We start from the raw sequence: 57,671 nt of genomic DNA, 5'->3' as shown, positions 1-57,671 counted from the left end.
CCTTTGATCAGAATGAAAGTCGATACTACCCCATCAATATCATAATCGCCTATAATACGGATGCGTTTTTTTTTCTTTATTTTATTCTGCAGGATCTGCACTGCCTTATCCACATCTTTCATCAAATGCGGAGAAGCCAATTCTTCCACCGTTCCATAAAGATATCTACGAATTTCATCCCTATCCTGTACATCCCGATTTCGGATCAGTCTGGCGATCACCGGATCAATTCCGAACTCTTTTCCAATTGTCGCAAAATCCGCCCGTTTTGCAGCAACAACCCATCGTTCCATGTTGTTTCCTCCTTGATGCTTTGCCGCTTTCTTTCTTCAAAGCAACACAATAACCGTATTGTAACTCATACTCCTGCATAGCTGCAAGTTTTTTATGCCACACAAAAAAACGTTCCGCCAGGAAATTTTCTTTCCTGGTACGGAACGTTTCTGTTATTCAGCAGTTTTATTCAGATTTCTCCTCATCATTCTGCTGCTTTGCTGCCTCCTGCGCTGCAAGACGCTCGGCAACTCTTTTACGGTTTTTCTTCTTCGGCTGCTGCTGAACTGTCTGCTGTCCGGATGGCTGTTTTACCTTTTTCTCGGATTTCTCGGCAGAAGTCTTAGTTGAAGCTGCTGCAGCTGCCGGTGCGGCAACACGATTTTTTCTGAATGTTTTCATAGTGTACCACAGAGCACCTGTGATGCATACAGAGGAATATGCTCCGCCGATGATACCTACCATCAACGGTGCTGCAAACTCTTTAATTGAAGAAACACCCATTACATAAAGAATTGCAACCATTACAAACGTTGTCAGGGATGTGTAAATGCTTCGTGTCAAAGTCTCTGTAACACTTGTATTTACGATCTCTTTCAGTTTCTCATCCTCAACTTTCTTTCTGCCTCTCATATTCTCACGGATACGGTCGAAGATGACAATGGTAGCATTGATGGAATAACCTACGATTGTCAGCATACACGCAATAAATGTATTTCCTACAGATGTTCTGGAAATAACATAAAACGCAAGTACGACCAGAACATCATGAAGAAGTGCAAGTACTGCACTGCTTGCAAAGCGGATATCCTTGAAGCGGAACCAGATGTAAAGAAGCATGAAGATCGCAGCTACGATAACCGCTACGATAGCGTCTCTTCTCATCTCATTGCTGACAGTAGCGGAAATATTCTCCGATGTGATCAGACTTGTATCTACATCAAAATTTTCCTCCAATGCCTTATTCAGTGCTTCACGTTCCTTAAGATCCAGAGAACGTGTTTTGATCACAACCTGATTGGTTCCCTGCACCTTGGTCGGCTGTACATTCTTATCACCTGTCACTGCCTCAACAACCGGTGTTACCTCGGAATCGATTTCCTTGATATCCATCTCTTTATTGAAGGTTACATTGGTAGAAGTACCACCAGAAAACTCCAGACTGTAATTCATTGCTTTGTCCCCGATCACATTACTGTGGACCAGCATTCCTACAGGCCCGCAAAGGATCAGGATAATTGAAACAACAAAGAAGATTTTTCTCTTTCCAATGAAATCCACAACCTTACGTTCCTTGGCAATACCATAGAATTTCGGGTCACGAACGCCAATTGCATATACCGCATTAATAACAAGCCTGGATATGACCAGTGCTGTAAACATGGAGATCACGATACCCATTGCCAGTGTGTAGGCAAATCCCTTAACAGAACCGGAGCCCAGCCACATCAGCACACAAGCCGCAATCAGTGTTGTGATGTTTCCATCAAAAATAGCGGAAAACGCTTTGCTGAATCCACTTTTGATTGCTGCATGGACAGAAAGACCTGCCGCAATCTCCTCACGGATTCTGGCGTAAATGATAACATTGGCATCCACTGCCATACCAATGCCCAGGATGATACCTGCAATACCCGGAAGCGTAAGGGTGATATCAAAGGCATTCAGTGTGATCAGCATTAAGGTTGTATAAAGAACCAGTGCAATAGATGCAACCAGACCTGGAATACGGTATGCGATGATCATGATCAGCATAACGATCACAAGACCGATAGCTCCGGCTTTTACACTTGTTGCAATGGCTTCTTCACCAAGCTGTGCAGCAACTACGCTGGAACGAAGTTCGGTAAGCTCAAGACTTAAAGAACCGATTCTTATGTAAGAAGCAAGATTCTGTGCCTCTTCTGTACTTGCCATTCCGGTGATCTGCGCTTTTCCACCGGAAATCTCCTCATTTACATTCGGAGCGCTTAAAACCTGATCGTCATATACGATTGCAATCTGCTTTCCAACATTTGCCTTGGTAGCTTCCGCAAATTTGGTTTTTCCATTCTTTGTAAGAGTCAGGCTGACTGCATATTTCTGGGAGCTTGTGGATGAATCCTGATAAGCACCTCCCTCAGCGTCTGCAACGTCTGTACCTTCCAGTACAACAGATCCGGCTTTCTGGATATCCTCAATACTTCTTGCAAGAACATATCCACTCTCACTGTTTCCTGTTGTAAAATTCTTGTTTCCGTCTGCATCTGTCTGATCGATAAAATACAGAGAACCTGGCTTTCCAAGTTCTTCCAGGATCGCATTTGCATCTGATACTCCTGGAATCTCAATAGTGATACGGTTGGAACCTTCCTGATATGCCTGTGCCTCAGTACTGTACTGAGAAACACGCTGCTGCATCTTGTAAACAGTATCGGACATATCTTCCTTGCTCGGATTGCTGTCCTTAGCCTGGTATGTGATGCTGACACCGCCGGCAAGATCAAGTCCGGTATTGATGTTCTTAGCCGAACCTGTTCCTGTAGGACCAATGCCTACCGCAGCCACATAGCAGAAGAATACTGTGACAATTGCTGTCAGAAGCAGCACTGCAATTCCTCTACTTTTCTTCATTTTCTTTTTCCTCTCTTATTCCGCCAAAGCGGCTTTTATCATGATAGCGCACTCCACACGCTTCCTCTGGAGTTCGCATCCGATCTTATAATTCCCCCGGATATCTCCGCCGAAGTGGTAACCATTTGCCGCACAGCCGCCGCTGCAGTAGAATCTGGCAAAACAGTCTTTACAGTCCGGTTTCGTATAGACGTTACATCTTCCAAAGTCTTTTACGATTTCAGGCTTTGTGATTCCCTCGTCTACATTACCCATAAGGTACTGTTCCTCACCAACAAACTGGTGGCATGGATAAAAATCTCCCCACGGAGTAACAGCCAGGTACTCGGTTCCTGAGCCGCATCCGGAAAGTCGTTTATATACACACGGACCACCGGTAAGGTCTATCATAAAGTGGAAGAAGTTGAATCCTTTTCCTTCTTTTTCTCTTCTGATCATTTCTTTTGCAAGAATGTCATACTGTTCCAGAATCTGTGGGATGTCCTCCTCACGGATCGCATACTCTTCTGTATCTGCTGCCACAACCGGCTCAACAGAAATCTGTTTGAAGCCAAGGTCAGCCAGATGCAGAACATCCTGAGAAAAATCAAGATTATGATGAGTAAAGGTTCCTCTTACATAATACTTGTCCTGATTTCTGGATTCCGCAAATTTCTCAAATTTCGGCATGATCAGATCATAGCTTCCTGCACCCTTACGGAACGGGCGCATGTAATCATGGACTTCTTTTCTGCCGTCCACGCTTAAGACTACATTTCCCATCTCCTTATTGCAGAATTCCATCACCTCATCATTTAAAAGAACGCCGTTGGTTGTCAGTGTGAAGCGGAATTTTTTGTTATGAAGTTTCTCCTGTTCTCTTCCGTATTTCACAAGATCCTTTACGACCTGCCAGTTCATAAGAGGCTCGCCGCCAAAGAAATCCACTTCCAGATTCTTTCTGGAGCCGGAATTAGCGATCAGGAAATCCAAAGCCTTTTTTCCTACTTCAAAGGACATCAGTGCACGTCTTCCGTGATACTCTCCTTCTTCTGCAAAACAGTATCTGCATGCCAGATTACAGTCATGAGCAATATGAAGACAAAGAGCCTTTACAACAGTCTGGCGGTTTTTGGTAAATTCATCAATAATATTCTCATAAATATCTTTTGTAAAAAGCATTCCCTGTTCCTGAAGCTTCTTACATTCAGTTACAGATGTTTCCACATCCTCTTTCTTAAAACGGTCGCCAAGCTTCTCAGCTATGGCATCCGCTTCCATGCCTTCTTCAAGATATGGCAGTACCTCATAGGTTATTTCATCTACAAGGTGGATACAGCCACTGTTGATATCCAGCACAATATTATATCCATTACTTTGATAACGGTGAATCAGACTCATCTTCCCGCAATCCTTTCTAAAATTCTTTTATAACCCGACAAAACGCGCCCTCCGGCGCGTTTTGCTGGATACCTGTTACTTCAGATAAAACAAGTGAAGCAGCGGATCTCCCGCTGCTTTCCACTCATTCAACGGCTGCTTCTTATTTATGCTCGCAGCTCTGGTTTCCTACTGTACAGGAAGTCTTGCAAGCAGACTGACAGGATGTCTGACATTCGCCACATCCACCCTTCTTAACCGTGTTCTGAAGGTTCTTTGTATTTAATGTCTTGATATGTTCCATGATATATCCTCCTTTATGTATTCTATTCTTCGCCTAGTATAGCATAAAATCATCGATTTTCAAAGCATTTTTTTGTAAGCTTTTACGACAGCATCCCACCAATGGCTCCGCCACCAAGACACATAAAAAAAGTAGTCAACGCATGGGCAAAGGTCATATCCCATTTCCCCTGTGCCAGAAAAGATACCAGAAGCAGCAGAACATAATAAGAAAGCCCGGTAACGATCCCCCAAATATATCGGTCTTTCCGTATGATCTTTCCCGCCATAAAACCTCCGGCCAGGCAGGATACCACATAAATAATAATGATCCCTACCGCCGCCGTCCCTCCTCCAAATTCAAACTGAAAGAGCAAAAATGCCAGTATCAGAAGAAAAAGTCCTGTCACTCCATAGGCCAGCAGCAATGATCGTAATATTGCTTTTCCCTTCATAAAAAAGCCCTCCCACAGTCATTATATGGGAGAGCTTTTTCTCTTATTCTTATTCATTACTTCTTTCTTTTCTTAAAAAACACAGCTACACCGGCTACAACTGCCGCTGCCACAAACAAGATCACAAACGGAAGAATCTGGGTGTTATCTCCAGTATTTACCTGTTTCTTGGATGTTGTTGCAGAAGACTGTTCTTCAGCCTCATTCCCCGCCGTATCACTGTTCTGAGAAGAAGGCTGTTCCTGATCCGGGCTATCTGAAGTCAGATTCTGAGATGTCTCCGCCGCATTGGTGTCTGTACTGTCTGTTTCTGCAGGATCTGCAGTACCTGAAGATGAAGCATCCGAAGACGAAGCATCTGCTGCAGGTGTAATCGTTGCACCGGTATTGCTTTCAGCATCTGGCCCTACCAGAGATTTACTTCCGGCAATGCCAAATGGGCTGAATGAATGTGTACTGAAAGTCATTGTGTCACCATCCACGCTTGGAATGATGGTCTCCATTGCGCCATTATCAAGAAGGTGCTCAATAGAATATGTATAGCCGGCCTTTACAGGTACAGTCACACTGATATACTCTCCATCCGGAATTTTATACTCTGTATTATTCTGTGTATCCCAGAGTTCAAACTCATAGGATTTAAAGATCGTTGCATCTTCTTCATTGGTAAACTGATAATCCTCACCACCGGAAACACGAAACTGTACATACCACGGAAGATCGATTCCTGATACCGTGATTCCATCACAGGTATGATTTTGAGACGCAATTTCCTCTTTTTCTTTTTCTGTCAGATCGGTAGCTGCATTCTGAGGGCGTTTATCCTCTGTATCATCTTTCCTGTCAAAAATATTATTCTTGTTTTCTTCAGCATCAGGAGTCTCCGTGATTTCCGGGATCGCGGTGATTTCAGCATCGTTATTTTTTTCATGATTCTCATCGTCTCTGCTCTCAGATGCTGCATCAGGATCCATATCATCTTCTGCCGCCGGAGTTATCGTTACAGCAGGAGTTTCCGCAGCTTCTGCTTCTTCCCCATCCTGAGTTTTATTATCCTCAGATGGTGCAGCTGTTACCTCCGGAGCTTCCGTTATCTCCGGATCCCTTTTTTCCTCTCCACTGGCATCTGCTGTATCTGAAGAATCTGAAGAAGACTGCTCCGTTTTTCCTGTTGTCTCCGAATCTTCTTTATTCTCATTCTCCTGAACACTGTCAGTCTGCAGACCTTCGTTCTTCCCTTCATTCTCTGCAGTGCTGTCCTCTGTTTCTTTTACGGAAGTATCTGCATCACTCTCATTGACGTCAGTTCCATTTTCCTCTTTATCATCGGTTTCGTAGGATTCTCCTGAATCAGAAGAATCGGAGCTTTCCTCACTTCCGGAATTTTCCTCTGTACTGTCAAGGCTGCTGACCACAACTGTCACGGAACCTGTAAGTGTTCCTGAATTACTGTCCCACCCTGGAAGACCTGAAAGGTCAGCCCCTGCAGCAGGTTTGAATACTACCCCACAGGATTGTACACGTTTGTCCGGAACATAAGAACTATCTGCCCAGGAAAGAGTTCCATACGCATTAGATGGAAGCGCAATGTTAGCAAGAGCTGTAGGGCTGTCAATAGTTATATTATCCGGGATCACAGCACCGGATTCTATACCTGAAGAGTTCTCCGCATATGCCGGAAAGGTCTGTCCTCCGATCAGTGTCATGGATAATGCCGCTGCTGCCAGTATTGAAAAGCTTCTGCTAAATGTATTCTTTGTGTTCTTTTTCATAATAATCTGCACCTCTATATTCAAAATCTAAGATTCATATTTGCCTTTTGTCAAAAAATTCAGTTATATAAAATATCGAACGCATGTAACATGCGCTCGAACCAATATTTCTCCAAAAATTAATATCTTGTTAATCTTTCGTAACAGATATTTCGTTTTTTCGTCAAATGCATTATAACACAATTCTTTTTTTTACGACACCCCTAAATTAATTTTTTTTGAGCATCAATGAAAATTGTTTAATTATTTTAGTTATTTCCCCCATTACTTCATCAATTCCATCATTTGTCATAATCCACGTATTTTTATCTATAGAATCCACACAACATGAACTCACAAAGAATTCCGTATCCGGATAAAGCAACTTGTAATACATCAATGCACGCCTTGCATGACAGGTTTTACAGCAGAGAATCGCCTTTTTGATATCCAGGTATTCTCTGTCTGTTACCTGTCGGGAATAAATTGCATTCTCATAAGTATAGGTTGCCTGATCTTCTTTCAGGATTGCTTCCTCTGGTACACCATTCTGCATCAGGACATCTTTCAAAAAATCCCATTCCGTTTTGTATGTCCCACAATAACATTCTTTCTTGTCAAGAACTCCTGTAAATCTCCCTGCTGTGATACTGTATCTTCCACTGGGCAGGATCTTTGGTGCAAACCCATTCCTGTAAAGCTCCGCTGCTTTTTCCGCCATTTGAGGATATCCGTTTCCTGGAATAAAGATCACATCCGCTTTTTCCGGCTTATCTTCTATAAACATGAAATCTTCTATCTGTTTCAGAAACTCTTCGTACATTATTTTCTATGTCCTTTCTTTACCATCTGCAGCTAAATCCCGGATCAAAAGATATTTATCTGACAGATATCCCTTATCCAGCTTTCTGTATTGCCTAATCATATCACTCTTTCGTGGCAGATGCACTAACAGATCATCTGTTTTCTATTTTGTAACGATCACTGTGCTATATCCTCTGTCCCTCAGCCTTTGTTCCATATTGACCGCATTTCCAAGCTGCATATATGCTCCTACCTGAACTTTGTAAAGATCATTCTCTCTCAGGATAAACGCCGGAAATCCCTGATCTGTCAGCTGATACAACATCCGGTCTGCGTTTTCCCGGTTTCGAAATGCTCCTGTCTGTACTCGATAATATAATGGTTCTTCCACAGTTTCCTCATTCAATGTTCCCAGAATGGCATCTGCGATGCTTCTGGCAATCTCTTCGAATTTTTTTTCAAAAAGCTGATTATCCTTTTCCGAGTTTATAAATCCGGTCTCGATCAAAAGTGCCGGCATTTTTGTGCGCCGGAGCACTACCAGCCCGGGACGTTCTTTCACGCCCAGTTCCCGAAACCCCAGTTCCCCCAATGCTCCCAGGATATTCTGTGCCATCTGATATTTAATGCCTTTCTTATCATAGACTAATACTTCAACTCCATTGTATTGTTCGGGCCCGGAACTACTGTTGCGATGAAAAGAAATAAAAAAATCTGCTCCGGCTTCATTTGCGGCTTTCGCTTTTTCAAAAGGAGTCTGATAAATATCGGTAGTCCTGGTATAAACCACATCCACGCCGTTCTCTTCCAGGATCTTTCCTACCGCAAGGGTCAGTTTCAGATTGTCATCCTTTTCCTTACGTTCTTTATAAACAGCACCTGGATCTTCTCCGCCGTGTCCGGCATCCAGAACGATTTTATATGCCATGTTCATTCTCCTCGAAAACTACATTCACAATATGATATGACCTTGTGTTTTTCTCTGTGCCTGCATTTCATTTCATGCTTTATTTTGTTTTTCCGGATCTGTTTATTCAACATATTTTCGCGTTAATTCTTCTTGACTTTTAAGCGTTAAAGTGTTATATTAACACAATCAGAGTTGCATTTTTAAATAATCCAAAAAATGCAGCAATATCGCGAGGAGGAAAACAATATGAAAAAGCGTATTTTAACAGCTGTACTCGCAGCAGCTCTTGTAACAGGGACCTGTGCTGCAACAGTAAGCGCCAAAGAAGAAAAGACTTACACAATAGGTATCTGCCAGCTGGTCCAGCATGATGCACTGGATGCCGCAACCAAGGGCTTTGAGGATGCGATCACTGAGAAAATGGGGGATTCCGTAAAATTCGACGAGCAGAATGCACAGGGTGATTCTAATACCTGTTCTACCATTATCAACGGCTTTGTTTCAGAGGGGGCAGACCTGATCCTTGCAAACGCAACCGCATCTCTTCAGGCTGCAGCTGCCGGAACTTCCGATATCCCGATCCTCGGAACAGCCGTTACCGAGTACGGTGTCGCTCTTGGGATCGATGACTTTGACGGAACAGTAGGCGGGAACATTTCCGGTACTTCTGATCTTGCTCCTCTTGATGAGCAGGCCGATATGCTCCATGAGCTTTTCCCGGATGCAAAAAATGTCGGACTTCTCTACTGCTCAGCAGAGCCGAACTCCCAATATCAGGTAGATACTGTAAAAGATGCTCTTGAGAAGCTTGGTTATACCTGTGAATATTATGCATTCTCTGATTCCAACGATCTTTCATCCGTTGTTACCACAGCTGCCAATGACAGCGATGTGATCTATGCACCTACAGATAATACTGTAGCATCCAATACTGAGATCATCAACAACATCTGTCTCCCGGCAAAGGTTCCGGTAATCGCTGGTGAAGAAGGTATCTGCAAGGCATGCGGTGTTGCAACACTTTCCATCAGCTACTATGATCTTGGATACAAAACCGGCGAAATGGCAGTCAGCATCCTTCAGGATGGTAAAGATATCTCCAAAATGCCGATTGAATATGCACCAAAATTCACAAAAGAATACAACAAAGACATCTGTGACGAGCTTGGTATTAAAATTCCGGATGGATATGAAGCAATCGAAACAGAAGAAACAGCTGAATAATCGGTAAAAAACCTATTATACACTGATACAGCGAGAAGGGAGTTACCCTTCTCGCTGTTCGTGCATAAAAAAGAGGAGGATAATTTAACATGCAGATTATGAGTTTAATGACCGCACTTCCGGGAGCTGCCGCACAGGGGCTTATCTGGGGAATCATGGCGATCGGTGTGTACATTACATTCCGCATTCTTGATATTGCGGATCTTACCGTTGACGGAACTTTATGTACAGGCGGCGCTGTTTGTATCATGATGATGCTCAGCGGACACAATGTATGGGTGTCCATGCTGGCTGCAACAGGAGCAGGACTTCTGGCAGGTCTTGCCACCGGTATTTTTCATACCTTTATGGGCATCCCGGCTATCCTTGCCGGAATCCTGACACAACTTTCCCTTTACTCTGTTAACCTGAAAATCATGGGAAAAGCAAACCAGGCGATCAATGTTGATAAATTTAATCTTCTGGTATCCCTTCGACGTGTCAAGGGTGTTGTTCTGACACAGAATACGCTTTTTATCGTAGCAATTATGATCGTTATTCTGATTGCAGTCCTTTACTGGTTCTTCGGAACTGAACTCGGATGTTCCCTGCGTGCGACCGGATGTAATCCAAGTATGTCGCGTGCACAGGGTATCAACACAGATCGTAATAAGGTTCTGGGACTGATGCTTTCCAACGGACTTGTTGCTCTTTCCGGTGCTCTTCTCACACAGTATCAGGGATTTGCAGATATCAACATGGGACGTGGTTCCATCGTTATAGGTCTTGCTGCAGTAATTATCGGCGAAGCGATCTTCAGCCGTATTTTCCGCAACTTTGCACTGAAGCTGTTAAGCGTTGTATTTGGTTCTATTCTTTATTACCTGGTACTTCAGATTGTTATCTGGATGGGAATTGATACAGACCTTCTTAAAATGCTTTCCGCACTCGTCGTTGCATTGTTCCTTGCTTTCCCATACTGGAAGGGCAAATACTTTACAAAAGCCAAACAGGGAGGTAAATGATCATGCTGAAACTGATCGATATACATAAAACATTTAATCCGGGCACCATCAATGAAAAGGTTGCTTTAAACGGCGTGGATCTTCATCTGAACGAAGGTGATTTTGTTACAGTCATCGGAGGAAACGGTGCCGGAAAATCCACTATGCTGAATGCAGTTGCCGGTGCCTGGCCTGTAGATTCCGGAAAGATCATTATCGGTGGAACCGATGTCACAAAACTTTCAGAATATAAAAGAGCCGCGTATCTTGGCCGTGTATTCCAGGATCCTATGACCGGAACTGCTGCAACTATGGGAATTGAAGAAAATCTTGCTCTTGCCAAACGCCGCGGAAAATCTCGCCTTCTCCGTCCGGGCATTACCCGTCAGGAACGGGAAGAATATCACGAACTCCTGAAGATTCTCGGTCTTGGTCTTGAGGACCGCCTCACTTCCAAAGTCGGGCTCCTCTCCGGTGGCCAGCGTCAGGCATTGACACTTCTGATGGCAACTTTAAAGAAGCCTCAGCTTCTTCTTCTGGATGAGCACACTGCTGCCCTTGATCCGAAGACTGCAGCCAAGGTTCTCGAGATCACAGACATGATCGTAACCCGCGATCATCTGACAACCATGATGATCACCCATAACATGCGTGATGCTATCACTCACGGCAACCGTCTGATCATGATGTGGGAGGGAAAGATCATTCTGGATATCCAGGGTGAAGAAAAGAAAAAGCTTACAGTCAAGGATCTTCTAGACAAATTCGAAGAAGCCAGCGGTGAAGAATTTTCCAACGATTCCGCACTTCTCAGCTAAACCACAAAAAAGCTTTTATGATAATAGTTAGACAAACAGCATAACACAGAGAAAGAACCTGGCCGGAATTTCATTCTTTATGATGGATTCCGGCCTTAATTTCCATATGCCACTTTTCTTTAGCTCATTTCAATTCCACAGAGAATTCACCACTCCTTCTGCTGTATCGATAAATGGAAGATGTCAGATAATCTTCTTCCGGAGTTGCTTTCTCGAGCGTATCACTTAGAACTTCTTTCAAATCTTCCGGATAAACCACATCCGCATTATGGACCATTACTTCATGAACACTGGTAAAAACCAGATACAGGTCTGACCCCAGAAGTTCAGAAAGACGTCTGGCTACCCCGGGCAAAAAGATTGCTGCCGCTCCATTAGTACGCTTTTCTGTACTCAGGCAATTCCCGGCAATCCCTTTATTTGGATGGTATGTTCCAAGGATATCCATGAAATTATCTCCTTCGTACGTCTTATCAAACAGCATTTTTTCCCAATGATAGATTCTTGGTGGGCTGATAAAATATGTATTTATTAGAGCAGCTTCGAAAACAGTATCCGCATCTTTTCCCCATTTCTCCACAAAACTTTTCTTGATCTTTGCACTCAGAACATATCCCTCTTTTTCTCCTGCAAGATAATAAACCACTAAAGCAATATCTCCGATTTTGTGATGAACCAGCTCCTTCAGTATAGTCCTGTTTTTATCTGCATTCAGAAGTCGAATAAAAAGTCTGCTTTTTACCTTCTCATAATCTTTCAGATCGTCCAAATCACATAGCACACAATTTTCACTGACTTTTTTTATCTCCCTAACACAATCATGAACGATATTTTCAAAAGAATGTTCCTGACAGTACCTTTTATAAAGCTCTTCTGTATGCAACCCGCAGACTGTTTTTGCCTTTTCCATATGACCACTTTCTACAAATAGCCTATCTCCCAAACAGCCATATTTTTCTCCATCGTTTGAAAAATAAATTTCTTCTTCCCGCAGATCCATAGCCGCAAGAAGAAGCTTTCTCAGGTCCGTGACAAAAGTTTCATAACCTTTTTCCATATTTAATTTCCTTTCTGTGAAACAAAGCGGACGAACGTCCTGACAAAATCCTGTGCGCTCTCACAACAACGCACAAAATGATTCTGATCTGATAACACAATTAGATATTTTCGTGGAAAGAACTTCCACTGTAGAATTGTAGAGAGCAGATTTCTCTGCTGAATCTGAGTTGCCTGCTGTATGAATCAGTATAATAGAAGTTTTCAGATTTGTAAAGAAGTTTTCATCGACAGAAAAAGCAGCTTCCGCCGCCTTTTACTGTCATACCTTTTGTATTGTTTCAGATTTGTGTCTCATTCCGAAATATCAGTAATGGATTTCTCCATGTTTCTCCAGATAATCCAGAAATCCCTCACAACCTTCCTGTATATCTTCATAAGTTTCATCAAAATTTCCTGTATACCAAGGATCCGCAATATCCCGTCCTGATCCGGCAAAAGTCAGAAACTTATAGAGCTTCTCTTCCGGATCATTCTTCAGCATCCTGTTAAGATTACGCATATTAGCAGAATCCATACCAATAATATAATCGGATTTTTCATAATCCGCCCACGTAATCTGCTTCGCTCTGTGCGGAACCAGTGGTATTCCCACTTCTCTCAGCTTGTTCACTGTTCCTCTGTGAGGCGGATTCCCAATCTCTTCTGTACTTGTTGCAAAACTGTCGATCAAAAACTGATCTGAAAGGCCGAGCGTTTTTACCTTGTGCGTAAAAACACTCTCGGCCATAGTTGATCTGCAGATATTGCCGTGGCAGACAAATAACACTCTTATCATTGCTTAAAACTCCTTGAAATGCTGTATTTACGCTGTTTACAGGCATTTTCCGATAATCTTCAATCCTGTCATTTTCCTGTATATCACAGCATAAATTCGTATATTTTCTTATCCAAATTTAGTAACTTCTTAGTAATAACCAGCCTGGAAAACAGGCTCTCTAAGAACCTTATAATCAGATTATTTTTAATTCTTTTTTCTATTATTTTATCATACTATGCCAGTTTTGCAATCCTATTCATCTCTTCTTTTGCATCAATTAATCCCAGATGCGTATATACATTTAACGTAACCCCTATATCAGAATGTCCCATTAAATATTGGAGTGCTTTCGGATTCATTCCAGCTTTCGCCATATTGGAACAATATGTATGCCTACATACATGAGGCGTGATCTTTGGCATTTGTTCCTCATGAGTACGATTATACTTTCCTAACGCCCACTGAAAATGTTTTTCCCAATGGAGTGCTACCTCAGGCATATCTTTTTTATCCAGGAATAAAAATCGACTATATCCATCTATAATCGGCTCAACCCTTACTTTTTTACGGTTTTTCACAATCTGTTCAAAACATTCATAAACTTCATCTGTCATCGGCAACATTCGTGTTCCACTTGAAGTTTTGGTATCTTCAATGACGTACTGCATTCCTCTGGTTCTCTGAAGCTGATGATTCACATTGATTTTTCTCTCCTGAAGATCAATATCTTTCACTGTCAATCCACAAAACTCAGAAATACGAAGTCCAGTCTTAAACAAAATAAACATTCCATTATAGTATTTTGAGTAATGGTCATCATTTCGGATAAACTCCAGAAATAACTCTTCCTGTTCTTTTGTAATTGCCTGTCTTGTAACACTGTCATTTACGACAACTGTACATAATTGAAATTCAAAAGGATTCTTGCGCAGTAAATCATCTTCAACTGCCATCTGAAATGCAGGTCTTACAATTCCACGCACACTGTGAATGGAACTGTATCCTCTTCCATCTGCTTGCAGCTTAATAAACCATGCTTTTGCATCCGACAATTTTATTTTATCTATTCTTCTGGTTCCGAATTCTTCTTTTTTTATTATATTGATCACAAAATCATAGTTCGCCTGAGTATTATGACGAACCCCCTTTTTTTGTCCAATATATTTTTGAACCAAATCCAAAACTGTTAAATTTCCTCCGTAAGGTACTATACCATCATGTAAATCTCTTTGGATATTTTTTTCTTTTTCCCTTAGAGCTAAGCATGGTCTGCATCCAGTTGGCAGAGAATCTGTTGGCTCTAATTTCCAACTATACAAAAACTTCTGCTTTCCATAACAATCTGTATATACAAACGCATATCTTCCATCTTTTCTCTGACTTTCTCCGTTTCGTAAAATTCGACCTTTTTTATCTCGTCGTTTTTGGTCACGTTTTGTTTTACCCAAACGTCTTCGCCCCTTTCTACGAAGAAGCCCTAGCACGATATAGGTATTATATCATACCAGGGCTAACATTTCCACTTTAAAGTGCTAAATTGTTCGTATATTTTTTACAAAGACGTAGTCTGATCCAGAAAGGCCTCAAATTTCTTACGGTTAATCAATGACTTACACCCCACCTGGACTGTAAAGCAACATTCTGAATTTAGATGTTCCGAAATAAGCATCCTTATTTTCTTTTCACCTATTCCGAAATATTGCACTGCTTCATCCACCGTAAGCATATATTTTTCCCAAATTGGAATCTTACCTTTTTCAATTTTAATCGCCACTCTTCTCTCCTCCTTTTCTCTTTGGACAAAACATTTTTATCTGCCCATGACAATTTACAATTTTATACACTGTCATCGGCAGATAAAATTACAATACAGGTGGCAGTTCAGTACTCTGCCCACATCGGTTTTGCACCGTCATTAAATATGACCAGATTTTTTCTGGAAGTATCATTATCACAGATATGCTTCGTCGCCCTGTGCAGCTGCTACACATTTTGTCAAATTCTTCTCGCTCCATACCTTTACTTCAATGTTATATTTCAGCATTTCCTCGTATTTACTCCATTAACAGAGCAGATATATCATGGCGGATTTACCTAGTGGCTCTACATATCTTCACGTCCTGTATGTAAAACAATATACAATTTTCAAGGTACAAAAATTCCTGAAGGGGAAAAGGAATCTATATTAAATACTCCCTTTACTGATTACTTTTCCTTACATATGATTTCGTATCAAATCCCAAGGTCTTAGTAATCAGTTTTGCTTCCAGGCGTTGACGCAGAGTTTCATCTACACAGTAATGCACCTGTCCAAATTCGTCAAACATTTTTCTGGTAGCCAAAACTGTTATGTACCCTTCATAATGCTTCAACACTGCCTGGATTGCCTCAGTATCACCAGTTGATGCTGCCTCAATAACATGGAATGGCAGCAAATCAAATGCGCATTTCTGTTTTTTACTTTTTTTCATTTGCAGATTCCTCCATATTTTTTCTCATCAGTTCCAGTGATCGTCTACGATGCTCATTAATTGTGCTGCGTACAAGATTCATTTCTCTGGCAATGTCTGCATCACTCATATCCATAAAATATGATAATAACACAACATTCCTTTTCTTTTCAGTAAGTGTCTGCAGTGCTTCAGCAATCAATGCATCTTTGACTTCTATGTCGTAACCCAGGACCTGAAAACGATGTGTTTCCATTTCATGCTCATCCATTATAAAAAGTCTGCTCAACTCCTTTTCTGATAATTCTGACAACATCACTTCATACTTCTGGCGATATGCCATATGCTTTTCATAATTAATAACTTCACTTTTCAATGCCAGCTTGCACAGAGAATCAAACTGATGTCTGACTGTCTGCTCATCTTGAAAAGAGGATTGCTCCATAAGAGTTCACCTCCTTCCCCGCCGGTAGGCAATAAGCAAAGTTCTTGCTTCCCCTTCACACATATCCCAAACGGATGAGTGCATTTGTCGGGGTGTGGGAAGAAATTTTTAAAAAATTTCTTAATAAATACGAGAAAATTGTTTTTCCTGTATTTTGAGGTATATAAAAAACGTCCTAATGGGTAGTTTTTAGCCCATCGGACGCTATTTATATCAAAAGATAATATTTTGCCATCATTTTTTGTGGCATATAATTCACTTTTTGAGGTAAAGAAATTTATTTGCTTTTTTGAACTATTTATCTATTTCATCCGTCACGTAATGACGGATATGATACCAGACAATAAAATTCTTAATCTTTCCTATACCTCCGGATCTGTTTTACGGAAATTCAGAATTTTATATGTCTTTTAAAAAGTGAAATATCACCCTCTTTTTTAGTGAAATATTAGTTCATTTTCTTTCAAGAAAGGGAACTATACACTAAACATGGAGGTGTATCATATGCCAAAACAAACAGATAAAGAACTGGGATTGTTTTTTAAGAACGCCCGACACGAGCAAAAATTGACTTATGAAGAATTAGCTGAAAAAGCAGAAATGTCCAGCCGATATTTAAAGGAAATTGAAAATGGGGGCCGAGTTCCGAGTTTTCATAAAATCAGAAAACTGGTACGCGCTTTAAATGTTCCTCCTGAACCATTGTTTTATCCAAACAATCATACAGATAATCTTGATTATCAACGCCTGCTCATGTACCTGTCAAAATGCAACGATGAGCAAATTACCGCTATCCTTGCCATCGTAGAAGCATACCTGCGCACATACAAAATTCCTACAGACCACGATAAACAAGATCCCTGAAATTCATTTGAATTCTATCTGAATTATTCTGAAGAAGCGGTATGGTTTCCCATACCGCCACTCTTAACGTGCATATTTTTCTATCATTCTCTTAACATTCGTGGATTTCTTTATTGCCCCTATATTAATAAGAAACTCAACTACATCCATCATTCCCTGGTAATAAGCCCGCTGCTCCTCTTCATAATGGAAATGTTCTAACTGATCCAGATATTTATTCCAGAAATTCTGCTCACGCTCTGGGATTTTTTCCAGATGTAGTGGCAGCTTCTTTTGTATTTGTTTCAAATTCTTCTCTGCTTCTTTCCATTCTTCCGGCTGTACTGTATATTCTCTTTCTCCGAAGTCACAGCGCAATTCCTCAAATAAATTCGATACTGCTTCATAAAATTCATTCATCTTCTTTCCACCTCTCATTAGAATTATTTCTCATTACAGGCAGCATTATCATTTTCTTATTTCAAAAATCAAATAAACTTTCCAAAAACTTCATCTTTAGAAGTATAGTAACAATATTTTTCCTTAAAATCAATAATAATACTTCATCTTTAGAAACTTTTGAGGATCAGAATGATTATTTATTGGGATAAAAAAACGAACAGTAAAAACAGAATAGGACAACGGGTAAAAGAATTACGAAAGGCTCATAATCTTACTCAGAAAACACTCGCTGCCAAATTACAACTTGCAGGATATGATTTTAATGATCTGGCAATCCTGCGAATTGAACAAGGCACACGTTTCGTTCCCGACTACGAAGTTGTCGCACTGGCCGAAGTATTTAATGTTTCCTGCGAATATCTTCTTGGTCTGACGGACGCTCCTGCAAAATAATTCAATTGTATTGCTGCCCATTCTATGCTAAACTATGGATAGATACTTCTGAACAACATACACTATTTATAAACCGTATGATTGGAGTGATTTCATGGAATTAACAAAAAAAGTCCCTACAACCGATAAAAACCAGGAAAACAATCATCTTCTCCGCATGTTAGACCGGGGAATTGATGATATGGAAGCTGGTCGTGAATTGCCACTGGAAGATGCTTTTCGCAAAATCACAGAATTAAGGGATGCACGAAGAAATGCAAGAATATAAAATTATTTTAACCTGGGAAGCAATTTACGATGTCACAGACATTGCAGATTATATTGAAGAAGAATTCGGCCAGCAACGTGCTGACCGTTTTCAATCTGATCTGAAAGAACAAATGCAGAATTTAGGCCAGTTCAGTACTGCCTTTCCCCGAACTCAAATTCTGTACAGAGGATATTCCATACATAAAAGATCTTTTCCGCCATCTATTATTTTTTATATTATAATGGAAGAAACAAAAGAGATTCATATTCTCCGAGTGCTGCGCCATGAACGAGATTGGGAAAATATCCTGTTGCAAAGATCAACTTATACATATCCAGAATGAATACCTGGGAGCCGATCAGAGATTTTTCTGAAAGGCTTCCTTTTTAATTTTAATTACTTCCCACTGTCAATTAAATCATAACTCATATCCAGAAAATCTAGCGTCTTAGCTTCACTGACAGATTCATCCAAAAGAATCGTAATCCAGTGTCGCTTATTCATATGATACCCCGGTAAAAATCCATACGTTTCAATTAACATCCCAACCAGATCAGGGTCACATTTTACATCCAGGATATTAATTTTTCCATCTTCTTCTAATCCCAGTGTTTTCTTTTCCACTGCCATAATTATAGCATACCATTTTCCATTTTTATGTCGAAGCACCGCAGAATCAGGATCTTTTTTCCATAAATATTCCGGTTCCGTTCCATATTGCTCTTTCACATATTGAAAAATTTCCTCACGTTTCAAATTTATCCCTCACTTACGATTTCTTGCTCTGATTATACGCTATCAGGATTATATTCTCAACCACTTCTCACAGTTCTATTTATGTTTTATAGCTTTTGCATAGCCTGCTTTGCAGGCTACACCCCAAAAGAAGCAAGCACTGCCAGTGTCATGACAACTGGCTCATTTTGTCAAATTCCCTTTCCGGTTCATTCTACCAAAATGTATCAGGGAGTATCCCTGGCCCTCTCATATTTTATAATTTCTTAATTTGACGCTTTCACCCAGTCCTGTTAAAATAACTTACAGATACATCTGTCCAAACCAACAAAAAACCAAGTACCATAACTGTCATAGCCGAACTGGTTAGACAGTTTTTTTGTACTCTTTTTTATAGAAAAAAACGAATTGGAGGATTTCAATGAGCAAACGTACCAGAATTCATCCCGTACAATTTTATTTGAATGATGACGAACAATACATTTTAGAAGAAAAATATCGTCTTTCCAGGATGAAAAGCAAATCTGCCTTTCTACGGAAAATGATCTTATATGGATTTGTATATGAAGTAGACTACTCTCATATCCGAAAAATGAATACCCTGCTGGGCAATATCAGCAGCAATTTGAATCAGATCACCCATCGTATAAACAGTACCAATACAGTTTACCCAAAGGACCTGGACGATATAAAGGAGTTAATGGAAAAAATATGGCAGTTACAAAAATCCATGGTATCAAAACAACCGTTGATAAAGCAATAGAATACATCTGCAATCCAGATAAAACTGGCCAGAATCTATATATTTCTTCCTTTGCCTGCTCTCCCGAAACAGCCGTTCTTGACTTCAAATACACTTTGGATCATACACATGACTGCAGAGATCCGCACAATACAAATAAGGCATTTCATCTGATTCAGGCATTTTCCCCTGGTGAAGTTTCCTATGAAGAAGCCCATCAAATTGGCAAAGAACTTGCGGATCGCTTACTGGAGGGAAAATACTCCTATGTTCTGACAACACACACTGATAAAGGTCATGTACATAACCATTTAATTTTCTGTTCTGCAGATAACATCACTTTTTCTCATTACCATGACTGTAAAAAGAATTACTGGAAAATACGAAATCTCAGCGACACTTTATGCCTGGAACATAACCTGTCCACAATTATGCCAGATGGTAAAAAGGGAATGAAATACAATGAATGGGCTGCAAATAAATCTGAATCCAGTAAAAAAACGCAGCTGCGAAAAGATATCAACCAGACAATCCGGATCGTTTCCACTTATTCAGAATTTCTTACATTTATGGAAGCTAAAGGATATGAAATAAAAAACGCAGAATTTGGCGAAAACAGCAGAAAATACATTACCTTTCGTTCTCCCGATATGTCCCGTCCAGTGCGTGGAAGTGCTAAATCTTTAGGAAAAAACTTTACTAAGGAACGTATCAAAGAACGCATTGAAAATAAACGTCAGAAAGCTATTTTTCCTTCTGTTCATAACAAATTAATAGATACCAATGCTCCCAATATAGCAGGAAACATTGGACTTCAGAAATGGGCAAATAAGGAAAATTTAAAAATTGTCTCTGCTGAATATAACAAGATGTTCACACATAATCTACATAATTTTTCAGAACTTGAAGACCGCATAGCCTTGTTACATATGCAGCAAAAAGAGGTAAATACCTCTGTTGTTTCTCTCGAGTCTCAGATACGCCATCTTCGAGAAATGCTAAAATATGCCGAACAATATCAGAAAAATAAAATTTACGACGACCATTATAAAAGCTCCAAAGATCCAGATCGTTATTTCCGTAAATATGAATCTCAAATTATTCTTTTCGCGGGTGCTGAACATATTTTACAGGAAAATGGTATAAACCTGAAACATCTTAATTCCAATAAGTTGCAAGAGCAAATTGCAGATCTTATTTCCAGAAAAGAATCTCTAAATACTCAATACGTTTCTTTTAAGCAAGAAATAAAAGAGTTGGAATTGATACATCAAAACCTGTCCAAATATCTCAAACAGGATGCTCCTGAAATACAAAGATCTTCTCATAACCAACTCCCTTCTTTGTAAAACCATAATAATAGGCAGCGATTTCACTCGCTGCCTAAATTCCCATTAAACCGATATCCTACACCTCGTACTGTTTGTATATATAATGGTTGTCCAGGATCATCTTCTATTTTTTCTCTGATATTGCAGATATGTCGCATAACCACATTATAATCACCGGAATAAGGTTCATTCCATACCAGATCATAAACCATTTCTTTTCCAAATATTCTACCTGGACTTTTCGCTAAAAAAAGTAAAATATCATATTCATATTTTGAAAGATGAACATCACTATCATTCTTTTTAACAATTCGTTCCTGTAGATATATTTTTAATTCTCCAAACCTTATAATTTCCGGTATGAATTGGTTTTTATGTTCCCAGCTAGTCAATATGTTTTCACTTATGCTTCCATTAGCATCTGTGATTCTCTCAATAATTTCTACCTTTTTCACCTTTATTGCCTCTACATTATTAATTTTATATTCTATATATCATCTGCCATTTGACTTTTTTCTTCTACAAGTAATATAATATATTTATTACATATGTAGGATTTAGCAGGAGGATTTTATTATGTCACTACCCCAGATTTCAGAAGCCGAATTTGAAGTTATGAAAATTGTATGGAAATATGCTCCCATCAATACAAATGAAATTACAGAAAAACTTACTCTAACTATCAGCTGGAGTCCAAAAACAATTCAAACTCTTATCAAGAGACTTGTTTCCAAAAAAGCTCTTTCCTACGAAAAACAAAGCCGGGTATTTGTCTATACTCCATTAGTCCAAGAAGATGAATATATACGCCAGGAAAGCAATTCTTTTTTAAAGCGATATTATAATGGAAATCTTTCTTCTATGCTGGCTTCTTACCTTGAAGACGATAAGCTCTCTTCAACAGAAATTGATAACTTACGCCATTTATTATCAAAACATCAGAAATAGGAGGTTTTCAATGAGCAACTGGATCATCCACTTTTTAATCAGTAATATCTTCATATGTATTTTTACACTTGTAATAATCGGAACAAAAAAACTTCTGAAAAAATATTTATCTGCGGCTACACAGTACCATCTCTGTTTTCTTTTATTTTTATTACTTGCCGTGCCATTTTTTCCTGTACAGATTCATGGCTCACAACTTTTTTCATGGTTACATTTTTTTCAAACTGACTCAGGACTTAACTCTGGTACCGACACGCTATCCGAACTTACCAGTAATACACAAAATATTTTGTTAAACCAGGTGAATGATTTTTCAGTTTCCATCAGTAGTCAATTTTCTGGAGGCTTGAATACCATACTCTTTCTAATATGGATAACGGGTGTTATGATTATGTCAGTCCTCACCCTTCATTCATTAAACTATGTACGTTCCATAAAAAGATCTGCTCTCCCGCTTCAAAATCAGCAGGTAAAAACTATTTATTACAATTGTTTAAAGGAACTTAAAATCTCTTACCCAGTATCAGTCTACAGTACTGCATTTTTAAAATCACCAGTTTTAATCGGAATAATACATCCCAGGATTTACATTCCCATCCATTTAATTTCCGAACTGAATCCTGATGATATGCGTTTTATGCTGCTACACGAATTACAGCATTACCGTCACAAAGATACATTTATTGGCTTCCTCATGGTCATAAGTAATATACTCTACTGGTTTAACCCTTTTGTTTGGTACACTTTAAAAGAAATTTTCTGTGACCGTGAAATAGCCTGTGATTCTGCTGTATTGCAGATGATTTCTGCTGATGAATACCAAGCTTATGGAACTACACTGATTAATTTTGCAGAAAAAATATCCTCTTTTTCCTCTCCACTGGCAGTTGGAATGTCCGGAAATTTCAGGCAGATGAAACGACGTATTCTCAACATCGCCGTTTTTAGGAAAGAAACTCTTTATCAAAAAATGAGAGCATTGATAATTTATCTGGTCATTAGTGCTGTTTTTATTGGATGTACACCCATTTTATCCATTGATGCCTCTACTCAAAGCGTATATCATTTTAGTGATACAGACAAAAATATCTCCCTGTTAGATATATCCGAAACATTTGGAACATATGATGGATCATTTGTTTTGTATGACAATAATTTGGATTCCTGGAAAATATACGATCTTGAAGAAGCCACCAAACGTATTCCGCCAGAGTCTACCTACAAAATATACGATGCATTATTAGGGTTGGAATCCGGAATCATCACACCAGAACACTCTTCCATGACATGGAATGGTGATGCCTTTCCTTTTCCATCCTGGGAAGCTGATCAGGATTTAAACTCTGCTATGCAAAATTCCGTTAACTGGTATTTCCAGGCAATTGATTCGCAGCTCGGAATTAACAGAGTCCAGGAATTTTTGAATAAAATAGAATATGGAAACCAGACAACCAGTTCAAATCTGGATTTATACTGGTCCGATTTTTCATTAAAAATCTCGCCTTTAGAGCAAGTAACATTATTGAAAAAATTTAACACAAATGAATTCCATCTAAATTCCCAAAATGTATTTTCTGTTAAAAATGCTATAAAAATTGCCAGTACACCTAATGGTAATTTCTACGGAAAAACTGGAACCGGTCGTGTCAACGGACAGGATATCAACGGCTGGTTTATCGGATATGTAGAAACTTCCGATAACAGCTATTATTTTGCAACCAATATCCAAAGTGATTCTAATGCAACTGGCAAAAAGGCATTTGAAATCACTTCTGATATCTTAAAAAAATTACATATATGGAATTAACAAATATGAAAGGGCTGATAGTTGTTATCAGTTCTTTCTTTTTATTCTATATTGATATTTGGGAATTTCTTTCGTACCATTATTCAGAATTTTATTCCCCATATATTTAAAACTCTTATCATCGTTGAACTTAACAGTCAGCTCACTTGTAATAACGGCATCATTACATATAAATGTATCACATACAGCATCAACAACCAGCACATTGTTTCCCTCTCCGCTATCTCTTATTTCAACGACCTCCGGTAAAGATGTTCCAAAGCTATAATTAAAACAACCAAATTGTTCCCAGTCATAAGTTTGATGTTCCGAATCAAATACTGCCCATTTTTTAATTTGCTCCGCTGTTATCGGCAAAAACTCCATTATCAGATTTTCAAACTCTTCTGCCGGAATTCCACTTGAGTTACCTGAAAACTCATATCTCTCCCCGTATTTCATTCGATATAAATATTCATATAAACCATTATAATCTAACCCTTCCATATCAGATCTATCCCAATCAGAACATAAAAGATTATTCCCCTGATATCCAAGCCAATACACACACCTCTTTGAAACTTCCCTGCATTCATCACTTAAAGGTTTAATTCTTATCATAGAACTGCCATCAACCGCTTCTGATACTTCCGGATATTTTGGAACACATAGCGTATAACCAAACCAGCCTTTTTCTGTATATTTCCATTCTTCTATCCTTGTATACGAAACATATACAATAGATGGATTGTCGTTCATACCCCAAACAACTTTCGCAGCCAGCAAATACATATCTGTCCCATCATAATTGAATTTGAGTCTTTCTATCCCACCATCCCTGTTAATCCTATATAAGACGATATCTCCTGGCAGATCCTGTTCTGCCCTGAAAAGAAATTCTTCCATTTTAGAATAATTAGCCATATTTGAATACGGCGCTGATGTAATAACAGGGACATTTTTTTCCTTTAATACTTCCTGCATTTCTTCCATTACTGTCTCAGAAACTACTACATTCGATGAAGTTCCTTTATCCGCCTTTTGATAAATGGCTTTCATCTGATTCATAACATTCTTACAATCTTCAATAGCTTCTTCTTTCACGACTTCATCTACTGGCAAATCATATCCTCTTTCTTGTACAGCATAATTCGCAGTTTCCTGTGAAATATATTCTAAATCAGCCCCTTTACATTTTGTATTTCCTATGAAAAAGCATCCCAAAATAAATAAAACACTCACCATCTTTTTCAGTTTTCTTTTTGTACTCATATCAATTATCTCCATAACATTCCTCCCACTTTTCGTCTGATAATCTTTCCGTATACCAGGTAACCTCTATTTCTGACCTTGATACATAATTGGATACATATTGAAATCTATCTTTATCTAACAGCCGAATGGTTACGCTATGACAAAACGCCTGATCTAATTCTTTTTGTGGCCATACCGCATTTACTTCCAGTGTTATTGTTCCATCTTGATTTTCTATGTAGGAAACAACTTCCGGATATGGAATATATGGTGTGGGAGCAAAATCATATACGATTCCTCTGGTTCGATACCGATATGTCTGTGTTTCCGTGTGAAATACCGTTCCTGTCTGCAGTATCTCTGCGCTTATATTAAAATATTTTTGAAATATCGCTTCAAATGATTCTTTTGGGATTTCATAAGTCTTTCCTTCCTTAAATTCATCAGCTTTTTCTTCCATTGAAAGTAAACGGTCAAAAACATCATAAAAATTTATTCCATCATAATTTTTTTCACTCCAATTAGAAGTAAACAATTTATTAAGTGTATATCCAAAAGGAAGTATATATTTTCGATTCAGCTCCCTGCATTTTTTATTTAACGGCACTACCCGAAAGGCCCGATATCCAGACGGTCCATCATATCCAGCCGGATGATATTCTTCCATAAAGAAATACCCGTTTTCTGTATATTTCCATGAATTAGCTCTAAACTCATGATAATATGTTTCCTGCCAAGTATCCTCTTTCCATTTAAAAGAGCTTACTTCAACGTCTATTTTCCCCTGTTTGGTTTTCAGATCATACCGAATAAAATGATCCCCTGCTATAACTTGAAATATAGTAGTTTTTCCATTTTTCTCTTTTTCTGCTTTTTTCAAAAAATCATCTACTTTAATACTTTGAACCATATCCAGCTGATTGTAGGAATCAATTACTGCATATCCATATTTTCCAAAATAATCCATACTTTTTTGTATTGTACTCAGCTCATATAGTGCATTTTCTTTCACAGCATTCTCATATATGCTCTGATAGCCTTCTGCTAGCATTTCACACTCTCTGTAAATTTTTTCTTTCGTATCTTCAATTGTCTTTTTCTGCTCTTTCTTTATGCCACATCCACTACAGACAGCAAGAAAAATAACTCCCACAAATATTTTCCAAATTTTTTTCATATCATTTTCCTCTTACATTTGTAATATTTAAAGGTAAAAATTATTCATTACCAAGATATTCATCCAGTATCGCCTTATCCTTTTCCACCACATAACCGCTTCCTCCAATATCTTTCACATTCTCTACCATACTGATGAGCAAAATAGGATTCTTTGCATCTCTATCTGTAGTAAAAACTGTAAACCAGCCAATTTCTGTTCCAGATGTATCTTCTTTTGTAGCTTTCAGTTCCGCTGTTCCGGTTTTTCCTGCTAATCTAATGTCTTCCCGGCATGCTCCATAACCAGTTCCTTCCGGGTTATTCACTACACCCTCTAACCCCTCCATAACCTCCGAAACAATTTGTGGTGAAAAAGCATCTTTTATCCAGATTTCACCGGAAGTGCTTCCACCATCCGCGTGAAGATATGGCTTTATCATATTTCCATCATTTAGAAAAGCCGTATAAATGCTTGCAAGATGCAAAGGATTTACCAGAATCTGTCCCTGTCCATACCCACTGTCAGCAAGCTGGATTTCTGTTTCTGTCTTGTCCGTATTAGAATATTGGGACTCTGACATTTTAATATCAAATGGAAGTTCCTGATTAAATCCTATTTGATTTAGAGACTGCATCAGTTGATCCGCACCAATTTTTAATGCTGCTTTTGCAAAATAAATATTATCTGAATAAATAAGCGCATTTTTCAAGATCACAGGTGCATAATCATGAAGTGTAGTCACTGTATAATCTCCCCACGAGGAATCTTTCTGCCACGCCAGACCCTCATTTCCAAAATCGTCATTTGCAGTAAATGCCCCCACTTTTAATCCAATTGCAGCAATTACAGATTTAAAAGTTGAGCCAGGACACCATGTCTGGCGAAAGCGGTTGTATAAAGGCCTGTCTTCATTTTCATTTAATGCACTCCACTGGCTGTTGTCCATTCCACGTACAAAATCATTATTATCATAAGATGGCGTACTTACCAACGCCAGTACTTCCCCTGTATAAGGATTCAAGGCTACAGAACATCCTCTGTCTTCTTTAAATTGTTCATAAAGAGTACTTTGAAGATCGCCATCAATCGTAGTATGGATATCTTCTCCATCTTTTTTAGGCTCATATGCAATAACACTTTTTTTATTTCCATTTGCATCTACAATACAGATCTCACACCCATCTGTCCCTTTTAGTTCTTTTTCATAAAGCGTTTCCAGTCCCGTCTTTCCAATCACACTGTTTGTACGATACCCTTCCCCTTTATGTTCCTGCAAATCCTCGGCTGTAACCGCCTGTACATACCCTACCAGATGAGAGGCAGCTTCTTTTAGATAATAAGTTCGTACTTTTACATCAGATAACATAATACCTGGAATCTTCAATAATGTGTCCTGCTTTTCTTTTTCTTCCAGAACAGTTTCATCCGGATTCACTGTCAGAAGATCGACCTCTTGTATTTTAGGAATTGTTGCTACTGGTACAAAAGAATCTGCTTTTACCCAATCGGCTTTTAACTTATCCTCAATTTCGTCTGCTCCAATTCCAAGATACTCTGCCAGTTTTTTTATTGTATCTTCTCTGTTCTCCATCCTGCCCGGAACAATTCCTACCGAAGATGCAGTTCCCTCTCCAGCCAACTGACGACCATTTCTGTCTAAAATATCTCCTCTCTTTGCCTCTTCTGACGTTACCTGAACTTTATCCGTTGCAGATAACTCTGGAAAAATCAACTGATCCTGCCAGATTAAATGATATCCTGTCCAATCATGTGAAAATACCGCATCGTTGGTAAATTCTACATTTCCTGCAGCAGTCTGCATATTTGTTGTATAGGAAACCGCCGCATTTCCGTTTTCTTGTCTTTTTACTGTAATATCAGTTATGGACAGATCAGACATCTCAATGCCTTCATATATTTTAGAATTTCGTTCTATAAATTCTTCCTTACTGTTCATGCTGCTTTTTTTCTGATCCAGCATGGCATACATTTGCTCATATTCCCCTTTTTCAATATATTTCATATATTCCATTAGTCTTTTTTCAGGAACATTACAATTCATTATTGTTACAATACCGATTTCACCACCAATCAATATACCGCTAAATAAAACTATTTTTGTGATAATCTTCGTGTGTTTTTTTCTTTTCTTTTTTCTCATATAGTTTTATTTCTCCTTTTTTCATATTTTCTTAAATATTACACTTGTAATATTTAAACGTCAAGCTTTTTCTTAGGTTTATATATGTAAACAAAAGAAAAGATTTGGATAAAAAAGAAAGGGCATCTCAAAGCTTCTTTGATAAAGAACTTTACGACACCCTGAGGTAATGGTTTCTCCGGATGTTTCCCAAACGCTATAATCACTCTCCAGAAGAACCAAAAACGATTTTTAATTTTCTCTCAGAAAAAAAGAACTACTCTAAATCTGCTGATCTTTGAAATAACCCTGCTCGTTTCTTATAATCACAAACATATTCAGACAACACATTCTTTGCTGGCAGATTATTATAGCAGAAAACGCAACAAATCCCTTTATTAACTTTTGTTCCATATATTTCCTGTACCAATCCTATTGTTTCATCATCTGAACAAAAGCTCTTCGGAATCTCCCTACAATCCCTGATAATAACGCAAATCTGTTTACTATCACTAAATACTCAATACGTTTCTTTTAAGCAAGAAATAAAAGAGTTGGAATTGATACATCAAAACCTGTCCAAATATCTCAAACAGGATGCTCCTGAAATACAAAGATCTTCTCATAACAAACTTCCTTCTTTGTAAAACCAATAATAATAGGCAGCGATTTCACTCGCTGCCTAAATTTCCGTTAAACCGATATCCTACACCGCGCACCGTTTGTATATATACCGGATGTCCAGGATCATCTTCTATCTTTTCTCTAATGTTGCAGATATGTCGCATAACAACATTGTAATCACCCGAATAGGGTTCATTCCAGATTATATCATATATTTGTTCTTTACTAAACACTCTTCCAGGACTTCGCATTAATAAATGCAAAATTTCAAACTCTATAAAAGATAAATCTATTTTTTCCTGCTTTCGAAATAATTCTCTTTTATCCAACAAAATAACAATATCTCCATAACTCAAATTTGTTTTTGCATTTTCAATTACTTGAAATGCTCTTGCTCCCGTATTGACACAGGATATTATATGATTCAGGATTTCTTCCTCACTATCTTCAAATGTCAGTATTAACATTTTCCCATGTAATCACCTACTTTATTTTTTATGCATAAACTTTTAACTAAAACAAATCTGCCGTACTGTGACATTTTTCTTTTACCATCACACAGCTAAAGATTATTCAATATTCAATTCAATGTTTCCAGTAAATTCCTCACACTCAATGCCGACATAATTTCCGCCATCAGGAAGTGTAATTGTGTCACTATAAGTTCCGGTTGTTTCAAGCAAAGTGACTACTTCATCAGCTCCAGAATCGACATAGCGTGTAATCTTCTTGCTGGGCCTCGTACAGCCAGCGCCGTGGTTGCGAGAATCACGCCTATGATCAAGCACAATTCCAGCCACGGAACACTCCAGGGATTTCCGAATGTGCGAGTGATAAGGCTGGAGTACAGGAACCAATGAAACAGCAATCCGAAAATACATCCCAATATGACACCACTTATGGCATACGAGGCAGCTTCCGCAGAAATCATGCGTGTAAGCTGTTGATTACTCATGCCAATGGCACGCATTACTCCATATTGGCGAGTTCGGGCGGAAACTCCCATGCTGATGGTATTCATAATATGGAAAATCGTAATGGCTACAATGATTGACAGGAAACCATATACCAATGTTGCAAAAGCATAATAAAGGCCACGTTGTTGCTGTGCTTGGATTAAGACATCAGTGAAAGTGACTCCTTCACCGAACAATGCTTCAACCTCGGCAACATCTTCTTCATCAGAACCAAAGCGGAACTGGACATCTAGGATAGTATACCCAGTCTCACCCGTCAGCTGCGAAAAAGTTTCCTCGGAGCAGATCAGTGTTTCCGTTCCCTCTGCACGAGCCAATAGGCTGTCAGACAAAACACCCCCTACCGTAACTGTTTGATCCTTCCCGTTTATTGTCAGTGTAATGGTATCTCCCACCTGCACTTCTGTTCCTGTGTTTGCCACAAACAAGACCTGTCCTGGCGTGTTCGTTACAGTATCTATAGAACCTGCAATTAGTTGATCTTGCGCCCAGCGGAACTGATTTTCTTCATAGGAGATTAGATTGCTGTTATGGATTGCGCCGCTAATTTGGGCAGGAACATCATAAGCAAACATTCTGCCAAACACTCGACTAACAGCGGAATTTTGTACTACGGCATCCCTTCGATCCGCCGGAATGGAACAAGTATTTGTGTCACTGACAATGGAAAGCTCGGGCGACCATTCTTTCGGCATAAATGCGTTTTCCATAAAGGGAACCAGCGTACAGAACCCTAAAAACAAGGTGATGCAGATTGCAAATGCACCTGTCATGAGAATATAGCTGCGCCGTTTGGCCTTGGCATGATGGATACCAAGTGCTACCTCTACATGCCACCGCCGAGTGTTTGCCGCATGGCGGAACGAGGATTCCTGCTGTGTATTGCCTGTGACAGCCTCCAATGGTGAAACCTTTGCTGCCATTTTTGCGGGGGTCCGAGCCGCCAATAGAACGGTAATAAGTCCCAATACAATGCTCACACCAATGCTTAGCCAGCTAATGCCAAAGATAGGCATATAACCAAACCATACAGTGCTGAGCTGCCGCATGACTGCACACAGTCCCCAAACCACCACGATACTTAACCCGATACCAATGGGTATGGCGGTAATGCACCACTGTAAAGCCTCACGGCGCACAAAGCGCAATACTTGGCGACGAGTGGCTCCCAAACAGCGCAGTAAACCGAAAAACTCCATGCGCTGGCTGACATTACTATTCAAACTACTGGAAATCATCATAACACAAGTTCCCATTACCACCAAAGAAAGCAGAAATGCCATTGTGTATATCTGCGACATATTGGAACCCGGCAGCTGCCCGAGCATACTGAGCAGTTCTTCATTTTGGGTGATTTGTGCATCAGATATGCCGTTTTGCTGCTGAATATCAGCAATGCTGGAACCAACATTAGTGAGCAGTGAGAACCGAACGACATACTGCCAGTTGCCGCTTAGATCCGCAGTTTGAATGCTTGACAGCCCTTCAGGTGTCAAAAGGACTGCACTGGCACTTCCCGAGATCATATTGGCGGCATCATCATCCATAATTCCCGTAATCGCCAGTTGCATTGTACTCCCATCAGGAGAGTTCAAAGTAAGAGTATCTCCCAACGAAATTCCTGCTGTTTGTGCTAATGTAGATGAAACAGCTACCTGTCCAGCTATCTCAGGGAACTCACCTGAAAGGACAGAACCTAAATAAATTTCAGAAAATATTGTCTCGTCCATCCCTGCAACAGAAACGGGCTGGTCTGCCACTGTGCAGCCGATTTCTGCGGGAATGTTGCCTTGCCAGCCAGACAAGTCTATTTCAGGGCGGGCAGCAATATATTCGGATGTTTTTTCGTCAATAGCTGTGATTTTACAATGCCAATCTCCAGTTTGATGCCGGGTTTCATCCGTCATGCTTTTCAAATACATATCGGCCAGTCCAAACATGACTGCAACCAGGAAAACCGCCAGCACAATGCAAATGCGTGTCATGCGGCTTTGCCTGCGGTGAACCTTGTTGGAGATAGAAACCAAGTCGAGGTAGTGTTTCATTTCCGGCTCACCCCCAACTCCTTCAGCACACCATCAGACATATTGAAAATGCGGTCTGCCGCACTTGCATGATTTTTGTTGTGGGTAATCATCAAAATGGTTTGCTGGTACTTGGCCGACATGGTTTGCAGGAGAGCCAAGACTTCCTGACTATTTTTACTGTCCAGATTGCCGGTCGGCTCGTCCGCCAAAATCAGTGCAGGTCGTGTAACCAAAGCCCTTCCGATAGCGACACGCTGTTGCTGGCCACCGGAGAGCTGACTGGGAAGATGATGACGGCGTTCGGTCAGTCCCAAAACATTCAGCAGCTCGTTGACAAACCTCTGGTCTGGCCGCTTGTAGTCAAGCAGCAACGGAAAAGTGATGTTCTGTTCTACATTCAGTTCCGGGATCAGATTAAATGACTGAAAGATAAAACCGATGTGTTGCCGCCGGAACACGGTCAGTTTTTTCTCCGGCATTGAGAAAATATCCTGACCGTCGATCCAGACCTTGCCGGAAGTGGCTTTGTCCAGAGCACCCACAACATTCAGCAACGTACTTTTGCCGGAGCCGGATTCACCAATAATGGCAATAAATTCACCTTTGCGAACCGAAAATGTTGCATGACGCAACGCTTGAACCGCTGCTTCACCTTTTCCATAGGTTTTGCACAAGTCCTGTACTTCAAGAATATTCATACGCAGTACCTCCTTATGGTCACATCATACCCCCTTCGGCTTACTTCCAAGTGACCTGCATCTTACTCATTTGTAAGGCTGAAAAAGTTCAATGTGAAGGTAGTTCCAACATCGAGTGTGCTGGTTACAGAAATAGTTCCCCCATGTGCCTCCACAATAGATTTAGCCAGCGGTAAGCCCAATCCTATCCCATGCACATCTGACGAAAAGCGGCTGCGGTAAAAGCGTTTGAAAATGTTGTATAAGTCCTCTTGGTGGATACCTTTGCCATCGTCTGTAATGACGATCTGAGTCAACAGGGGTGATTGTGTCCATTGCACCGAAATGTGACCGCCCGGTTGTGTGTGTTCCAAAGCATTTTTGACGATATTTCCAATCGCCTCCGACATCCATAGTGCATCGCAATTAAGAGAAATATCATCCTTACCCGAAAGGGTGATCTCTTTGTGATCCTGTTCTGCCCATGTTTCAAATCGTTCCAAAACATCTTGCATGAGAGCGGAAACATTTTCTTCTGCTTTTTCCATCTGTATAATTCCCGCATCCAGGCGCGCCAGTTTGAGCAGTGTATAAATAACGTTCTCCATTCGCTTAATCTCTCGTTGAGATTTTTCCGAAAAGTTCGCCACCGTTTCGGCTTCTCCTTTATGACTGCTTATGATTTCATGGTACATTTTCAAAGCAGATAGCGGCGTTTTAATCTGATGTGATACATCCGAAATGATGTCCTGTAAGAACTCCTTTGTCTGCTTCTGGCTCTCTGCATGGGCGGAGAGAATAGTCGCCATTTCATTGACATCATGGAAAAGGCTATACCAATCACCGGTTTGGGAACATTCAATTCTGGACATAGAATTGCCATCCAAAAATTCTCGAATCTTACTTCCTGCATCATCAATAGCTCTATGCTGGCGTCGCAGATAAAACAGCAGAACCAGATATACCATACCGAACAGAAACAACAGCAGCAAGAATAGATACAGCATCGTCTGATTGCGATATTCCCGAACAGTGGGCAATAGCTGCATAGATGTTGCTTCACTGTATCCAATAGAGGCCAGCGCTTCTTTGCCTCGTTCTATATCGCTTTCGTTGGGGTGAGCAGTAAAAGCTGAAATCTGCAATTTATCCTCATGGTTCAGCTGGTAGCCGGAAACACCATAGTCATGGAGCAACATCTCATGTTGGAAGTCCTTTGCAAGTAAAAACGAAAGTCCTGCGGCAAGTAGAAATGAAATAAGGCAGATGACGGTGATTGCCAACAGTAGATTCTTTGTTTCTTTCCCTAATTTGCCCATACCTTGTCCTCACTCAACGACCCATTTATAGCCGATACCTCGTTCCGTCAGCAAGTATTTAGGCTGATTGGGTGTGTCCTCAATTTTGTTTCTCAGCCGCCGGATATACACAGATAGAGTATTATCGTCCACAAAATTACCGTTGCCATCCCACATCCGATCCAGAATCATTTCGCGCGGCATAAGGTGATTGGGATTTTGCATGAACAGACACAGCAATTTGTATTCCACCAATGGGAGATCAAGCGGTTTTTCATTTTTCCAGACGAGCCGCTCTGCCGTATCCACACGAACGCCATTAGCTTCCAAAAAGGTATCTGCTTTGGAAAACTGCAAGGAACGGCGCAGGATTGCCTTAATTCTGGATAGAAGTTCATTCAGCTTGAACGGTTTGGTGATATAATCGTCGGCACCCATATCAAGTCCTCGGACAATGCTGATTTCCTGATCCGAAGCTGTCAAAAATATAATGGGAACGGTTGAGCTGTTCCGTACCGCTTTGCAAACATCGAAGCCTGTGCCATCTGGGAGCGTAACATCCAGCAAAAGTAAATCATAGGTGTTCTTTCGGAATAGTGCCAAAGCCTCCTTTACAGTTTTGGCATTGTCCACCATATATCCACTTGCTTCCAAAGTATATTGCAATCCATCAATCAGGCTCAAATCATCTTCAACATAAAGTATCTTTTGCATTTTTTTGCTCCTTTCCTTGCTTCGTTCTCATATCCACAGGCTTTTCCGCGTCTTTCGGAAGCAGCCAAATTGTAGCCACCTTCACAGCACCGGGAATACGGCCACCGGCGCAATAATAGTTTATCTGCCGAATTGAAACTCCCCATTTTTCACTTGCTTCTTTTAGGGTCATATAGTCCATCTCTGCACCTCCTGCAATACATTCCATTATATTTCTATTGTTCGAAGAATACAAGCCTGCAACCATGTTGCAAAAAAGAAAAATCGGTATAATCGTACTGGAAAAACCGGAATGATAAGGTTATTCCTCAAATCAAACCGGAACGATACAATATTATTGAGGTGAACGATTATGCCGATTGATGATTTAACTGCTTTAGGGCAAAAAATGCGGGAAGCCAGAAAGAAAAAAGACCTGACACAACAGGAGCTTGCGGATCTGAGCCATGTTTCTGTAAAGCAAATCGCCAATATCGAAAAGGGGAAAATGAATCCTTCTTATTTGATTTTGAGAGCATTGGCAAAGGTCCTGCACATCTCTTTAGATACGCTTATAAATCCAGATATTTCTCTGGAAGATGAAGGTGTCAATCAGATGAAAATGCTTTATTCCAGCTGTCCGCCAGAAATGCGTGACACCCTGTTGCATCACACCCAAGAAACGGTGAGGGAACTGACAGAGTTGTCCGAAAAATTTGAAACGAATTGAGCCAGTGAGTGAAATTTAACGATTCTCTCACTGGTTCTTTTCATTTTCGGAGAAAAGAGGCAAGCACAGCAAGCGAGTACCCGCTTGCAAATTTTGAGATTCTCAGGTCCCTTACCCGAAAATTCAAAATTGCTTGTTTGGATAGTCCCAAACCCTTATGAAGAACGGAGGCGGCGCATAAGGAACGGCGGCCTTGATGTTACTCAAAACCGCCGCAGTACCCGGAAAATCCATTTTGGGCGCACAAAGCTGCCTGCCCTGCAACGGTTTTTTTCTTTCCCCGTCTTGCGGGGCAGGATCGCTTGGCTTATTCGGTTTTAGTCTTGCTCTTGTTCGACTGCCTCTTTCAGCCGGTCAAAACTCTCATCGCTGATAATGTGTTCAATCCGGCAGGCGTCGGCCTCCGCAGTTTTGGGATCAACGCCTGCGGCGATAAGCTGCTCGGTAAAGAAACAGTGGCGTTCATAGATTCTTTCAGCCACCTCGCGGCCCACATCGGTCAAATGGAGAAAGTGATCTTCGTCCATTGTGAGAAAGCCGCCATCCCGCAAGGTAGCCACTGCATGGCACACGCTGGGCTTTGACACCTCCATGTGCCGGGCCACATCTACGGAGCGTACCATACCGAGTTTCTTTTGGAGAACAAGGATGATTTCCAGGTAGTCCTCCCCGGACGCATGAAGTTTCATCTGAACCTCCTTTACTGAGCCAGCTTCCAGCCGATGGCCTCCTGTCTGGCCGATACAAAATCGGCATACAGGCCTTTTTGCTTGATCAGCTCCGCATGAGTGCCGCGCTGGACGATATGAGCGTTGTCCAGTACAAGGATCTGATCGGCGTTGCGGACGGTTTTCAGACGGTGGGCAATCATGATGATGGTCTTGTCATGGGTCAATGCCTCGATAGCCCGCTGCAATTCATCCTCATTCTCCGGGTCAACACTGCTTGTCGCCTCGTCCAAAATGATGATGGGTGCATCCTTCAGCATGGCGCGGGCGATGGAAATCCGCTGTTTCTCGCCGCCGGACAGAGTGCCGCCGCCCTCGCCAATCACAGTGTCATAGCCATCCGGCAGGGCAGAAATAAAGTCATGGCAGCAAGCCTTCTTCGCCGCTTCAACCACTTGTTCATGGGTAGCATCCGGGCAGCCAAACTTGATATTGTTCTCAATCGTATCTGCAAATAGGTACACGCTCTGGAACACCATCGAGATATTCTTCATCAGGCTGTCCAGCTTGAAATCTCGTACATCCGTACCGCCTATGGTAATCTTCCCGGCATTCACATCCCAAAAACGGGCAATCAGGTTGCACATCGTTGTCTTTCCTGCCCCGGAAGGGCCGACAATGGCCGTAGTCGTTTTTTCGGGAATGGTAAAGCTGACCTGATCTAATATCTTACGGTCTGCGTAGGAAAAATCCACCTTGTCAAACACGATCTCGTTGGACTTCGGCGTAATGTCAGCGCCTTTCTCGTCCATCACCGGCGTGTCATCAATGGAGTTTGCCGTATCCATCGAGGCCGCCAGCATTTGCAGCAAAGAGGCCATATTCCCGGCGTTCTCCAAATCGTTGAACACCATGAAAGAAGCAATCACCAAAATCAGACCGTAGGCCAGCGACAGGGAGCCGTCCAGCCAGAACCAGACCGAGGCCAAAAGCAACAGGACGCTGAACACTCGGACAACAGCCTGTTTGATAGCGTCATAGGGAACGCTGGCCTTTGTCAATTTCAGGTTATCCCGGCAGCTCGCCTTAATTGCACTGCCGATAGACTGCGTGCTGTCCCGTTCAAGACCAAATGCTTTAACAATCCCCATGCCCTGAATGTACTCCAACACGGACTCTACAAGGGACTCCTGTGTGTGCTGGCGTACCCCGCTGAGCGCGGCAGATTTGCGAAGAGCCAGTTCCGCCGCCGCAAGGTAAATCAGGACACCGGCAGCGGCCACAAGACCGATCCGCCAGTCAAATACCAACAGGACGATGACGAGGGCAACCGAGTTGAAAAAACCGCCCAGCACTGACACCAGGACACGGGCTGCTGAGTTCTCTACATCACCCAAAGTTGTTGTGACAATGGCGGTAATATTCCCGATACTATTCTTGTTGAAGTAGCCCATCGGGATGTAGCGCAGCCGATCTCCGATGTGGATACGCTTTTCCGCCACCATGCAATAGCCGGTTTCCGTCTGCTCCATCGTGGAGAAATAGGTCGTGATGATACGCCCAATGAGGGAAACGGCCATAATTCCCAGCGAAATGCAGATAAACTTTCCGTCCCGGTTGTCAGATACTAACGCGCCGATCACTACAAAGAGGGCGGCAAACTGCATGGCTGAAAACAGCCCGGACAGGAATGAGAATAACAGGGATTTTTTTAGAAGACCCTTTTTGCTGCCTGCAAAAGCAAATATTTTTTTCAATGTTCCATACATCTGACAACACCCCCTTACATCTGGTCTTTCGCGCCAATGTGCGCCTGCCACATATCCCGGTAGAGGGGGCAGGTTTCCAGCAGCTTCTCATGCGTACCCTGTGCGTGGATGGTTCCATCCTTCACCACAACGATGTTATCTGCGCCAACAATGGTAGACAGCCGGTGTGCGATCACAATCAGGGTCTTGCCGACAGTTAAAGTGGAAATGGCTTTCTGCACCAGCGCCTCATTCTCTGGGTCGATATAGGCAGTTGCCTCGTCCAAAATGACAACCGGCGCATTTTTCAGCATGGCGCGGGCGATGGCAATCCGCTGGCGTTCACCGCCGGAAAGATGGGAACCGGCGCTGCCAACAACCGTATCATAGCCATTATCCAGCTTGCGGATAAAGGCGTCGCAGCCGCTTTGTTTGGCTGCCTGTTCCACCTCTGCGTCCGTGGCACCGGGCCTTCCCATGCGGATATTCTCCCGGATACTGCGGTTAAACAGGTAGTTGTCCTGGGACACATAGGAAATCTGGTCTGCAATTTCAGACAGCGGCATATCCTTCAGCTCATGGCCGCCGAGGGTAATTCTGCCGGATGTAACATCCCAATACCCGGCAATCAGCTTTGCCACCGTAGACTTGCCGGAGCCGGACGGCCCTACAAGGGCGGTCATGGTTCCGGGGTGGATGGTGAGATTCACATCATGCAAAACCTCTGTTGTCCCGTCATAGGAAAACGACACAGACCTAAGAGAAATGCCGGTATCTTCCAGCTTGATCGGCGTTTCTTTATGGTTCAGTTCTTCGGCGTTCAGAAGCTGGCTGATTTCTTCCACATTTGTCCCCAGTACAGCCAAATCGTCCGTAAAGGTAAAGGCCGCAATAATCGGCCCAATCAGCCCCAGCGAGAAAATCACAATGGATAGGAAGGTGGAAAGCTCCAGACTGCCGGAGAGCCAGAATGCAAAACCGCAGGGCAGCACGCAAATCAGCACTGAGGGCAGGATGGCGTTGTAGGCGCTCATGGTTTTCTGGTTTTCCCGCATCCAGTCCACATAGTAGTTGGCGTTATAATTCACCGCGTCAGAATATTTTTTGTAGGAACCGGCGGATTGGCTGAACGCTTTCACCACCTCAATGCCTCCGATATATTCCACGATGGCGTCTGTCATCTGCTTGCCTGCCTTGACAGCACCCTCCCACTTGACGGGATAGTTTTTCATACCGGCGGACATAACCACAAGGCCCACCACGAGAGTGACAAGGGACAAAAGCGCCATACGCCAGTCCAGAATAAGCAGGTACACGACAATCACAATGGGAACCAGCACATTTGCGGTCATTTCCGGGATCAGGTGTGCAAAGGTCGGCTCCATTCCCTCCACCCGGTCAACAATCGTCGTTTTGTACTGGCCGGACGGAGTATCTAAAATCGTCCCCATCGGGACGCGGGCCAGCTTCGCGGTGATATTCTCTCGCAGATCGCGCAGCGTGTAATAGGTCGCCGTGTGGGAAATGACTGTTGAAAGATTGGCGAAAACAACCTTTCCCAAATAACCGCACAATGCAACGATACAGGCCGTCATATAACTGGAAAAATCCTGCTCTCCCGACAGCATCAGTGTGACAATATGCGCCACGCAGAAATAGGGCACCATCTGGCAGGCCACGCCTAATACCGCAAGGATAATACTGCCGATGAATTTCCCGTGATAGAGCTTGCCCCATCCCCATAAGACGCCTATGGGCGACTCTTTCTTTTCTTCCTTCATTTTGTAGGCACCCCCTTTATAAAATAGTTTCGGATTTTTTCAAGACCGGCCTCATCCATTTGAAATTTGTCGATGATGGAACCGTCCTCAAAATGGACAATATCCGTACAACAATCTAAAAGCAGCTCAAGATCATGGGTAATGACATACAAGGTAATGCCTGCATCCATGACTTGTTTCAAGACATTGGCAACCTCTTTCATGTGTTTGTAATCAAGACCGCTGGTCGGTTCGTCAAAAAATAAGATAGAACGCTTGGATGCGATTGCCGAGGCAATTGCTACCCGCTGCTTTTGGCCGCCGGAAAGGGACATAGGGTGTCTGTCTTTGAAGCCGATTAAATCTAACTCGGCAAGGATTTCCTCAGCCCACTCCTGATTTTTCTCCTCCATACTGATCAGGACTTCATCCAGCACAGTTTCCGTGAAAAGCTGGTGATTGACTTCCTGCATCACCATGTAGCAGGTATTTAGTCTGTCTTTAGGCCGATAAGTTCTGCCGTTCCAGATCACCTCACCGCAGCGCTTTTCAAGGCCGCAGAAACACCGGGAGAAGGTGGACTTTCCAGCTCCATTATTCCCGATGATCCCGACAATACGATTTGCGGGGATTTTACTTTCCCGGATGTGCAGCGTTTCCGGTTCGTTTTTGTAGGCAAAGCAGAAATTGCGAAGTTCCATTTGCTGACCGGCCTGGGGCAATGCTTTCGGCGGCAACAAATCTTCAAGAATAAAGGTACGCAGCCCCAACTTGGCTCTCTGTTGCTCCGTCAGGCTCTCAAACTCCGCTGCGGAGTAATCTTTTTCCACCTTTCCGCCGGTAATATAGATAAAACGATCCGCAAGACCGCGCAGATAGTAGAGCCGATGCTCTGACACTATAATTGTTTTCCCCTGCGACTTCCAAAACGCAAGTATTGCTCTCAGATCCAGGATAGAGGAAGCATCCAGGTTGGATGACGGCTCATCCATAACCAGCACATCCGGCTCCATGATGGATACCCCGGCACAGGCAATTTTTTGCTTTTCCCCGCCGGAGAGATGAAAGATATTGCGTCCCATCAATTTCTCCAGGCGGAAATCCCGGATGGTCTTATCTAATCGTTCCCGAATACTTTGCTCCGGCTGGCCGAGATTTTCACACCCAAATGTGATTTCGCTGGTTGTGTCCACATTGAAAAATTGTGAGCGGGGGTTTTGAAACACGCTGCCAACCGTTTTCGCGGTATCATAAAGGGGCTGTTCCGAAACCTTTGCCCCATTTACCCACACTTCTCCATTCATTTTTCCTTCATAGTAATGGGGAATCAGACCGTTGATCAGCCTGGTAATTGTCGTTTTTCCACTGCCGCTTTCGCCGCAAAGTACGACGCATTGACCGTCCTCTACGGTCAGATTTATATCATGGACTCCACCAGCGTTCTCGTTTTCTTCTCCATAAGAGAAAGTCACATGGTCAATCCGTATCATAGGTTCACCCCCTCCCGTCAAAAAGAAATCTGCTGCTGAAACAAAAACAAGGCAAAACAGATAACGCAAAGCAGAATCGCAATCAAATCTTGAACATGGAAACCGATCTGGCACACGTTTGTACGTTTAACGGGGGCTCCAAGCCCCCGTGTCAACGCAGCAGCAGAAAGTTCATCACCAATCTTCACAACGGACACCATCAAAGGAACAAGGCGATATTCCAACATCAGGAAAGGATTTTTCCCGCCGAATCGTATGCCCCGCATTTTCATTGCATCCCGGATGGCCTGATATTCTTCGCTGATGGTTGGGAAAAAGCGAAAAATGACAGACATTGGAATCACGATTTTTTCCGTGATGTGCATACGCTCCATTGCGCCGATAAACTCACTGATCGAAGTGGATGAGATCAAATAGGCACCTGTCATAATGCCGGGCGCAAACCGCGTCATGATAGATGTCACTGCCAGCACGATGAACGAGAGTAATCCGCTCAAACTCGTAAGGGCAATCCGTTCCAGTATAAAGCAAACCGCATATAGCACCAGATATTTTCCTGCTGTTTTGAAACGGCGTTCCGACAAAATCAGAGCAAAGGGGACAAGGCTTAGACACGGCTTGACGATGTTCATAATTCCTTCGTTACTGGTACTGAACATCAGTGTTGTAATCGTCAGCAGCAGAATGAGCTTTGTCCGGGGATCAAGCAGGATTCCTTTTCTTTTTTCGGTTGTTGCTGAAAATGATAGCCCGTTCATCACACAATGCCCGCTTTAGCAAAATGCTTTTTCAGAAGCGCCTTACCTAAAAGTCCGCCCAGGATCGCAAAAATGAAGATTCCGGCGATTACCAGAATAATGCTCCACATAGGCATAACAGCCATTACCCTGTCAGCGTATTCCTCACCAAAGCTGGCCGCAAAACTGGCCCAGGAATCCTCAACCATGAAATACATGGGGATATATGTACCAACCATCCAAAGGCTGAACACCGCATACCCGATCAGGCTCTTCTTGGCGCTTTTATAACCGCCGGATTTCAAGATCAGATCTCCCAGCAGCCCAAAAATCACGCCCATCGGTACGCCCCAAAATCCCATACCAGTCAGCCCCATCAGCAGGCCGCTTAAAATTCCCATAATTGTAACCATGCCGAATTTTTTAACTCTGGTCAAGAACAGCATGAACGGGATGCCGGTAATCAAAGACCACAATGCTCCGAGGATCGGCAAAAAGATAGGTACAAAGCCGACGGGAATGGCGACACAGCAGCCAATCACAAAGTAGAGAACGGTGAAAAGGCCGAGGTTAATCAGGTCTTTTGCTTGTAACTTGTTACTCATAACGAATACCTCCATTCATTTGCTGGTTAGCGTTTTCTAACCTCTCTATAAGATACCATAGTTAGCAGTAGCTCTCTACAACCAATCATCTTTTTGGCTCCAAACAGCAACGAGTTTTTTTATTGACTGACTTCGCTTACAATTCTATAATATGATTAAAATCAAGGGCAATGAGCCAGACAAATCGACAGGAGTTAAAAATGAAGATTGATGATATTTTTAGAAAATGTATTGAAATTCCCGGCGTTTCAATAAAACGTAGCGAGTTCAACGCAGAACTACTTATGAAAACTAAGGAGGGAAAAGGGTCTATGACGTTTTTTCAACTTTTCCCCGGACTTACTATTGCGTATATTTTTATAAATTCTCCGACATGGGCAGCTCCAAATTTGGGTGAAGATAGTTTCATTAAAAAAGGGCCTTTGCTCCTAAACTATTGCGTGACTGGTCGTTGCGAGATTATCTTGAATAACGGAAACTTTGTATATGTGAAAGATGGAGATATTTCTCTCACGGAGTGTTTTGCCCAAAAGCAATATGTCTATCCTCGCCGTATCTATGAGGGAATGGAGCTTTTTGTTGATACTAATACACTGGCAACAGAGAGTACATGGATACAAAAAGAGTTTGGCATAGACATCCCTAAAATCATTGAACTTTTTTGCCCAAACGATAACACTTATATCTCAGCAGTTACTCCTGAAGTTGAAGAAATATTGATTAAGCTCTGGGAACTTTTTGATATTGCGCCTCCGTTTTCGATTTCTCAAATGAAGATCTATGTTCTGGCTCTATTTTCATTACTACAAAATCTTAACAATATCCCCCCATCGCAAGCCTGCACATTTTTTACTGAAACACAGGTAGATATAGCAAAACGTGTTGAAAAAATTATCACTTCCGATTTGCGGCAACATCATCCTGCATGGGAATTGGCAGCTCAGTTTTCTGTCAGCGAAACCAGCTTAAAAAACTATTTTCGTGGCGTTTTTGGTCAAAATATTTCCATCTATCTACGGGAAGTCCGAATGAAAAAAGCTGCAGAGTTACTGACTTCTGCAAGATTGTCCGTTGCAGAAATAGCAGAGTTGGTCGGCTATATGAATCAAAGCAAATTTGCATCAGTTTTCAAAAAACAATTCGGCCTATCGCCATTGGAATACCGGCGGTCAAAAAAACTGGAAAATATATAAGATAAAGCCGGGATTGCTTGCTGGCTTGCAAAATCCCGGCTTCATCTATGCCCAAAATCAGATATAAACTAATTCCTGCAACAACACTTCCTCCACCTGCGCTTTCAGCGTGTTCATCAACCCCACCCAGCGCATGGGGTCACGGGCTTTCAGTTCCTCGGTAACGCCCGCCGCCTCCATCATGTGGGATAGTTAGAACGGTGGTTATTCCGAAATTATTCTGATTCAGGGATAATACCGGCAAGCAATGCCTGTGTTAATACACACAGGCCCGCAGAGAAGAAAATCCCTTTGTGATTTTCCTCTCCGCTTGCTTGTTGAGGGCAGCGCCCCCAAGCCCCTTTGAACACAGAATTTCATTCTGTGGCTGCGCGTTCTGCGAACGCTTTTGACCAGGACCAGCTTACCGCTGGCCGTGGTCTTTTTCTTTTTCAACATCCTGTTCTACCTCCATTTTCAGCACTCGATCTACATTCGCTTTTGCAGTCAAAAGCTCCCTCATTTCTTCACGGGAGCGCCGATACTCGGAATAAGTCTTTTTCTTTTCTTCCAGCAATTTTGCGTACTCTGTCTGTAACTCTTTGACCTTTGGCAGCTTCTTGACGCCCATCTCATCAAAGGCATTCTTAGCAGCCTGGTGGAGCAGAATTTCTTCCTCATGTTCCTCCCGGAATTTCTTAGTGTAACCCGCCTTGCGGTATGCCACATAGACCTCACGGGTCTTGGCATAATTTACGATGTGAGTACGCAGAACAGCAATCTCTGCCATGCGCTTTTCAGCCGCTTTGATCTGCGCCGAAAGTTCATTGTGATGTGCCGTGGCAGCCGTAGCCTTTTCTTCCAAAACCGCATACTCCAGCAGATTGTTCTCTGACAGGTAATTCATGGTCTGCGCCATTTGTTTCAGATTAAAAACTTTAGCCCATCGAGCATAGCCAGCACCTTTTCCAGCCTGCAATTTTGTCTGAATGTCCACCAGCAGATTGACCTTCGGCGGCTCTGCCTGTGTGACTGTTTTCTTTCGCGGGGTATGTGCTTTCTTCCCTAAGAGAACTGCCCGCAAATCTTCCAATCCATATCCTTCGCCCAGACTGTCCATGCGGGCGGCTTTCTCCCAACCAGAGAGTTTCAGTCGATACGATTTCCCGCGCTTTGAGACTTCACAACCATATTCTCGCAACAGCTTCAGCAGTTCTTCAAAGTCAGCAGGACTTTGTGATAATGCGTTGTCAATCGCCACACGAAGCAGCTCTCGGTGAGAGGGCTTTGCCTGATCGCCCAGCCATTTGTTATAGCTCTTTCCGTGAGGTTTCGGATTCTCTACAATGGACAGTCCATTCTCAATACAGATGGTGTCACTTAGCCGACGAACCGCCTTGGTGCTGCCCCAAAAGTTTCGGAACTTCCGGTCATATTCTAAGCTGACCGATGACCAGATAATGTGATTATGAATGTGCGACTTGTCTATGTGAGTGCAGACCACAAAGGCATGATTGCCTTTAGTAAAACGCTTTGCAAATTCTACGCCCAGCCGGTTTGCTTCTTCCGGGGTAATCTCACCGGGGCGGAAGGACTGGCGTACATGATATGCAATCACATCATCCGCGCCACGCACTCGTCCGGTAGTGGCAATGTACTGCCGCTTTGCCAGAAGAAACTCTGCATCCGCAGTCCGGCTGTCACACGCATAACTGGTAATGAGTTTGCCGTTATCTGTTTTCTGTGGATTTGCTACATAGTCGATGATGTCACTGATCGCCCGACTTTCTGTGCGGCCCTTGCCGACATGAAGCGGCATGATTCTTATGGTTGCCATAAAAAGCCCTCGTATCAATGGAAAGTCTGGTATTGGAGGAACTTTTGATTGCGAGAAATTCTGGAATGATGATAAAACCATCTTTGTTGACATAGTAAGCTGTGGTTTTTCCATCGTCGGTGATGACAATCATATCACTGCAACCGATGGAATGACCTTTGAAATTCTTCGGTCATTGCTTCTGCAAGCGTGTTTTAATGTCAGCCGGAGTTTCCCCCGGCTGGATTCTTCCAATATACACCTGCTGATAGTTTTCTATCTGAACTGTTCTTCCTTCGCTTTTCAGTTTCTCGTAAGAACGAAAACGGACATCCCTATACTCTGAGGTATCTTTTACCTGATATACTGCACACTGACTTGTACTCATTCTTCTTCCTCCTCTTCCAGTTCCATTTTATAATCTTCCAGATCCATAAGAAAAATCTCATACCCTTCATCACTCATGCAGAACAGTTTTCTTATGGTATTGCAGACAAGACCAATCATATCCGCATCGCCTTTTAAAAAAGGAATGATATGGTCGATTGCCTCCATCGTGTCATTTCTGTTTCCTTTATCAAACATTGCGGTTACTAAACATTCATCCGCATCAAAATTCATCGCCAGATCCATCATAATTCCACCTCTCCTTTCTTATGTGTCTTGGATTTTTCTGTTGTCTTATTCTGCTCCTGCGCTTTTGCCTTTGCCTGAAAATCTTTTAAAGACTGCAGCACAGACTTCTTCACTTCACCTTTTGCTCTGCTTGCAGGTTCCGCCTTTTGTGTCTGGCTCTGACTTACAGATACCGGTTCCTGCTTTGCCCTTCTGTCTGCCGTAACCGCAGAAGGTTTCTGCCCACTTCCTATTACTGTTTCTGCCGTATGTTCCGTTTCCTTTACCCTTCCATGCTTTTCATCCAGATACTTTTCCATGTCTGCGATTGCTTTCTGCACCAGAGAGCTTTCTTTATAGTGAGGAATCATATCTATCAGATCACGCTGTATCCGGTCTGCACTCATCAACTCATATTCCCCGGAATAATCTTCATCACCATCTTGCAGATCAAATCCGATTCCTTTAATCCCATGCAGTCTCTCTGCTGGGATACTCTCATATATTTTAATGGCTTCTTCTAAAGTGAGGTTATTATGGTACTCTCCCATGACTGGAAACTCCATGCACTCTGCGACATAAAAACTGATCGTGGCTCCTGGCTGTTCCTGCTCCGGCTGTTTGTCAAAAATAGAAAGTTGCTCTGTATCTTCCAGACGGGAAAGTAAAGAACGGGCAGTTATAATATCGCTGTCTATATCGGATTCCTCGGATACCTCAAGCAGCCAGTCCTTGACAGCTTCTGTTTTCTTATTCAAAATATCCTCCGTGAGTTTTTCCACCTGTTCTTCTCTATTTTCAATCGTATCGTTATACTCATAGGTATCAACGTCATAACTAAAATTATCCAGGTCCGAAGCGAGTTTTTTAATCTCCTGCTGATCAAGGTAAGCATCTGCTTCCTTCATATATTCTGCCAGAGTGATTCTTTCTTCTGCGATAGGATTGATGTCCACCTTAATACCTGCCATTGCTATACCATGAGCATTTAATTCATTGAAGAAACTGTCTTCACGGATATTGCCACGATAAGAAAGCACTACATCAAGGTCAGAATCTTCCCGGTAAAGGTCTTGTCTGCTTCTGGAACCATACACTCTTGCAGCAAGCAGCTCTACCTCCTGTTCCATTCCCATATCTTCTAATACTGCCTGTGCATGATACAGGACACCTCTTTCAACTTCTGCCCTGCTCAGGCTATTTAATGCCAGTTCATTTCTTCCAATCTCAGAAGTCGCACGAAGTTCCCCCTCCTGCAATAAATCCTTAGAGTGCTGGATCGTCATTTCTTCAAATTCTTTATAATCCACTTTGACACATTCCAGGTCATCCATTCTTTCACTTTTAAGGGTTTCATAAGCAACTTCCTGAATGGATGCGTCTGGATTATCGTAATCACCACTCTGGATTTCATGCAGATCAGAGTCATAAAAAATAAACGAATATCCTTCTTCTGTTGCCTGTATGGTCAGATACCCTTTACTCTCGGTAAACTGCATTGCGATTCCTTCATAGGTTTGCATTGCTTCTTTCCTGCGAAATCCTTCAAAAATACTTGCCGGGCAGTTTTTTTCTAATTGTATCCGCTGCATCTGTTCTTCCTGAACTTCTTCCACATCTGCCATCAATTCTTCATAATCCACTACTTTTGCGTCTTCCAATGAGTACCCTTTATCTTCCAAAATATCACTGGCAGCTTCATCTACATAAATTGTCGGATTGTCATAGATTCCTCCATCATCCTCCTGATAATCTTCATTGTAAAATGTATAATCATAGCCATCTTCTGCAGTCTGGATTGTAAAGTATTGTTTTCCAATCTGATATGCAATCTGTACCTCATTCCAGTCCAGCATATTTTCCATTTTATTTACCGCTTCATATATTTCCGGATTCAGCCACCCTCCGATCTGTTCATATGCATGGGTCAGCTGATCTATTCCGTTTTCACATCGGATAAAATCCATGCTTTCCTGCATTGTTTCCGTATTCTGGATACCAAGCACTTTTTCCTGATGATTTGGCAGGCGTAAATATTCCTGCATCGCTTCATCCAGTGATTCATACCGGTTTACTTTTACTACACCCTCTGCATTTATATCTTCCATCACATAAAAATTATCAACGTAATGAATCTCTGGCATTTTCAACTTTATGCCTTCTGGCAGCTGCACCTCACTGACTGCATGGAAATTAAACCGGACATCCGTTCCAGATTCATTTTTTCCTGCCATCGTTTCTTCCCAGGTATCTTTCTGTACTGCTTGTATTTCTTCGATTGTAAGTGTCTGTCCACTCCGCAGAGTTACAACAGAATCTTTCGGGAATTCCGTCAAGTCATAAAGTGTTGTTCCATTTTCCTGCAAATATTCTGATACAGCTTCTAACGCTCCTGCATCAAACCCATTCCATAAATCCTCCGCTACAAGCTGTCCATTTTCTGCTACGATAATTCCTGCCACATCGGAGCCAAATTCATCATGTTCCATTAAGAAGAACTTCTCCCCCGCATATTCCTTTTCATCAACCGTATGCCATGTCCCGTTATGTCCTTCTGCTTCATATCCTCTTGTCTCTGCCGTGATTGTCACTTCGTTTTCTCCTATCGCCTGTTCTATCCTCTGCATCCGGATCTCAGCTCTTGCCATGTCGATAAACCCATCTAAAACTGCCGGGTGACTTTCGATCACATAATCCAGGTTCAGATTTCTACCCCGGCTGACATTTTCCGGGACTTCGATATGCTCCGCCCAGTCTTTGTTCTGTCTGGAAAATCTTCCATCATGAGAAAGTTCACGGATGGTGTTTGCCATAACAAAATTCATACGTTCTTCCCCAAAGCGTTCCACGACTTCTTTTGCCGCACCCTGCTTTAAGTGCAGTCCGTCAAAATTCTCCCGGATAACATCCTCGATTGCTTTCTTGCAGTCCAGATTTAACTTTCTGGAATCCAGATAGGCATCTACATCCCGTTCTCCCATTGCCTGTTCCAATGTTTCTTTATAAACTGGCGGATATGCCCTGACAGAATTATGTTCCAGCATGTTCATTCTCTGCTGGACAAACTCCGGAAGTTCCTGAAATCCAAAAGAATCTACATAATAGGCTGTGATCTCTGCCCCCCTGTTTATCACGATCACATCACTTACCGATAAGGAATGACCACGGAAATCTTCCGGTCGATCAATGTTAAATCGTTCAAATATATTGTCTAACGTGATTGTTGGCATCCACGGTGCTGCATAAACCATCCGGTAATCCTTTCCATCAATGGTATAGCCCAGGTTCTTTGCAGATTCCATTCCCATAAACTGATAGGTATGCTCATCTCCACTATCCATCTGATAAATGGCAAACCTTCTGCTTTCTCCATGCAGAAGAAGTGTCTCATCAATCTTTTCTGCACTCTGCCGTTCCAGTGCTTCCTGTTTTGTGGCAGAGACTTCTCTTTCTTTCTGGACTTCCCATTCTGTTTCTGTGATTCCAAAGATACCGTCATATCCAAAAATCTCATTTTCCGTCTCCACAAGCACCTGTTCTGCCCGTTGTGGATTCTCTGGATTTCCATATAAGATGTAAATTTCTGCCCCTCCACGGTATAATTCATATGCCCGGTCTTTCATAAGCGGTAGCATATGGTCTAACTGGATTCCTGCCTCGTGCATTTCCGTAAAACCGATCATGCCATCTGGGAAATTGTCAATCTGTGCCTGTGTTTCATTCATAAGATTTCTCGTATATTCACTTTCCGGTCTGCGGATTGCGGTCATCATACGGTTCACCAGTCCAAGCACTTCGTCTTTGTCATCCATCTTATATGCAAAATTCACAATAAGATTTCTCTGGGAATCTGTGAAATTTCCTGTATTTGCAGCTTCTGCCGTTTCAATCAGACGGTGGGCATACTGCATGGCTGTTTCTTCTGCAATCTCCGGTTCCTTCACTGGGAAGTTTGCCCTTGCTGCCTGAATCACTTCATACACCAGCTTTGAACCGGCTTCATCATAAGATTCCCTCATATCCCATACCAGGTCATTCAGTCTTTCCACCTGTCCGGGGAAGGTTTCTGCATATTCATTTACAAATGTCTTTTCTTCTTCTGAAAAAATATTTCTTGGAAACTCTGCCTTTTGTACCAACATCTCTGCCTGCTCTTTCGGAGAAAGGTCAGAAATATAAGTAACGCCTATGTCAGCATCATATTCCACATCATAAAAATCAATCGGATAGTTCTCTCCGTGTCCACTGCTGTCATAGAGTGGTGTGACAGCAGCACCTTTTTCTTCCAGAAAACTTTCCAGAGGTTTCTCATTTTCCTCTATCTCACCACTTTCCAGAAGGCGGACGTATTCTCCCACATTCTGCTCTAACTGTTCCCTGCTCATGTTTTCAATCAGATCATAGGTAAACTCGGAACCCATACTGCCTGAAAGATGCAGAATTAAATCTTCCTTATGAAAAGTATCCCGGATTGGTCTTTCCATTTCCAACTCGTACATCTGTGCCTCGATATTCTCAATGATCTCTGCCGATGTTTTTCGGATGGTATCCATAGATGCTTTCAACGCCTTCATATCCCTGCTCTCGCACCAGCTGGCGATATAGGTAAACGAATATTCTGAAGTATCCAGACCAAAATGGTTGCAGACTATGTAAGCGATACTTTCTGCTTCCACTTCCTTTGTTGTCTGGTCTTTTAAGACGCCTTCCGCATCCATTACTTCCCGGTCATGCAGCAATGCGTGGCTCACTTCATGGACTCCAGTTTTCATCGTCTGGACATTACTCATATCTTCCTTTATCGCAATATATTTTTCTGTCTGGTGATAATAACCTTTTGCTTCCCCTTCCACATTCATCATGCGGATCGGTACAGGAGAAATATTCTGCAATGCCTGCATGAACGTATCATAAAACTGTACACTTCCGGTAAGCTCCGGCACCTCCAGTTCTGCGATCGGTTCTCCCTCTGTCTGGCTGACATCAAACACTGTCGTTATGCGGAATCTCGGTATCACCATCTCCACAATCTCTGTTTCCGGCTGTCCATCATCCCCGATCACAGGCTCTTTTGTTACCGGGTCGATCTTTTCAATCTCCTGTTTCTCCCGGATCGGTGCTGGTGCAATGATCTGGATTCCTTTCTCTCCACGTTTTACATGGCGGTTAAACTTCTTCTGCCATGCCTGATACCCTGCCACCAGTGTTGCTTCCGGTTTCTGCATGGTGATCAGCAGCGTGTTATTAAAGCTGTAATTATGGAACTTTGACATGGTATTCAGATATTCGGTATATCGCTCCGATGTAAAGATTTCCTTTACTCCCTGCTCCAGCCGTTCCGATATTTCTTTTAACTGTTTTTCTATATTATTTGCCATAAACAAACTCTCCATTTTATGTCCCCGCCAGAGAAAACTCTGACGGGAAATCTTTTATAACTCCTGTTCGTGTTTTTTCTTTGCAGTTTTCTGTGTAACGGTCGGTTCCGCTGTATTCTGCTGTGCCTTCTCCTGCTTTAAGCGTTCCAGAATAGATGGCTTATGAATTCTGTCTGCTGTTTCCGGAAGTTCTTTTTCTTCTACGGCATCCCTGCTGTCTGTGTTACTTCCTTCTCTGCCAATATCCTCATCTGCCATAATCGTCTCATTGCCCTTTTCATCCATGTTCAGCAAGGCATTTAACTCGGATAACCGTTCTATCTTTTCATTCAGCTCTGCTTCTTTCGGAAATGGTTTCTTTACCTCTTCCTGTGCAGTAGCAAGCTGCTGTTGTACGGTTTCCAATTTCTGCTCACTTTCCGTCAGCTTCCTGTCGATAGAAGAAAGCGTGTTATGGATACGCTGCATATTTCCTACCGGGTCTTTTCCGATCTCCAGCTTATAAGAACATTTTCCTTTGATTGTCAGTTCAAACGCATTGGAGAACATATTATAGGAAGCAGATAACGTGAACCCATGATATTCCCCGACCTTTCCGCCGGTGCTGACGGTTTTTAACCCTGCACAAGCAGCGATCAACGCTTCGCCTGCTTCTTTCTTATCTTCATAAAGGACATTCCCTACTGTCATGGCAAACGTGTCATTATCCTGTAAATCCACACTTTTTACTACCTGCGAATCCACCTGCATTCCGGCAATCCGCTCTTTCAATGCACTGATCTGTACCGGGAAATTCTTTGCAATATCGGATTCCAGACGGTAAATCTGACTGGTATGGTTTGCCTTTAGAAGTTTTAGCTTACTCACCTGCACATCCAGATCCATTTTTTCTTTAATGTACGGATTGCCTGTGGCAAGTGCCTTTATTTCCGCATAGGACAGTGCCGTATCATCCACATCTTCACAAGCCCTGACCGGGGATTTACTGGTCATGATCTGGCTGATGAACTTCTGCTTATTCTCCAAAATCTGCCACATATACGCATCAAAAGTGTTCTCCGTCACATACCGGAATATCTTTACTTTGTCATTCTGGTTTCCCTGTCTTAAGATACGTCCTTCCTGCTGTTCCAGATCAGACGGCTTCCACGGACAGTCAAGGTGATGGAGGGCAATGAGCCTGTCCTGTACGTTGGTACCAGCACCGAGTTTTGGAGTGGAACCCATAAGGATTCTCACCTGCCCGGTCCGTACCTTTGCAAACAAATCTGCTTTCTTTGTCTCCGTGTTGTATTCATGGATAAACGCAATCTCTTCTTTCGGGATTCCCCTGGCAACCAGTTTGTTTCGGACATCATCATATACATTGAAAGTCCCATCCCCTTTTGGAGTAGACAAGTCACAGAAGATCAGCTGTGTTGTCCGATCTGCTTTTCCCTCGTCCCATACCTGAAAAGCATTTTCCACACAGGTATTGACCTTGCTTTTTTCTGCATCCGGAAGGAGTTCATTTAATAGCCTCTGATCCAATGCACATTTTCTTCCGTCATTGGTAATCTTGAGCATGTTGTCCACCGTTGGATTCACAAGACCGGCTCTTACTTCTTCCGCACGTTCCGAAAAGGCACTGACCATTTCCTGCTGTTCTTCACTTGGTTTTAAGACTTCATTGATAAACTCTGCTTCCGGTACAGGAAGATTCAGCATATCCGATGTCTGAATATCCGCAGCTTCCTTAAAAATGGAGATCAGCTCTGGAAGATTAAAAAAACGGGCAAACCGTGTTTTCGCACGATAGCCCGTTCCTTCCGGTGATAATTCAATGGCTCTTGAATTATAGGTACATTATGGAAATTTAATTGATTTCTCCAACGAACTTGTAGAAAATCCTGATATTCTGGACTTTCTCTCCGTCGATGGTCTGAGGTTCAGATACCTCAATCTTTTCGATAAGACGATTTACTATGGCTGTGGTCAGCTCTTTGATCTCTGCACATTCCACCATTTCATTGGCAAGCTGTTCCGCTTTGCAGGTGCTGTCCTTCAGATTGTCAGCCGTAGTTTTCAGTTTTTCAATTTCTTCGGTTGTTTCTTTCTTTTCCTGTTCAAAATGAGTGGACAACATCCGGAACTGCTGTTCTGACACAAGCTGCTTTGTAAAATCCTCATACAGCTTGATGAACTGTCTGTCCGATTCGAGGAGCTTTTTCTCCAGTTTCTCCAGCTTTTTCTGGATATTTTCCCGGTTATTCGCCGCTGTCGTATCCATCTGCCCCAATACCTTCCGCATGAATTTCTCCCTGTTTTTTATGACCCTTTTTGCATGGGTCTGGATGTCCGCAAGTACAAGTTCCTCCAGATCGTCCGCATTGATGCGGTGCTGGCTGCAGAACCCGGTTCCCCTCACACGGTAAATGCGGCACTGGTAAAAAGTCCGTTCAATGACTGGCTTCTCCTTATTCCTGCCATCGGTATGCACCATCAGGGTACTTCCGCAGTCGGCACATTTTAAAATGCCCCGGAACTTATTCTCATACCCGGAAGTACAGGGCTTGACTTTCGTATGACGGTCAAGGATTTCCTGCACCGTATCCCATGTGTGTTCATCAACAAGTGCATCATGGTCACTGGGAATAATGGTACGCTCACTCATGGGGATATACCCCTTGTTTCCTGCTTGAAATGCTTCTTATCATATTTCTGCACCCAGAAATAGCCTTTGTAAAGCGGGTTTCGTAAAATCCGGATGATGGTCTCCTGTTTCCAGTTATAGGCATCATCTTCTTTTACCAGAAACTTTCCGAAGTATTCCGGCTTATAATATGCCGGCTTTGGGATTTTCTGTTCATAAAGGATTTTCCCGATTTTATTGTTTCCCATTCCCTGAAGTGCAAGCTGGAAAATATAACGGACGGTTGGTGCGGTTTCCTCATCGGCAATCAGGTGGTTTTTGTCCTCCGGGTCTTTCTGATACCCGAATGGTGCGTGTGTTCCCATGAATTTTCCCTGGCTTGCCCGGATGTATTTACCTGACTTCACCTTTTTGGAAACATCCCTTGAATAAAACTCATTAAGAATGTTCTTAAACGGGGTAATATCCATCTCCCCGCTGTTTGCAGAATCCACACCGTCATTGACGGCGATATACCGTACCTGATGTTTTGGGAAAAATACCTCGATATAAGCGCCACTCTCCAGATAGTTCCTACCTAGCCTTGAAAGATCTTTCGTGATCACACAGGTAACTTTTCCTGCTTCAATGTCCGCTATCATCTGCTGAAAGGACGGACGGTTGAAATTCGTACCGGAATAACCATCGTCTACATAAAACTGATAATTATAAATCCCCAGTTCCTCTGCTTTTCTTGTCAGGATCGCTTTCTGGCTCTGGATGCTCATGCTCTCGCCCACGTTGCCGTCATCCAATGATAATCTTGCATAAAGTGCTGTCCATGTTTCTCTGATTTCTGTTGTCTGCATATTGACCTCCTGTGGTTTCTTCAATATCCAGTGACAGAAATACGCTGTCTTTATTATAGCGATTCCTGCCACCTCCTGCAACTGCTGATTTTATTTTTCCGGTGAAATCTGCATCTTTTCTCATCCCACCTTTTTCTGATTTTCCAGCTTCTCCTTTACATTCTGTTTCGCCGCTTCTTCACTAACGGCAGTCAGTACCTTTTCCATGCTCTCCTTGCCGGAATAAACATGTTCCACCACATAGCGGATCGGTTCTCTCCGGCGGTTCCCTGCTTTTCTCTGCATAAAATCCCTCCATAAATACCAATGCTGGCAGAGGATTATCCCTGCCAGCACACCAAATGTCAAACTATTGTTTCTGTTTTTCGTAGTCCTGCAATCTTTACTCATTGCAATCTCCTTTCTGCCTGCCGGGGGACATCCCGGCAGATTTTCCTTAACGATGTATAAATCTAAAGTCCCATTTCCTGACGTTTCTTCTTTTGCTCCTGCCCCCTGTCCATCTTTTCATGCTGTCGGCTCTGGGACTGGTCTTTGTTCTTCTGCTCCCGCTCATCTATCTTCCGGTTATGACGAAGCAACTCCACATAGGCAAGATTGACGGTACTCCTGCCGTAACGTCTGGACTGTTTCTCGTATTCCTGTGTCAGCTCTTTGATCTGTGCTTCCCACTTTTTCGGTGTGAATTTTTCTCCTTCCCGAAGAAGTTCATAGACCGGAATACGGAGTTCTTTCGCCGTTTCCAGTTCTTTCTTATGCTGGCTGTGATAAACTGCCTGTGCGATTCCTTTCTTCTGCAGATATTCATTACGGATGGGAATGTATGGAGCATAGGCGGCATAAGCCTCTGACAGTTCCTTTAACCGCCGGATTTCCCTTCCATCTCTGTTGCAGATTTCCTCTGCTTCTTTCTTGGAAGCTTCTTGCTGTACTGCAAAGGTTTCCAGTGCTTCAAAGCTGTCAATGCCTTTTTCTTCCACGAACCTCCGCACGTTTTCAATATCCATCAGTGCTGCACGATTACTTACCTTTTTTAAATTCGGTGCCTGTATCAGCGGCAGATGAAGCCTTCCAAATGCTGCAAGAATACATTCCAGCATTTCCAGAACCTCATTTTTCATCGCTGCAAATACGCTGACTTCCTTTGTACCGGAAGTTTCTTTCTGTATCGAACCAACTGCCGTCTGTTCTGCTTCACCTTCCTGTGCCGCAGGGATGTCTCCTGCCATTTTTCCTGCTTTCTTTTCTGCGGCATTCTTTGCAGCTTCCGCAGCTTTTTCCTGTTCCCATTTCTCCAAATTTTTCACACTGTTCCATGCAATATCATAGAACATCCTTGCCCTTTGCAGCGTCTGGTTATGCTCCATGATTGCCCGGTTCGCATCCCCTTTTTCGGTACGGATGCCTTTCCTCTCCAATGCACTGGCAATCGGACCTAAGTGCCTGGTCGGCTCCTGCTCCAGTCCCAGCTCTTTAAAAGAACGGTGTTCCCAGTACTCCGGCAGTCCGATCCGGTCATTCACCACATTGATGGTGTCCGTCAAATCCTTTCTCCATTTCCGGGAATTACCTTTTTCATTCCAGTCATTCACATCTACCGCCCTGCTCTTAAATCCCCGTCCGGACTTATTGCGGATTTTATTGCCGTCTTTATCAAGGATATATTCCTTTCTCTGCTTGGCTCCCCACTTCCCGTTTTCTTCCACCGGGCGCAGGGTGAGCATAAGATGGAAATGCAGGTTATGGATGCCATTTTGATTAACAGAATCATGGATTGCCCAGTCCGCACACATCCCTTTGGAAACAAAATTCCGCTGCACATAATCCCGCACCGTTTCTTCTGCCAGCTCATAGCTCCAGTCATTTGGAAGTGCTGCTTTCAGTGTCCGGCAAAGCTGGGCATTTTTCTGTTTCTCATTCAGCTCCACAGAGTTCCACAGCACTGCCCTGTCCAGCCATTCCTCCGGTGCATATTCCGGGAGATTGATTTCACAATGCACCAAATCTTCATGGTATTTCGGGCGATACGTTTTCCCGTCATACTCGCTGACAAGAACACTCCTGCTGATGTAAGAAGCTGCATCTACCGCCGACTGCCCTTTGCTCCGCTTTACAATGCTGAACCTTGTGCTGGCATATTTCGTGCGCATACTCACAAAGTTCCTCCCTTACCGTAAAATAGAGGGCAGCAAGAAAAGCCTTTGCAGATGGACGAAAGCCGGGTGTGTTTTCCGGGTTACGGGCAGATGCAAAGGATACAAGGGGGTAGGAAGCGCAGCGGACGGAGGGGAAAGGTTATTTCCCCTCTTGACTGGTGCAAGGCAGGCAACGCCCACCGCAGGTGCCCTCGGAGAGCGCACAAGACCATACGGAGTGTGGTCTATCTGTGCGCACCCCATAACTGGGGTGAACCCATACTCCCGGAGATACTGCTTACACTCCCTGCGAAAAACTGCCACCCGCAAAATCTTTTGAATTGGCGTATCCGCCGCTGTTTTCTTTTGTCTTCGTTTCATCGGCGTGACCGCCGTTTCTGTCTTTTTCATCTTCCATCTCATCCGCATTTTTCTCCATCCTTTTTACGTTTTCCACCGCCTGCCTGCACTCTGCCGAAGCAAGAGCCGCTGACAAGATCACATTCAGTTCTTTTTCTTCATACTGATAACATTCCGGGAAATACTTTGCAACAATGCCGCCCATCAGATATTTATGATGGTTCTGTGCTTTCCTGCGTTTCTCATTCTCCTTTTTGCGCTCTGCCTCATATCTTGCCTTTGCCTGTTCCAGATTTTTCAGTGCCTTATCCATTGCAGCACTGGTTTCATTCCTGTTTTTTATCATGTGTTTATACTCCTTTTCTCATTTTTCTGTTTGATTTTTTATTTTATGGCATAAAAAAACAGCCTGAACCTTTTCCATGTCCATAGCCGCTCTCCTGCCATTTGGTTTT

At 42.4% G+C, this 57,671-nt stretch carries 54 protein-coding genes and 2 pseudogenes (1 of these 56 cut by a window edge); 13 read left to right on the top strand and 43 right to left on the bottom strand.

Features of this window, described 5'->3' with window-relative positions:
- The 8 genes from recJ to EYS05_RS13710 all read right to left on the bottom strand — a co-directional run.
- Window positions 1-293, bottom strand: the 5' end (the start) of a protein-coding gene (gene recJ, locus EYS05_RS13745) for a single-stranded-DNA-specific exonuclease RecJ (protein WP_138277362.1). The gene continues 1,426 nt to the left of window position 1, outside the view; 293 of the gene's 1,719 nt are visible here — the first part of the coding sequence; it begins with the start codon at window positions 291-293; its stop codon lies off the left edge, out of view.
- Between the two features lie 166 nt (window positions 294-459).
- Window positions 460-2,886 (bottom strand): protein translocase subunit SecD, encoded by a 2,427-nt coding sequence (gene secD / locus EYS05_RS13740; RefSeq protein ID WP_118623695.1) that lies wholly within the window; start codon window positions 2,884-2,886, stop codon window positions 460-462.
- A 15-nt stretch (window positions 2,887-2,901) separates the two neighbouring features.
- The gene (gene scfB, locus EYS05_RS13735; RefSeq protein ID WP_174235851.1) at window positions 2,902-4,266 is read right to left on the bottom strand and encodes a thioether cross-link-forming SCIFF peptide maturase; all 1,365 of its coding nucleotides are present in this window, start codon (window positions 4,264-4,266) and stop codon (window positions 2,902-2,904) included.
- A gap of 142 nt (window positions 4,267-4,408) precedes the next feature.
- On the bottom strand, window positions 4,409-4,549 hold the full coding sequence (gene scfA / locus EYS05_RS13730) for a six-cysteine ranthipeptide SCIFF (RefSeq protein WP_015524633.1): 141 nt from the start codon (window positions 4,547-4,549) through the stop codon (window positions 4,409-4,411).
- An 82-nt stretch (window positions 4,550-4,631) separates the two neighbouring features.
- On the bottom strand, window positions 4,632-4,982 hold the full coding sequence (locus EYS05_RS13725; protein ID WP_118515615.1) for a TIGR04086 family membrane protein: 351 nt from the start codon (window positions 4,980-4,982) through the stop codon (window positions 4,632-4,634).
- 56 nt (window positions 4,983-5,038) lie between these two features.
- Entirely contained in the window at window positions 5,039-6,754 is a 1,716-nt protein-coding gene (locus EYS05_RS13720; RefSeq protein WP_118515613.1) for a hypothetical protein, read from the bottom strand.
- Window positions 6,755-6,962: 208 nt separating this feature from the next.
- On the bottom strand, window positions 6,963-7,556 hold the full coding sequence (locus EYS05_RS13715; protein ID WP_118515611.1) for a YdcF family protein: 594 nt from the start codon (window positions 7,554-7,556) through the stop codon (window positions 6,963-6,965).
- A 144-nt stretch (window positions 7,557-7,700) separates the two neighbouring features.
- Window positions 7,701-8,465 carry an N-acetylmuramoyl-L-alanine amidase gene (locus EYS05_RS13710; protein WP_118515609.1) on the bottom strand — a complete coding sequence of 255 codons (765 nt, stop codon included), beginning with the start codon at window positions 8,463-8,465 and terminating at the stop codon, window positions 7,701-7,703.
- Window positions 8,466-8,693: 228 nt separating this feature from the next.
- On the opposite strand from EYS05_RS13710, the gene EYS05_RS13705 reads away from it, so the two are divergent.
- The 3 genes from EYS05_RS13705 to EYS05_RS13695 all read left to right on the top strand — a co-directional run bounded on the left by EYS05_RS13705 (window position 8,694) and on the right by EYS05_RS13695 (window position 11,472).
- Entirely contained in the window at window positions 8,694-9,671 is a 978-nt protein-coding gene (locus tag EYS05_RS13705) for an ABC transporter substrate-binding protein (protein WP_118515607.1), read from the top strand.
- 89 nt (window positions 9,672-9,760) lie between these two features.
- Window positions 9,761-10,675: an ABC transporter permease gene (locus EYS05_RS13700; RefSeq protein WP_118515605.1), complete on the top strand. Its 915-nt coding sequence runs from the start codon at window positions 9,761-9,763 to the stop codon at window positions 10,673-10,675.
- Window positions 10,676-10,677: 2 nt separating this feature from the next.
- Window positions 10,678-11,472: an ABC transporter ATP-binding protein gene (locus EYS05_RS13695; protein WP_118515603.1), complete on the top strand. Its 795-nt coding sequence runs from the start codon at window positions 10,678-10,680 to the stop codon at window positions 11,470-11,472.
- 124 nt (window positions 11,473-11,596) lie between these two features.
- Here the strand turns inward: EYS05_RS13695 and EYS05_RS13690 are convergent, their stop codons facing one another.
- The 6 genes from EYS05_RS13690 to EYS05_RS13665 form a co-directional block, all read right to left on the bottom strand.
- Window positions 11,597-12,529 carry a DUF5688 family protein gene (locus EYS05_RS13690; RefSeq protein WP_118623693.1) on the bottom strand — a complete coding sequence of 311 codons (933 nt, stop codon included), beginning with the start codon at window positions 12,527-12,529 and terminating at the stop codon, window positions 11,597-11,599.
- Window positions 12,530-12,835: 306 nt separating this feature from the next.
- On the bottom strand, window positions 12,836-13,306 hold the full coding sequence (locus tag EYS05_RS13685) for a low molecular weight protein-tyrosine-phosphatase (protein WP_044960656.1): 471 nt from the start codon (window positions 13,304-13,306) through the stop codon (window positions 12,836-12,838).
- A 215-nt stretch (window positions 13,307-13,521) separates the two neighbouring features.
- On the bottom strand, window positions 13,522-14,736 hold the full coding sequence (locus tag EYS05_RS13680) for a site-specific integrase (protein ID WP_044960653.1): 1,215 nt from the start codon (window positions 14,734-14,736) through the stop codon (window positions 13,522-13,524).
- Window positions 14,737-14,840: 104 nt separating this feature from the next.
- Entirely contained in the window at window positions 14,841-15,062 is a 222-nt protein-coding gene (locus EYS05_RS13675; RefSeq protein ID WP_021650362.1) for an excisionase, read from the bottom strand.
- A 424-nt stretch (window positions 15,063-15,486) separates the two neighbouring features.
- On the bottom strand, window positions 15,487-15,759 hold the full coding sequence (locus EYS05_RS13670; RefSeq protein WP_015541278.1) for a helix-turn-helix domain-containing protein: 273 nt from the start codon (window positions 15,757-15,759) through the stop codon (window positions 15,487-15,489).
- Window positions 15,746-16,183, bottom strand: a complete 438-nt coding sequence (locus EYS05_RS13665) for an RNA polymerase sigma factor (RefSeq protein ID WP_005426505.1) — start codon at window positions 16,181-16,183, stop codon at window positions 15,746-15,748. Before EYS05_RS13665 ends, EYS05_RS13670 begins: the two co-directional genes overlap by 14 nt.
- A gap of 504 nt (window positions 16,184-16,687) precedes the next feature.
- On the opposite strand from EYS05_RS13665, the gene EYS05_RS13660 reads away from it, so the two are divergent.
- Window positions 16,688-17,047: a helix-turn-helix domain-containing protein gene (locus EYS05_RS13660; RefSeq protein WP_015524620.1), complete on the top strand. Its 360-nt coding sequence runs from the start codon at window positions 16,688-16,690 to the stop codon at window positions 17,045-17,047.
- A gap of 63 nt (window positions 17,048-17,110) precedes the next feature.
- Here EYS05_RS13660 and EYS05_RS13655 read toward each other — a convergent pair whose 3' ends face one another.
- On the bottom strand, window positions 17,111-17,446 hold the full coding sequence (locus EYS05_RS13655) for a hypothetical protein (RefSeq protein ID WP_022214380.1): 336 nt from the start codon (window positions 17,444-17,446) through the stop codon (window positions 17,111-17,113).
- A gap of 171 nt (window positions 17,447-17,617) precedes the next feature.
- Between EYS05_RS13655 and EYS05_RS13650 the strand changes: the two genes are divergently transcribed.
- The 3 genes from EYS05_RS13650 (at window position 17,618) to EYS05_RS13645 (ending at window position 18,474) form a co-directional block, all read left to right on the top strand.
- Complete coding sequence (locus EYS05_RS13650) at window positions 17,618-17,881, top strand: helix-turn-helix domain-containing protein (protein WP_015541275.1); 264 nt, start codon at window positions 17,618-17,620, stop codon at window positions 17,879-17,881.
- Window positions 17,882-17,975: 94 nt separating this feature from the next.
- The gene (locus EYS05_RS17505) at window positions 17,976-18,149 is read left to right on the top strand and encodes a hypothetical protein (protein WP_005426514.1); all 174 of its coding nucleotides are present in this window, start codon (window positions 17,976-17,978) and stop codon (window positions 18,147-18,149) included.
- Complete coding sequence (locus EYS05_RS13645; protein ID WP_019162149.1) at window positions 18,136-18,474, top strand: type II toxin-antitoxin system RelE/ParE family toxin; 339 nt, start codon at window positions 18,136-18,138, stop codon at window positions 18,472-18,474. The genes EYS05_RS17505 and EYS05_RS13645 overlap by 14 nt, the downstream gene beginning before the upstream one ends.
- A gap of 53 nt (window positions 18,475-18,527) precedes the next feature.
- On the opposite strand, the gene EYS05_RS13640 is transcribed toward EYS05_RS13645, so the two are convergent.
- On the bottom strand, window positions 18,528-18,887 hold the full coding sequence (locus EYS05_RS13640) for an MmcQ/YjbR family DNA-binding protein (protein WP_138277361.1): 360 nt from the start codon (window positions 18,885-18,887) through the stop codon (window positions 18,528-18,530).
- A gap of 400 nt (window positions 18,888-19,287) precedes the next feature.
- Between EYS05_RS13640 and EYS05_RS13635 the strand changes: the two genes are divergently transcribed.
- Together EYS05_RS13635 and EYS05_RS13630 are read left to right on the top strand one after the other, a co-directional pair.
- Window positions 19,288-19,629, top strand: coding sequence for a plasmid mobilization protein (locus EYS05_RS13635; RefSeq protein ID WP_005426517.1), 342 nt, complete (start codon window positions 19,288-19,290; stop codon window positions 19,627-19,629).
- On the top strand, window positions 19,578-20,957 hold the full coding sequence (locus EYS05_RS13630; RefSeq protein ID WP_138277360.1) for a relaxase/mobilization nuclease domain-containing protein: 1,380 nt from the start codon (window positions 19,578-19,580) through the stop codon (window positions 20,955-20,957). The genes EYS05_RS13635 and EYS05_RS13630 overlap by 52 nt, the downstream gene beginning before the upstream one ends.
- 23 nt (window positions 20,958-20,980) lie before the next feature.
- Here the strand turns inward: EYS05_RS13630 and EYS05_RS13625 are convergent, their stop codons facing one another.
- Window positions 20,981-21,394 (bottom strand): winged helix-turn-helix domain-containing protein, encoded by a 414-nt coding sequence (locus EYS05_RS13625; RefSeq protein WP_138277359.1) that lies wholly within the window; start codon window positions 21,392-21,394, stop codon window positions 20,981-20,983.
- A gap of 118 nt (window positions 21,395-21,512) precedes the next feature.
- Between EYS05_RS13625 and EYS05_RS13620 the strand changes: the two genes are divergently transcribed.
- Entirely contained in the window at window positions 21,513-21,887 is a 375-nt protein-coding gene (locus tag EYS05_RS13620; protein ID WP_138277358.1) for a BlaI/MecI/CopY family transcriptional regulator, read from the top strand.
- 10 nt (window positions 21,888-21,897) lie between these two features.
- Window positions 21,898-23,694, top strand: coding sequence for a BlaR1 family beta-lactam sensor/signal transducer (locus EYS05_RS13615; RefSeq protein WP_138277357.1), 1,797 nt, complete (start codon window positions 21,898-21,900; stop codon window positions 23,692-23,694).
- Between the two features lie 27 nt (window positions 23,695-23,721).
- Here EYS05_RS13615 and EYS05_RS13610 read toward each other — a convergent pair whose 3' ends face one another.
- The 9 genes from EYS05_RS13610 to EYS05_RS13565 form a co-directional block, all read right to left on the bottom strand.
- Window positions 23,722-24,960 carry a DUF6070 family protein gene (locus EYS05_RS13610; RefSeq protein ID WP_138277356.1) on the bottom strand — a complete coding sequence of 413 codons (1,239 nt, stop codon included), beginning with the start codon at window positions 24,958-24,960 and terminating at the stop codon, window positions 23,722-23,724.
- Window positions 24,947-26,104 (bottom strand): DUF6070 family protein, encoded by a 1,158-nt coding sequence (locus EYS05_RS13605; protein ID WP_118012902.1) that lies wholly within the window; start codon window positions 26,102-26,104, stop codon window positions 24,947-24,949. The genes EYS05_RS13610 and EYS05_RS13605 overlap by 14 nt, the downstream gene beginning before the upstream one ends.
- 40 nt (window positions 26,105-26,144) lie before the next feature.
- Window positions 26,145-28,247, bottom strand: a complete 2,103-nt coding sequence (locus tag EYS05_RS13600; RefSeq protein ID WP_138277355.1) for a penicillin-binding transpeptidase domain-containing protein — start codon at window positions 28,245-28,247, stop codon at window positions 26,145-26,147.
- A 650-nt stretch (window positions 28,248-28,897) separates the two neighbouring features.
- A complete protein-coding gene (locus EYS05_RS13595; RefSeq protein WP_015524608.1) occupies window positions 28,898-29,317 on the bottom strand; it encodes a winged helix-turn-helix domain-containing protein in 420 nt (139 codons plus the stop codon).
- 221 nt (window positions 29,318-29,538) lie between these two features.
- Window positions 29,539-31,872 carry an FtsX-like permease family protein gene (locus tag EYS05_RS13585; protein ID WP_092072818.1) on the bottom strand — a complete coding sequence of 778 codons (2,334 nt, stop codon included), beginning with the start codon at window positions 31,870-31,872 and terminating at the stop codon, window positions 29,539-29,541.
- Window positions 31,869-32,552, bottom strand: a complete 684-nt coding sequence (locus tag EYS05_RS13580) for an ABC transporter ATP-binding protein (RefSeq protein WP_092072821.1) — start codon at window positions 32,550-32,552, stop codon at window positions 31,869-31,871. Before EYS05_RS13580 ends, EYS05_RS13585 begins: the two co-directional genes overlap by 4 nt.
- 62 nt (window positions 32,553-32,614) lie before the next feature.
- Window positions 32,615-33,850 carry a sensor histidine kinase gene (locus EYS05_RS13575; protein ID WP_055066044.1) on the bottom strand — a complete coding sequence of 412 codons (1,236 nt, stop codon included), beginning with the start codon at window positions 33,848-33,850 and terminating at the stop codon, window positions 32,615-32,617.
- A 9-nt stretch (window positions 33,851-33,859) separates the two neighbouring features.
- The gene (locus tag EYS05_RS13570) at window positions 33,860-34,543 is read right to left on the bottom strand and encodes a response regulator transcription factor (RefSeq protein ID WP_031476721.1); all 684 of its coding nucleotides are present in this window, start codon (window positions 34,541-34,543) and stop codon (window positions 33,860-33,862) included.
- Window positions 34,521-34,724 carry a DNA-binding protein gene (locus EYS05_RS13565; RefSeq protein WP_092072824.1) on the bottom strand — a complete coding sequence of 68 codons (204 nt, stop codon included), beginning with the start codon at window positions 34,722-34,724 and terminating at the stop codon, window positions 34,521-34,523. The genes EYS05_RS13570 and EYS05_RS13565 overlap by 23 nt, the downstream gene beginning before the upstream one ends.
- Window positions 34,725-34,895: 171 nt before the next feature.
- Here EYS05_RS13565 and EYS05_RS13560 point away from each other — a divergent pair, with 171 nt between their 5' ends.
- Window positions 34,896-35,252, top strand: a complete 357-nt coding sequence (locus EYS05_RS13560; RefSeq protein WP_092072827.1) for a helix-turn-helix domain-containing protein — start codon at window positions 34,896-34,898, stop codon at window positions 35,250-35,252.
- A 317-nt stretch (window positions 35,253-35,569) separates the two neighbouring features.
- On the opposite strand, the gene EYS05_RS13555 is transcribed toward EYS05_RS13560, so the two are convergent.
- The 6 genes from EYS05_RS13555 to EYS05_RS13530 are packed head-to-tail and all read right to left on the bottom strand — an operon-like array spanning window position 35,570 to window position 42,260.
- Entirely contained in the window at window positions 35,570-35,941 is a 372-nt protein-coding gene (locus EYS05_RS13555; RefSeq protein WP_092072830.1) for a metal-dependent transcriptional regulator, read from the bottom strand.
- Window positions 35,942-35,952: 11 nt separating this feature from the next.
- A complete protein-coding gene (locus tag EYS05_RS13550) occupies window positions 35,953-37,689 on the bottom strand; it encodes an ABC transporter ATP-binding protein (protein WP_092072833.1) in 1,737 nt (578 codons plus the stop codon).
- A 14-nt stretch (window positions 37,690-37,703) separates the two neighbouring features.
- Window positions 37,704-39,449 (bottom strand): ABC transporter ATP-binding protein, encoded by a 1,746-nt coding sequence (locus EYS05_RS13545; protein ID WP_138277353.1) that lies wholly within the window; start codon window positions 39,447-39,449, stop codon window positions 37,704-37,706.
- Window positions 39,446-40,918, bottom strand: coding sequence for an ABC transporter ATP-binding protein (locus EYS05_RS13540; RefSeq protein ID WP_092072839.1), 1,473 nt, complete (start codon window positions 40,916-40,918; stop codon window positions 39,446-39,448). Before EYS05_RS13540 ends, EYS05_RS13545 begins: the two co-directional genes overlap by 4 nt.
- Window positions 40,919-40,935: 17 nt before the next feature.
- Complete coding sequence (locus tag EYS05_RS13535; RefSeq protein WP_092072842.1) at window positions 40,936-41,676, bottom strand: energy-coupling factor transporter transmembrane component T; 741 nt, start codon at window positions 41,674-41,676, stop codon at window positions 40,936-40,938.
- Window positions 41,676-42,260, bottom strand: a complete 585-nt coding sequence (locus tag EYS05_RS13530) for an MptD family putative ECF transporter S component (protein WP_015524597.1) — start codon at window positions 42,258-42,260, stop codon at window positions 41,676-41,678. The genes EYS05_RS13535 and EYS05_RS13530 overlap by 1 nt, the downstream gene beginning before the upstream one ends.
- 200 nt (window positions 42,261-42,460) lie before the next feature.
- Here EYS05_RS13530 and EYS05_RS13525 point away from each other — a divergent pair, with 200 nt between their 5' ends.
- Window positions 42,461-43,453 carry an AraC family transcriptional regulator gene (locus EYS05_RS13525; protein WP_092072845.1) on the top strand — a complete coding sequence of 331 codons (993 nt, stop codon included), beginning with the start codon at window positions 42,461-42,463 and terminating at the stop codon, window positions 43,451-43,453.
- Window positions 43,454-43,510: 57 nt separating this feature from the next.
- Here EYS05_RS13525 and EYS05_RS13520 read toward each other — a convergent pair.
- From EYS05_RS13520 to EYS05_RS13465, 11 genes and pseudogenes are all read right to left on the bottom strand, one after another.
- Window positions 43,511-43,645 (bottom strand): annotated as a pseudogene (locus EYS05_RS13520) (TnpV protein); the annotation flags it as partial.
- Between the two features lie 211 nt (window positions 43,646-43,856).
- Complete coding sequence (locus tag EYS05_RS13510) at window positions 43,857-45,269, bottom strand: relaxase/mobilization nuclease domain-containing protein (RefSeq protein WP_092072850.1); 1,413 nt, start codon at window positions 45,267-45,269, stop codon at window positions 43,857-43,859.
- A pseudogene (locus EYS05_RS13505) lies at window positions 45,202-45,636 on the bottom strand (YodL domain-containing protein). The gene EYS05_RS13510 and the pseudogene EYS05_RS13505 overlap by 68 nt, the downstream one beginning before the upstream one ends.
- On the bottom strand, window positions 45,633-45,884 hold the full coding sequence (locus tag EYS05_RS13500) for a transposon-transfer assisting family protein (RefSeq protein ID WP_055066054.1): 252 nt from the start codon (window positions 45,882-45,884) through the stop codon (window positions 45,633-45,635). The pseudogene EYS05_RS13505 and the gene EYS05_RS13500 overlap by 4 nt, the downstream one beginning before the upstream one ends.
- A complete protein-coding gene (locus EYS05_RS13495) occupies window positions 45,881-51,241 on the bottom strand; it encodes a DUF3849 domain-containing protein (RefSeq protein ID WP_138277352.1) in 5,361 nt (1,786 codons plus the stop codon). The genes EYS05_RS13500 and EYS05_RS13495 overlap by 4 nt, the downstream gene beginning before the upstream one ends.
- A gap of 54 nt (window positions 51,242-51,295) precedes the next feature.
- Window positions 51,296-52,948 (bottom strand): helicase C-terminal domain-containing protein, encoded by a 1,653-nt coding sequence (locus tag EYS05_RS17765; protein WP_243119114.1) that lies wholly within the window; start codon window positions 52,946-52,948, stop codon window positions 51,296-51,298.
- 148 nt (window positions 52,949-53,096) lie between these two features.
- The gene (locus tag EYS05_RS13485; RefSeq protein WP_243119111.1) at window positions 53,097-53,894 is read right to left on the bottom strand and encodes a DUF4368 domain-containing protein; all 798 of its coding nucleotides are present in this window, start codon (window positions 53,892-53,894) and stop codon (window positions 53,097-53,099) included.
- Window positions 53,891-54,721 (bottom strand): recombinase family protein, encoded by an 831-nt coding sequence (locus tag EYS05_RS17760; RefSeq protein WP_243119109.1) that lies wholly within the window; start codon window positions 54,719-54,721, stop codon window positions 53,891-53,893. The genes EYS05_RS13485 and EYS05_RS17760 overlap by 4 nt, the downstream gene beginning before the upstream one ends.
- 120 nt (window positions 54,722-54,841) lie before the next feature.
- Window positions 54,842-55,006 carry a hypothetical protein gene (locus tag EYS05_RS17390; protein ID WP_155512691.1) on the bottom strand — a complete coding sequence of 55 codons (165 nt, stop codon included), beginning with the start codon at window positions 55,004-55,006 and terminating at the stop codon, window positions 54,842-54,844.
- Window positions 55,007-55,173: 167 nt separating this feature from the next.
- Entirely contained in the window at window positions 55,174-56,871 is a 1,698-nt protein-coding gene (locus tag EYS05_RS13470) for a MobA/MobL family protein (RefSeq protein ID WP_070102272.1), read from the bottom strand.
- Window positions 56,872-57,154: 283 nt separating this feature from the next.
- Window positions 57,155-57,562, bottom strand: coding sequence for a hypothetical protein (locus EYS05_RS13465; RefSeq protein ID WP_070102271.1), 408 nt, complete (start codon window positions 57,560-57,562; stop codon window positions 57,155-57,157).
- Between the last annotated feature and the right edge of the window lie 109 nt (window positions 57,563-57,671).

This window comes from Blautia sp. SC05B48 (assembly GCF_005848555.1).
Lineage (GTDB): Bacteria > Bacillota > Clostridia > Lachnospirales > Lachnospiraceae > Blautia_A.
This window is presented reverse-complemented; position numbering and strand designations above follow the sequence as displayed.

Bases quoted from the DNA above. Each gene is read 5' to 3' on its own strand.
- EYS05_RS13560 (WP_092072827.1), top strand. From the start codon at position 34,896: ATGCCGATTGATGATTTAACTGCTTTAGGGCAAAAAATGCGGGAAGCC.
- EYS05_RS13700 (WP_118515605.1), top strand. From the start codon at position 9,761: ATGCAGATTATGAGTTTAATGACCGCACTTCCGGGAGCTGCCGCACAG.
- EYS05_RS13710 (WP_118515609.1), bottom strand. From the start codon at position 8,465: ATGGCATATAAAATCGTTCTGGATGCCGGACACGGCGGAGAAGATCCA.
- EYS05_RS13540 (WP_092072839.1), bottom strand. From the start codon at position 40,918: ATGATACGGATTGACCATGTGACTTTCTCTTATGGAGAAGAAAACGAG.
- EYS05_RS13555 (WP_092072830.1), bottom strand. From the start codon at position 35,941: ATGAAACTTCATGCGTCCGGGGAGGACTACCTGGAAATCATCCTTGTT.
- EYS05_RS13685 (WP_044960656.1), bottom strand. From the start codon at position 13,306: ATGATAAGAGTGTTATTTGTCTGCCACGGCAATATCTGCAGATCAACT.
- EYS05_RS13630 (WP_138277360.1), top strand. From the start codon at position 19,578: ATGGCAGTTACAAAAATCCATGGTATCAAAACAACCGTTGATAAAGCA.
- EYS05_RS13690 (WP_118623693.1), bottom strand. From the start codon at position 12,529: ATGGAAAAAGGTTATGAAACTTTTGTCACGGACCTGAGAAAGCTTCTT.
- EYS05_RS17505 (WP_005426514.1), top strand. From the start codon at position 17,976: ATGGAATTAACAAAAAAAGTCCCTACAACCGATAAAAACCAGGAAAAC.
- EYS05_RS17760 (WP_243119109.1), bottom strand. From the start codon at position 54,721: ATGCAGACAACAGAAATCAGAGAAACATGGACAGCACTTTATGCAAGA.
- EYS05_RS13615 (WP_138277357.1), top strand. From the start codon at position 21,898: ATGAGCAACTGGATCATCCACTTTTTAATCAGTAATATCTTCATATGT.
- EYS05_RS13580 (WP_092072821.1), bottom strand. From the start codon at position 32,552: ATGAATATTCTTGAAGTACAGGACTTGTGCAAAACCTATGGAAAAGGT.
- scfB (WP_174235851.1), bottom strand. From the start codon at position 4,266: ATGAGTCTGATTCACCGTTATCAAAGTAATGGATATAATATTGTGCTG.
- EYS05_RS13530 (WP_015524597.1), bottom strand. From the start codon at position 42,260: ATGAGTAACAAGTTACAAGCAAAAGACCTGATTAACCTCGGCCTTTTC.
- EYS05_RS13465 (WP_070102271.1), bottom strand. From the start codon at position 57,562: ATGATAAAAAACAGGAATGAAACCAGTGCTGCAATGGATAAGGCACTG.
- EYS05_RS13610 (WP_138277356.1), bottom strand. From the start codon at position 24,960: ATGGAGATAATTGATATGAGTACAAAAAGAAAACTGAAAAAGATGGTG.
- EYS05_RS13695 (WP_118515603.1), top strand. From the start codon at position 10,678: ATGCTGAAACTGATCGATATACATAAAACATTTAATCCGGGCACCATC.
- secD (WP_118623695.1), bottom strand. From the start codon at position 2,886: ATGAAGAAAAGTAGAGGAATTGCAGTGCTGCTTCTGACAGCAATTGTC.
- EYS05_RS13585 (WP_092072818.1), bottom strand. From the start codon at position 31,872: ATGAAACACTACCTCGACTTGGTTTCTATCTCCAACAAGGTTCACCGC.
- EYS05_RS13550 (WP_092072833.1), bottom strand. From the start codon at position 37,689: ATGTATGGAACATTGAAAAAAATATTTGCTTTTGCAGGCAGCAAAAAG.
- EYS05_RS13705 (WP_118515607.1), top strand. From the start codon at position 8,694: ATGAAAAAGCGTATTTTAACAGCTGTACTCGCAGCAGCTCTTGTAACA.
- EYS05_RS13605 (WP_118012902.1), bottom strand. From the start codon at position 26,104: ATGAAAAAAATTTGGAAAATATTTGTGGGAGTTATTTTTCTTGCTGTC.
- EYS05_RS13500 (WP_055066054.1), bottom strand. From the start codon at position 45,884: ATGATGGATCTGGCGATGAATTTTGATGCGGATGAATGTTTAGTAACC.
- EYS05_RS13575 (WP_055066044.1), bottom strand. From the start codon at position 33,850: ATGGGCAAATTAGGGAAAGAAACAAAGAATCTACTGTTGGCAATCACC.
- EYS05_RS13645 (WP_019162149.1), top strand. From the start codon at position 18,136: ATGCAAGAATATAAAATTATTTTAACCTGGGAAGCAATTTACGATGTC.
- EYS05_RS13655 (WP_022214380.1), bottom strand. From the start codon at position 17,446: ATGAATGAATTTTATGAAGCAGTATCGAATTTATTTGAGGAATTGCGC.
- EYS05_RS13670 (WP_015541278.1), bottom strand. From the start codon at position 15,759: ATGAAAAAAAGTAAAAAACAGAAATGCGCATTTGATTTGCTGCCATTC.
- EYS05_RS13470 (WP_070102272.1), bottom strand. From the start codon at position 56,871: ATGCGCACGAAATATGCCAGCACAAGGTTCAGCATTGTAAAGCGGAGC.
- EYS05_RS13485 (WP_243119111.1), bottom strand. From the start codon at position 53,894: ATGAGTGAGCGTACCATTATTCCCAGTGACCATGATGCACTTGTTGAT.
- EYS05_RS13510 (WP_092072850.1), bottom strand. From the start codon at position 45,269: ATGGCAACCATAAGAATCATGCCGCTTCATGTCGGCAAGGGCCGCACA.
- EYS05_RS13595 (WP_015524608.1), bottom strand. From the start codon at position 29,317: ATGTTAATACTGACATTTGAAGATAGTGAGGAAGAAATCCTGAATCAT.
- EYS05_RS17765 (WP_243119114.1), bottom strand. From the start codon at position 52,948: ATGCTGAATCTTCCTGTACCGGAAGCAGAGTTTATCAATGAAGTCTTA.
- EYS05_RS13495 (WP_138277352.1), bottom strand. From the start codon at position 51,241: ATGGCAAATAATATAGAAAAACAGTTAAAAGAAATATCGGAACGGCTG.
- EYS05_RS13665 (WP_005426505.1), bottom strand. From the start codon at position 16,183: ATGGAGCAATCCTCTTTTCAAGATGAGCAGACAGTCAGACATCAGTTT.
- EYS05_RS13635 (WP_005426517.1), top strand. From the start codon at position 19,288: ATGAGCAAACGTACCAGAATTCATCCCGTACAATTTTATTTGAATGAT.
- EYS05_RS13545 (WP_138277353.1), bottom strand. From the start codon at position 39,449: ATGAAGGAAGAAAAGAAAGAGTCGCCCATAGGCGTCTTATGGGGATGG.
- EYS05_RS13525 (WP_092072845.1), top strand. From the start codon at position 42,461: ATGAAGATTGATGATATTTTTAGAAAATGTATTGAAATTCCCGGCGTT.
- EYS05_RS13715 (WP_118515611.1), bottom strand. From the start codon at position 7,556: ATGTACGAAGAGTTTCTGAAACAGATAGAAGATTTCATGTTTATAGAA.
- EYS05_RS13650 (WP_015541275.1), top strand. From the start codon at position 17,618: ATGATTATTTATTGGGATAAAAAAACGAACAGTAAAAACAGAATAGGA.
- EYS05_RS13725 (WP_118515615.1), bottom strand. From the start codon at position 4,982: ATGAAGGGAAAAGCAATATTACGATCATTGCTGCTGGCCTATGGAGTG.
- EYS05_RS13660 (WP_015524620.1), top strand. From the start codon at position 16,688: ATGCCAAAACAAACAGATAAAGAACTGGGATTGTTTTTTAAGAACGCC.
- EYS05_RS13535 (WP_092072842.1), bottom strand. From the start codon at position 41,676: ATGAACGGGCTATCATTTTCAGCAACAACCGAAAAAAGAAAAGGAATC.
- EYS05_RS13600 (WP_138277355.1), bottom strand. From the start codon at position 28,247: ATGAGAAAAAAGAAAAGAAAAAAACACACGAAGATTATCACAAAAATA.
- EYS05_RS13570 (WP_031476721.1), bottom strand. From the start codon at position 34,543: ATGCAAAAGATACTTTATGTTGAAGATGATTTGAGCCTGATTGATGGA.
- EYS05_RS13565 (WP_092072824.1), bottom strand. From the start codon at position 34,724: ATGGACTATATGACCCTAAAAGAAGCAAGTGAAAAATGGGGAGTTTCA.
- EYS05_RS17390 (WP_155512691.1), bottom strand. From the start codon at position 55,006: ATGCAGAGAAAAGCAGGGAACCGCCGGAGAGAACCGATCCGCTATGTG.
- scfA (WP_015524633.1), bottom strand. From the start codon at position 4,549: ATGGAACATATCAAGACATTAAATACAAAGAACCTTCAGAACACGGTT.
- EYS05_RS13720 (WP_118515613.1), bottom strand. From the start codon at position 6,754: ATGAAAAAGAACACAAAGAATACATTTAGCAGAAGCTTTTCAATACTG.